Source organism: Liquorilactobacillus capillatus DSM 19910, from assembly GCF_001434915.1.
Taxonomy (GTDB): domain Bacteria; phylum Bacillota; class Bacilli; order Lactobacillales; family Lactobacillaceae; genus Liquorilactobacillus; species Liquorilactobacillus capillatus.
Genome location: NZ_AZEF01000032.1, coordinates 88,701 through 146,371 on the forward strand (window position 1 = coordinate 88,701; position 57,671 = coordinate 146,371).

Annotated in this window: 48 protein-coding genes, 1 riboswitch and 1 other annotated feature (1 of these 50 only partly in view); of the genes, 27 read left to right on the top strand and 21 right to left on the bottom strand. The window is 39.1% G+C overall.

Annotated features, from left to right (window positions below):
• Positions 1-108: 108 nt before the first annotated feature.
• Positions 109-531, bottom strand: a complete 423-nt coding sequence (locus FC81_RS07975) for a hypothetical protein (protein WP_235804659.1) — start codon at positions 529-531, stop codon at positions 109-111.
• Between the two features lie 535 nt (positions 532-1,066).
• Between FC81_RS07975 and FC81_RS07980 the strand changes: the two genes are divergently transcribed.
• Together FC81_RS07980 and FC81_RS07985 are read left to right on the top strand one after the other, a co-directional pair.
• Positions 1,067-2,023 (top strand): Dyp-type peroxidase, encoded by a 957-nt coding sequence (locus tag FC81_RS07980; protein ID WP_057745405.1) that lies wholly within the window; start codon positions 1,067-1,069, stop codon positions 2,021-2,023.
• Between the two features lie 344 nt (positions 2,024-2,367).
• A complete protein-coding gene (locus tag FC81_RS07985; RefSeq protein ID WP_420806350.1) occupies positions 2,368-2,682 on the top strand; it encodes a bacteriocin immunity family protein in 315 nt (104 codons plus the stop codon).
• Between the two features lie 138 nt (positions 2,683-2,820).
• Here FC81_RS07985 and FC81_RS11270 read toward each other — a convergent pair whose 3' ends face one another.
• Both FC81_RS11270 and FC81_RS11275 read right to left on the bottom strand, forming a co-directional pair.
• Positions 2,821-3,024 (bottom strand): transposase, encoded by a 204-nt coding sequence (locus tag FC81_RS11270; protein ID WP_420806351.1) that lies wholly within the window; start codon positions 3,022-3,024, stop codon positions 2,821-2,823.
• 139 nt (positions 3,025-3,163) lie between these two features.
• Positions 3,164-3,406 carry a transposase gene (locus FC81_RS11275; RefSeq protein WP_083478794.1) on the bottom strand — a complete coding sequence of 81 codons (243 nt, stop codon included), beginning with the start codon at positions 3,404-3,406 and terminating at the stop codon, positions 3,164-3,166.
• A gap of 150 nt (positions 3,407-3,556) precedes the next feature.
• Between FC81_RS11275 and FC81_RS11280 the strand changes: the two genes are divergently transcribed.
• Positions 3,557-3,652 carry a type I toxin-antitoxin system Fst family toxin gene (locus tag FC81_RS11280; protein WP_157054750.1) on the top strand — a complete coding sequence of 32 codons (96 nt, stop codon included), beginning with the start codon at positions 3,557-3,559 and terminating at the stop codon, positions 3,650-3,652.
• A gap of 681 nt (positions 3,653-4,333) precedes the next feature.
• Here FC81_RS11280 and FC81_RS07990 read toward each other — a convergent pair.
• Both FC81_RS07990 and FC81_RS11180 read right to left on the bottom strand, forming a co-directional pair.
• Positions 4,334-5,185, bottom strand: a complete 852-nt coding sequence (locus FC81_RS07990) for a PhzF family phenazine biosynthesis protein (RefSeq protein ID WP_057745408.1) — start codon at positions 5,183-5,185, stop codon at positions 4,334-4,336.
• Positions 5,186-5,333: 148 nt separating this feature from the next.
• A complete protein-coding gene (locus FC81_RS11180; protein WP_235804660.1) occupies positions 5,334-5,582 on the bottom strand; it encodes a transposase in 249 nt (82 codons plus the stop codon).
• Between FC81_RS11180 and FC81_RS11230 the strand changes: the two genes are divergently transcribed.
• Positions 5,547-5,669 (top strand): hypothetical protein, encoded by a 123-nt coding sequence (locus FC81_RS11230; RefSeq protein ID WP_268871912.1) that lies wholly within the window; start codon positions 5,547-5,549, stop codon positions 5,667-5,669. The genes FC81_RS11180 and FC81_RS11230 overlap by 36 nt on opposite strands.
• A gap of 844 nt (positions 5,670-6,513) precedes the next feature.
• Positions 6,514-7,071, top strand: coding sequence for a TetR/AcrR family transcriptional regulator (locus tag FC81_RS07995; protein ID WP_057745411.1), 558 nt, complete (start codon positions 6,514-6,516; stop codon positions 7,069-7,071).
• A gap of 2 nt (positions 7,072-7,073) precedes the next feature.
• On the opposite strand, the gene FC81_RS08000 is transcribed toward FC81_RS07995, so the two are convergent.
• A complete protein-coding gene (locus FC81_RS08000; protein ID WP_057745414.1) occupies positions 7,074-8,204 on the bottom strand; it encodes an alpha/beta fold hydrolase in 1,131 nt (376 codons plus the stop codon).
• A 672-nt stretch (positions 8,205-8,876) separates the two neighbouring features.
• On the opposite strand from FC81_RS08000, the gene FC81_RS08005 reads away from it, so the two are divergent.
• The 6 genes from FC81_RS08005 to FC81_RS08030 all read left to right on the top strand — a co-directional run bounded on the left by FC81_RS08005 (position 8,877) and on the right by FC81_RS08030 (position 18,200).
• On the top strand, positions 8,877-13,040 hold the full coding sequence (locus tag FC81_RS08005) for a glycosyl hydrolase 53 family protein (RefSeq protein WP_057745417.1): 4,164 nt from the start codon (positions 8,877-8,879) through the stop codon (positions 13,038-13,040).
• A 283-nt stretch (positions 13,041-13,323) separates the two neighbouring features.
• Positions 13,324-14,052, top strand: a complete 729-nt coding sequence (locus FC81_RS08010; protein ID WP_057745420.1) for a demethylmenaquinone methyltransferase — start codon at positions 13,324-13,326, stop codon at positions 14,050-14,052.
• A 90-nt stretch (positions 14,053-14,142) separates the two neighbouring features.
• Positions 14,143-15,732, top strand: coding sequence for an APC family permease (locus tag FC81_RS08015; protein ID WP_057745423.1), 1,590 nt, complete (start codon positions 14,143-14,145; stop codon positions 15,730-15,732).
• Between the two features lie 37 nt (positions 15,733-15,769).
• Positions 15,770-16,576 carry a hypothetical protein gene (locus FC81_RS08020; RefSeq protein WP_057745426.1) on the top strand — a complete coding sequence of 269 codons (807 nt, stop codon included), beginning with the start codon at positions 15,770-15,772 and terminating at the stop codon, positions 16,574-16,576.
• Between the two features lie 124 nt (positions 16,577-16,700).
• Positions 16,701-17,564 (top strand): bifunctional hydroxymethylpyrimidine kinase/phosphomethylpyrimidine kinase, encoded by an 864-nt coding sequence (locus tag FC81_RS08025; RefSeq protein WP_057745428.1) that lies wholly within the window; start codon positions 16,701-16,703, stop codon positions 17,562-17,564.
• A gap of 123 nt (positions 17,565-17,687) precedes the next feature.
• Positions 17,688-18,200 (top strand): ECF transporter S component, encoded by a 513-nt coding sequence (locus FC81_RS08030; protein WP_057745430.1) that lies wholly within the window; start codon positions 17,688-17,690, stop codon positions 18,198-18,200.
• Positions 18,201-18,477: 277 nt separating this feature from the next.
• On the opposite strand, the gene FC81_RS08035 is transcribed toward FC81_RS08030, so the two are convergent.
• The 7 genes from FC81_RS08035 to budA all read right to left on the bottom strand — a co-directional run bounded on the left by FC81_RS08035 (position 18,478) and on the right by budA (position 25,149).
• Positions 18,478-18,762, bottom strand: coding sequence for a hypothetical protein (locus tag FC81_RS08035; protein ID WP_057745433.1), 285 nt, complete (start codon positions 18,760-18,762; stop codon positions 18,478-18,480).
• Between the two features lie 75 nt (positions 18,763-18,837).
• Entirely contained in the window at positions 18,838-19,860 is a 1,023-nt protein-coding gene (gene argF, locus FC81_RS08040) for an ornithine carbamoyltransferase (protein ID WP_057745436.1), read from the bottom strand.
• A 31-nt stretch (positions 19,861-19,891) separates the two neighbouring features.
• Positions 19,892-21,043, bottom strand: a complete 1,152-nt coding sequence (locus FC81_RS08045) for an acetylornithine transaminase (protein WP_057745439.1) — start codon at positions 21,041-21,043, stop codon at positions 19,892-19,894.
• A 2-nt stretch (positions 21,044-21,045) separates the two neighbouring features.
• A complete protein-coding gene (argB, locus tag FC81_RS08050; RefSeq protein WP_057745441.1) occupies positions 21,046-21,792 on the bottom strand; it encodes an acetylglutamate kinase in 747 nt (248 codons plus the stop codon).
• Positions 21,793-21,853: 61 nt separating this feature from the next.
• Positions 21,854-23,056 carry a bifunctional glutamate N-acetyltransferase/amino-acid acetyltransferase ArgJ gene (gene argJ / locus FC81_RS08055; RefSeq protein WP_057745444.1) on the bottom strand — a complete coding sequence of 401 codons (1,203 nt, stop codon included), beginning with the start codon at positions 23,054-23,056 and terminating at the stop codon, positions 21,854-21,856.
• A gap of 18 nt (positions 23,057-23,074) precedes the next feature.
• On the bottom strand, positions 23,075-24,106 hold the full coding sequence (argC, locus tag FC81_RS08060; RefSeq protein WP_057745446.1) for an N-acetyl-gamma-glutamyl-phosphate reductase: 1,032 nt from the start codon (positions 24,104-24,106) through the stop codon (positions 23,075-23,077).
• 332 nt (positions 24,107-24,438) lie between these two features.
• Positions 24,439-25,149, bottom strand: a complete 711-nt coding sequence (gene budA, locus FC81_RS08065) for an acetolactate decarboxylase (protein WP_420806352.1) — start codon at positions 25,147-25,149, stop codon at positions 24,439-24,441.
• 352 nt (positions 25,150-25,501) lie between these two features.
• Between budA and croR the strand changes: the two genes are divergently transcribed.
• From croR to FC81_RS08085, 4 genes are all read left to right on the top strand, one after another.
• The gene (croR, locus tag FC81_RS08070) at positions 25,502-26,191 is read left to right on the top strand and encodes a response regulator transcription factor CroR (protein ID WP_057745450.1); all 690 of its coding nucleotides are present in this window, start codon (positions 25,502-25,504) and stop codon (positions 26,189-26,191) included.
• Between the two features lie 24 nt (positions 26,192-26,215).
• Positions 26,216-27,382 carry a sensor histidine kinase gene (locus FC81_RS08075; RefSeq protein WP_057745453.1) on the top strand — a complete coding sequence of 389 codons (1,167 nt, stop codon included), beginning with the start codon at positions 26,216-26,218 and terminating at the stop codon, positions 27,380-27,382.
• 73 nt (positions 27,383-27,455) lie between these two features.
• A complete protein-coding gene (locus tag FC81_RS08080; protein WP_057745456.1) occupies positions 27,456-28,802 on the top strand; it encodes a serine hydrolase in 1,347 nt (448 codons plus the stop codon).
• A 312-nt stretch (positions 28,803-29,114) separates the two neighbouring features.
• Positions 29,115-32,372, top strand: coding sequence for a YhgE/Pip domain-containing protein (locus FC81_RS08085; protein ID WP_057745628.1), 3,258 nt, complete (start codon positions 29,115-29,117; stop codon positions 32,370-32,372).
• A gap of 193 nt (positions 32,373-32,565) precedes the next feature.
• On the opposite strand, the gene FC81_RS08090 is transcribed toward FC81_RS08085, so the two are convergent.
• The 3 genes from FC81_RS08090 to FC81_RS08100 are packed head-to-tail and all read right to left on the bottom strand — an operon-like array spanning position 32,566 to position 35,217.
• The gene (locus FC81_RS08090) at positions 32,566-33,249 is read right to left on the bottom strand and encodes an energy-coupling factor transporter transmembrane component T family protein (RefSeq protein WP_057745469.1); all 684 of its coding nucleotides are present in this window, start codon (positions 33,247-33,249) and stop codon (positions 32,566-32,568) included.
• Positions 33,249-34,652: an ABC transporter ATP-binding protein gene (locus FC81_RS08095; protein ID WP_057745472.1), complete on the bottom strand. Its 1,404-nt coding sequence runs from the start codon at positions 34,650-34,652 to the stop codon at positions 33,249-33,251. Before FC81_RS08095 ends, FC81_RS08090 begins: the two co-directional genes overlap by 1 nt.
• Position 34,653: 1 nt before the next feature.
• Entirely contained in the window at positions 34,654-35,217 is a 564-nt protein-coding gene (locus tag FC81_RS08100) for an ECF transporter S component (RefSeq protein WP_057745475.1), read from the bottom strand.
• Positions 35,218-35,329: 112 nt separating this feature from the next.
• Positions 35,330-35,418, bottom strand: a riboswitch (TPP riboswitch).
• Positions 35,419-35,647: 229 nt separating this feature from the next.
• Here FC81_RS08100 and FC81_RS08105 point away from each other — a divergent pair.
• The 5 genes from FC81_RS08105 to FC81_RS08125 all read left to right on the top strand — a co-directional run bounded on the left by FC81_RS08105 (position 35,648) and on the right by FC81_RS08125 (position 40,276).
• Positions 35,648-35,899: a hypothetical protein gene (locus FC81_RS08105; RefSeq protein WP_057745477.1), complete on the top strand. Its 252-nt coding sequence runs from the start codon at positions 35,648-35,650 to the stop codon at positions 35,897-35,899.
• A gap of 40 nt (positions 35,900-35,939) precedes the next feature.
• Positions 35,940-37,322 (top strand): TrkH family potassium uptake protein, encoded by a 1,383-nt coding sequence (locus FC81_RS08110; protein WP_057745479.1) that lies wholly within the window; start codon positions 35,940-35,942, stop codon positions 37,320-37,322.
• 115 nt (positions 37,323-37,437) lie between these two features.
• Positions 37,438-38,208 carry an AzlC family ABC transporter permease gene (locus FC81_RS08115; protein ID WP_057745482.1) on the top strand — a complete coding sequence of 257 codons (771 nt, stop codon included), beginning with the start codon at positions 37,438-37,440 and terminating at the stop codon, positions 38,206-38,208.
• 2 nt (positions 38,209-38,210) lie between these two features.
• Complete coding sequence (locus FC81_RS08120; RefSeq protein WP_083478801.1) at positions 38,211-38,555, top strand: AzlD domain-containing protein; 345 nt, start codon at positions 38,211-38,213, stop codon at positions 38,553-38,555.
• 533 nt (positions 38,556-39,088) lie between these two features.
• Complete coding sequence (locus FC81_RS08125; protein WP_057745487.1) at positions 39,089-40,276, top strand: SAM-dependent methyltransferase; 1,188 nt, start codon at positions 39,089-39,091, stop codon at positions 40,274-40,276.
• A gap of 94 nt (positions 40,277-40,370) precedes the next feature.
• On the opposite strand, the gene FC81_RS08130 is transcribed toward FC81_RS08125, so the two are convergent.
• Complete coding sequence (locus FC81_RS08130) at positions 40,371-41,369, bottom strand: LacI family DNA-binding transcriptional regulator (RefSeq protein WP_057745490.1); 999 nt, start codon at positions 41,367-41,369, stop codon at positions 40,371-40,373.
• Positions 41,370-41,614: 245 nt separating this feature from the next.
• Between FC81_RS08130 and FC81_RS08135 the strand changes: the two genes are divergently transcribed.
• The gene (locus FC81_RS08135) at positions 41,615-43,003 is read left to right on the top strand and encodes an SLC45 family MFS transporter (RefSeq protein WP_235804667.1); all 1,389 of its coding nucleotides are present in this window, start codon (positions 41,615-41,617) and stop codon (positions 43,001-43,003) included.
• Between the two features lie 35 nt (positions 43,004-43,038).
• Positions 43,039-44,709, top strand: coding sequence for a glycoside hydrolase family 13 protein (locus FC81_RS08140; RefSeq protein ID WP_057745632.1), 1,671 nt, complete (start codon positions 43,039-43,041; stop codon positions 44,707-44,709).
• Between the two features lie 137 nt (positions 44,710-44,846).
• Here FC81_RS08140 and FC81_RS08145 read toward each other — a convergent pair whose 3' ends face one another.
• Positions 44,847-45,464, bottom strand: a complete 618-nt coding sequence (locus FC81_RS08145) for a DedA family protein (protein ID WP_057745494.1) — start codon at positions 45,462-45,464, stop codon at positions 44,847-44,849.
• A 151-nt stretch (positions 45,465-45,615) separates the two neighbouring features.
• On the opposite strand from FC81_RS08145, the gene FC81_RS08150 reads away from it, so the two are divergent.
• Positions 45,616-46,449 (top strand): hypothetical protein, encoded by an 834-nt coding sequence (locus FC81_RS08150; RefSeq protein ID WP_057745498.1) that lies wholly within the window; start codon positions 45,616-45,618, stop codon positions 46,447-46,449.
• Between the two features lie 85 nt (positions 46,450-46,534).
• On the opposite strand, the gene FC81_RS08155 is transcribed toward FC81_RS08150, so the two are convergent.
• Positions 46,535-47,131: a histidine phosphatase family protein gene (locus FC81_RS08155; protein WP_057745501.1), complete on the bottom strand. Its 597-nt coding sequence runs from the start codon at positions 47,129-47,131 to the stop codon at positions 46,535-46,537.
• Positions 47,132-47,298: 167 nt separating this feature from the next.
• On the opposite strand from FC81_RS08155, the gene FC81_RS08160 reads away from it, so the two are divergent.
• Positions 47,299-49,065, top strand: a complete 1,767-nt coding sequence (locus FC81_RS08160; protein ID WP_057745504.1) for an ABC1 kinase family protein — start codon at positions 47,299-47,301, stop codon at positions 49,063-49,065.
• Between the two features lie 75 nt (positions 49,066-49,140).
• Here FC81_RS08160 and FC81_RS08165 read toward each other — a convergent pair whose 3' ends face one another.
• Together FC81_RS08165 and FC81_RS08170 are read right to left on the bottom strand one after the other, a co-directional pair.
• A complete protein-coding gene (locus FC81_RS08165) occupies positions 49,141-50,511 on the bottom strand; it encodes an amino acid permease (RefSeq protein WP_057745507.1) in 1,371 nt (456 codons plus the stop codon).
• A 112-nt stretch (positions 50,512-50,623) separates the two neighbouring features.
• Positions 50,624-50,843 (bottom strand) — a binding site (T-box leader).
• Positions 50,844-50,988: 145 nt separating this feature from the next.
• A complete protein-coding gene (locus tag FC81_RS08170; protein ID WP_057745509.1) occupies positions 50,989-53,361 on the bottom strand; it encodes a phosphoketolase family protein in 2,373 nt (790 codons plus the stop codon).
• A gap of 586 nt (positions 53,362-53,947) precedes the next feature.
• Between FC81_RS08170 and tkt the strand changes: the two genes are divergently transcribed.
• The 3 genes in view from tkt to aroF are tightly spaced (at most 22 nt apart) and all read left to right on the top strand, a layout consistent with a single transcriptional unit that may run on beyond the window.
• Complete coding sequence (tkt, locus tag FC81_RS08175) at positions 53,948-55,975, top strand: transketolase (protein WP_057745514.1); 2,028 nt, start codon at positions 53,948-53,950, stop codon at positions 55,973-55,975.
• A 22-nt stretch (positions 55,976-55,997) separates the two neighbouring features.
• Positions 55,998-56,855: a shikimate dehydrogenase gene (locus FC81_RS08180; RefSeq protein WP_057745517.1), complete on the top strand. Its 858-nt coding sequence runs from the start codon at positions 55,998-56,000 to the stop codon at positions 56,853-56,855.
• 18 nt (positions 56,856-56,873) lie between these two features.
• Positions 56,874-57,671, top strand: the 5' portion of a protein-coding gene (gene aroF, locus FC81_RS08185; protein ID WP_057745520.1) for a 3-deoxy-7-phosphoheptulonate synthase. Its footprint extends 192 nt past the window's final position; only the first 798 of its 990 coding nucleotides appear in the window; its start codon is at positions 56,874-56,876; its stop codon lies off the right edge, out of view.

Consider the following 57,671-nt stretch of genomic DNA (forward strand, 5'->3'; position numbering starts at 1 on the left):
AAAAAGTTGGACGTGTTTATTTTAATTGTTAGCTAAATACTGTTTACGATATTCGGCTGGAGTTAAGCCATGTCGTTACTTCTGATCCTCCTAAATGCTAGTAGATAATCAATGATGTAGCTCCTTTTGTTGAGCCATTATGGCAGGCAGTGCCACTTCATCGATCATTTGATTAACCCAAGCATCAGTAACTTCAGCTTGGTCGATCATTACTTGATAGAGCAGTAGGTTAAAGGGTAAAAGTTTAACATAATCCGTAACCGTATGTTTGATTTCACCATTTAGTTGAGCCTGGCTTAGTAAACGTTCCATAATGAATAGATTCTCTTTTTTTAACTTTTTTTCTAACTTTTGAGCAGAAGGGGTCTCATTACCAAGTTCAACCATGTAGGCATGCATAAAGCGTGGGGATGAATGAAAATGACTTATAGTTCTAATTAAATTATCACGCATTGTGGCACCTGAAAAGTCAAGCTCAGCAAGTGATTTAATATCATCTGAAAAATATTGTTCTGCTTCATATAAAAGCATAAAAGGATTTTCCCAACGTTGATACAGAACGGGACGAGTAGTACCAGCGAGTTTAGCGCTATTGGCAAAAGTTACTTTGGTATACCCATCAGTGTTTAGAATTTAAATAGTTGCTTTAAATATTGTTACTCGTAATTGTTCATTCTTCTAATTCGCTTTTCTGGGCAACTGTTTCAACAGCAGTATCCATTCTTCCCGGTTTACTGCTTACTAATAAGTTAAAGTAAAACTACTGGTTTTTTATAGATATCTTAGCAAGGACAGTTATGATATCGGTATTCAAGTGAAGCCCTAGCTTAAAGCACTGTAATAAGAGTTGCATGGAGAATTTGAAAATGATGTATAGATTCGCGAGGGTAGAAATACACTTGAGGAAACCCTAAGGATAAATCAATGCAATAATAGATTGTACAAAATATAAATAAATGATATTATTGCTATGTGATATTTAGTTTAGATTAATTACCAATAAAGAAATAGTTTAATTTAGCTAAAGAGGAATATTAATAATAATTAATTTTGGAGGTATTTTTATATGTCAGTTAATGCCAAGTGTGCGCAAGATGTCTGGAAAGATGTGGGGGAGCATGTTCAATTTACGGTCTTAAAATTTAATCATCAAGATCCAGAACAAGAACGGGCTGCTTTTCAAGAATTTGCTGACCGCTCGCAGGCGATTATCCGTTCATTGCGTATTCGAGATGCTGAACCTGCAGTAGGCTCACAGTTGAAGGTGGCGATTGGAATCAGTAATGCAGCTTGGGACTATTTATTTCCTAATGCACCTAAACCGAAAGAGCTTGAGACTTATACAACTTTAAAAGGTCCGAAATATGAGATGCCAGCGTCAGATGGAGATCTATTTTTTCATATCCGTGCCAGTAATGAAGCTGTTGTTTATGAATGTCAAACACAGTTTCAACGAGTCCTTGCTCCTTTTACAAGTGTGATCGATGAAACAAAGGGTTTTCGTTACTTTGAAGGACGGGCTATTATCGGGTTTATTGATGGTACTGAAGCCCCGCAGGCGGAAGATGCTGCAGCATATGCCCTAGTTGGTGATGAAGACCCATTATTTGAGAATGGCGCCTATGCTTTCGCCCAAAAATGGAAACATGATATGCCGGTCTGGGAACATATGTCGACTGAACATCAAGAAAAAGCTATTGGACGAGAAAAATTTAGTGATTTTGAACTAGATGACGAGAAAAAGTTTAAAAATGCACATAATGTAGCTTCTAAACTTGAGGTTGATGGGGTGGAACAAAAGATTATTCGAATGAATGTACCATTTTCTGATCCCGCTATAGGTAACACAGGAACATATTTCATCGGTTATGCTCGTCATTGGAATGTTATTAGAGGAATGTTGGAGAATATGCTGACAAAAAGTGATTTTCTCTTGACCTTTTCAACACTTTTATCTGGGCAGGTCTTCTTTATCCCTTCCCGTGATTTACTAGCTAAAATAGCAGAAGATGAATTAAAGTAGTTTATTGTGGTAGTTACAGGAATGATAAGTGAATAGCTTTATTCCGGAAGTGATAGCTGTTGCTTGATACTACATAGGTAAAGCTTAAAATTATTGTGATAGAAATTAAATTGAATTTGATAACGAAAAGGACTGTAGTGTGAGCTTTACCCTGCAGCCTTTTTTGTGTTAATCTTTTTAAGGTAAGGTGTTTATCCAACTAGGATTTAAAATAGAGATTCCTCTTTTTCAATAATAGGCACAAGTTGAAGCTCAGCAGTTTAACTGTGCTGACCGAACTATATTCAAAAAATAACGCTTAGAATAATTGGAAAGTTAGACAGTAATATTAAAAGTCAGAAGTGATCATAGTGTTTAAAAAAAGTAAAATAGAGAACCAAGAAATATTGAGTAAAATGTATGATTTTGTCTTAAACCCTGATATTTCAGAACGTGAAAGAAAAATTGGACTTATGGCAAAGAAAGATCTGGAAAAAAATAGGTATACAGTAGCAGTCGTTAATAAGGTAATGGTTAGTTTGCAGCGTGAAGCAATGACAAAGAGATTGACCCCAGCTGCAGCGGCTTTTTACCATGAGTTGGAGCCTATTTTGAATAAAATAGCGCCAATTGGAACAAATCGAGGATGGATAATGTTTCATAATAGCTATTTAGACTAAAACTGTTTTGCCCATAGTTTCAGAGCTTGATTGAACATATAATTGCATCATAATTCAAAGCATATTAAGATAACTTCAGCGGACTTTTGGGCTCTTTGTTAACGGGTGTTGATGAGAAAATTTTATGGGAAAATCAATTCATTTTCGAATTGGTTTTCTTTTTTTTATTCGAATCATAAATTCAATTCTAATCCGGGTATAAAAATGTGACCAGTTTCTGCAGCCGTATGCCATGCGTTTAATTTGTTTGATTTTGCGATTAACCCCTTCTAGTGGACCATTCGAATAGCTGCTTGCCATCATGTTCTTAATTAGTGGTAAGTGTTTACGATAGGTTTTTATTGTTGTTTCAAGCTATGGGCTGATGCTGTCAGCTTGATTCAATGTTTGAGTAATTGTGATTTCTTAAGATATCAACTAGAAAATGCACAACGAGGTAAGTGCGTTGATTTAAATCAGAATAAGTCTTTAAAAATAAACGCTAATGATGTTTGAGGATACGATATTCTCGTGAATTTTGAGCGAAGTGATGCATTAATTGGACGCGTGTCTGATTCAACGCTTGGAGTCCCATTTGAACTAGATGAAAGTTATCGGCAATCATTTTTGCTTCTGGAAAGATTCTGCAAATTGCGGATTGGTACTGTGTATGGAAATCAATGACTACGTGTTTAACTTTCTGGCGTTCAGCTAAGGAATAGTTACTTTCAAAGGGTTTTTTGATATTGCGATTAAGACGGAAGAAGTAGAAAAGGTTAGGAACGAGCCTAAAACGCCAGAAACGTTAAAGATATCAAAAAAACGATACTGGTGGCAAGGACGATAAATAAGGTATAATGAAAAAGTTGCCTACCCAAACTGCAACAGTTGGGAGGTGCACAAATTGTTTACTAATTTCTTTGCTCCCCTTGTGGTTGGCTTAATAGTCGCTTGGTTTACTGATTGGCTAAATCGGAAACACCGCAAGTAAAACTAAATAGGCAACATTTAGCCCACTAAAAAGCCCCTAACAGTTATGACCTGTTAGGGGCTTTGGTGCACATATTGCTACTAATTTTCTTTGCGAATTCATTATAACATGAAATAAAAAAAGAGTGCAAAGAAGAAAGATAGTTGTTACCTTAGATTAGAGTAAACGAGAAGAAGGAGAAGAGATTATGTGGGGCGACTTAATAAGTTTTATTATTGATATGTTACAATTTTATTTATGGTCTGATAATTCTAAAGACAAGAAAAGAAAGAGACAAAAAAAGAGAAAGAAGCAGTAAGTGGTATAGATTGTGTAATTCTAAAAAATGCGCGTATGTGAAAGGAAGTTAAAGGGTTACGGCAAGTTTGTGATTAGGGGTCAATGCACAAGGGCACGTGAAGGACTGGTATAGTTGTTAGTGTTGATAAGATAGGTTATGTAAACTAGAAGTGGTAAGAGCAAATATTAACCTGAAAACCACATGTTTAATATTTTAGTAAACTACCTATTTTGTTATTACAAGCAGTTCCCTTGATCAGCAAGTCTAAATCACGATAAGCAAAAGTTAATTCAATTAATTTTGAAACCAAATCTTGCACCCTAGATGCTAATTCTTTAAAAAAAGCACATCGCATAAGTCTACGGCTGTGCTTTTTGTTTCGATTGCTCTTAATTAATAATTTAAACCGATACTGATTTATTTTCTACTAAATAACCATATCCACCCACAAATACTCCATCAATAACATTATCATGAGTTGTTAAATTAACGACAATTCTTGATGGGCTATTAAGATTGTACCCCTGCTCAAAAGTATATTGTGACTTCTTTTCCACATATTTAAATAGATAGCAGGCCAAAGCACAGTTAGATGTACCTGTTGCCGACTCTTCATCAATATCATAAAGAGGTGCAAAATTTCTACAAATTGCAGTAATTTTGCTCTCGCTCTCTTCAAGTGAAAATGCATGAACACCAACTACATTTTGCTCTTTACTTAAGGCAGCCATAGCTTTAAAATTCGGCTTTAATTTTTGAAGTGCTTTACTTGACCTTACTGGTAAAAGAATATCGCGCAATCCTGTTGATATAATCTGAATTGGTATTTTTGAGTCAATTGAATTTGTATCTAAACATGCATTAAATGAATCTGATGTAAGTATATTAGAATAAGTAGGAACATTTTGTTCCATAAATACCATGCCGTCTGTGCCGACTTTCATGGACAAAATACCCGACTTTGTTTCTATCGTATAGTCACTTTTAGATAATTTATTTGTCAAGTTCAGAAAGGTGAATGTTGCAATGGTAGCATGTCCACAAAGTGGAACTTCTTCCGTAGGTGTGAAATACTCTAAACGAAAGTCCGCTAATTTTGATTCGGTTATAAAAGCCGTTTCAGCATATCCTAATTCTTTGGCAATTGCCATTTTTTGAACAGAAGTCAAATCGGGTCTATCAAAAACAAGACCAGCTTTATTACCGCCAGTATTATTTTTACTAAAAGCACTTACAACATATACGTCAACCATTATTATTTGTCTCCATTCAACATTACTTCGATTATCACTTTGTTCTGATTAGTATACAGATTTATTGAAAAACTTACAATCACTATTGTTTAAGCTGTCAAAGTCTTTTGCTAACTAATTGCCTTTTTTACAAAAAAATGGCTCTTCGTCAACTGTTGTTGGTGAATCCACTTATAAAAGTTCTAATTACTTTGTGATTAGAACTTTTTTTGTATGGATTCGAAAAATATAGTACCCTGGTTCTAAAGCTGAAGAAGCTACGATAACCAAAACTCGCTCGTTTGATCGCTTTGATTTTATTATCAGGTCCCTCTAGAGGTCCGTTTGAATACTGAGTAATAAAGGTATTGTGGATTTTTTCATGATGGGTTTGAAGCATCTTAATTGTGCTGCTCATTTCTTCAGAACAACCTTCAATATTCCAGAAAGCGGCGGCGTAGTTACTCCAGTTTTTGTGCTGAATCGCGGTTCATACATGGTTTAAGATGTTATAAGTTTGTTTGGGCTAAGAAAGTGGTCTGACACTCTTTACATTGAAAATTTCTCCACTTTAATTGCAGGATAACGTTATTTCCAAGTACTTTCGCGAAACGAACGTTTGTCATGCGCCAACCATCATTGATGATACCACAATGAGGACAAGACTTTGAACGGTAATCTAAAGTGCCATTTAGCCAAATAACGCCATCATTTTTTTGGTACCATCCTCAGTTTTGATATGATTATCTTATATACTTATATACTTATATACCTAATAACAACTTTGGAGTATCATTACACATAAGGACATTTCCTTCTTTCTGAAAAATCTTCGTGGTTGTTGGTTTTTATGAACGGATAGAAATGTCCGCTTTTTTGTCTTCAATAATAATATACAAAAAATCTGTCATTAGTAATAGAGAAATCTATTATTAACAACAGATATTATAGAGCCCATGAAAATTGGGTGTTGATGTAGAGATCCATCACGTCCAATATTGTAGAGCCTAAATAAAATACATGGAAATTGAAAAACATTAAAATAAGTGGTGTGTCAATAACAGTAAGCTATTACTTCGAAATAGTTTGACCAAGGAATTAGTCAATAAACTTAGGTTCAGTTGTAGGAATTTGCTAAAATATCCCTGCGTGATCCTTAGCTAAAGGATAATTTTTGAGACAATGTTATCAGAAAAATGTTTTTATTTGTAGCGTTTGCCGGTAGAACTAAGTAGTTTATAGTATATAATCAGTTATGTTAAAGGCTCCTCCTAAATTGGTATTTCCGTCAATTTAAGAGGAGCCTGTATGCTAAAAATATGTTTAATTAATCGTGGGGGAACTTAATCATGAAGCATGATTTACGTTTTATTAAAACTGAACAATGTATTACGAACAGTTTCTTTCATCTCTTGAAAGAACAGGGGTTTCGGAAATTATCAGTCATTCAACTTGTCAAACAGGCACAAATTGGCAGACCAACCTTTTACCAGCATTACGAGGATAAATATACTCTAGCAGCTAGCCTAATGACACGTTATCGAGATGATTTTCAAACTCTAATTGCAAAAAGAATGTCAGTTAATCAAATTAACTTGGTATTGGAAAGCCTTGCGCAATACTTAATTAATAATCGTAATCAAATCAATTTGCTTTGTACTATTCAACTTGATAACGGTGATACGTTGATGACTGAATATGAGCAAGTTCTAAAAAATGAATTTACACGTGCTTATCAGAATAATATGTCTATAGATCGAACTGAAATACCTTTAGATTATGCTACTGATTTATATGCTGCAATCTCCATGGTGTTTATTAAACATACTTTAACCACTGGTACCGTTAATTCGAAAATTGTGGCTGGACTTAACGATCTGGCGAGAAACTTGAATTTGTCAATTTAATTTTAAAAAGTTTCGTTCAAAAAACTGATGATTGCTTTAGCAGCTAATGGTTTAGCTCCAACCTGGCAGTGGCGTTCTCCCCCGCTTTGTTCAGTAAATACCTTCGTGGTAATTGATCGGGCATGAACAAGTTGAGCAGCTTCCTTAGCAGTTGTTTCGGCTGGAACGTACAGATCTTTGGTACAACCAAGTAAGAGAACATCTTGCTGAATCTGATCTAACTTTCCAGCCATAGTATACTTGCGCAGCTTTAGGACGAAATCAACAGGTCGTTTAGTAAGGGTAATATCCATTCCTTTACCCATCGTGAATGCAAAGTCCACACTTTTTTTCATTAGATAGACTAATTTAGTATTTAATCCTTCTTGTACGGCAGGATCATCTAATTGATTAAGAATCTTTTCAACTCCTGGCATTCGCATCAGCATTGCGTCAGCCATGTCGTACATAACATCAAAACAAATAACTTTTTTTATGCGTGGTTCGTAAGCAGCTGCACGCGCCGCTAAGTACCCGCCTAATGACATTCCTATCAAGTCAACTGATTGTAAATGATAAAAATCAATGATTGCGGCGACTGGTTTCTCCCATTTATGAGTTAATGGAATGCCAGAACGCAGTGCCTCACCTTGTCCTGGACCTTCAAACAGAATGAAATTATACTCTGTTAACTGGGAATACAGATTTTGTTGAAATGTTAAACGAATCAATTCTTCCAAATATGAGTCGAATCCTCCCTGAAAAATTAATGTTTTCGTGGCATTTGGACGTTTGATATATGCTATCGGCATTGCACCGACACCATAAGGTACTTTATCAAATTTGATCATCGAGGTGTCAATACTTTTATAATAGTTTTGCTTAAAGTTATTATATGTGGGTAATTTACGCGGGTCGTGTTCGCTAAGAAAGAAGTCCGCCATTTGATAATAAGCCGAAGCTAAATCATAGCGATCTTTAGTTTCGGCATTCTGCGCAGCCTTATTCCAAGTTGCAAACCAAGATTCCTGATCAGTGATTTTCTTGACACCTGTTGCAATTTCTTCTTGTACTGTAATGTTTGTTTGATAAGGTTCCATAAAGCGATTAATTTGAAAGTTGAACTGTTCGTTTTTTATATATTTTTTATACATAGTGAGACCTCCATGTCTTTGTCTTATCAATGTTTATAGAATAAAGCAGAAATGTTTATTTGACGACATGCAGTTTAACGGTGTCTGTTCAATAAGAAACAAATTGGCCTAAACTGTCTCTTAGAAAACACAGATAAAGTAGAATAACTGTCATTACATTGCTTTTTCCCAGTAAAGAAAAGCTTCATGAAGAAAAGGATCATAGCTATAGGGCTAAGAAAAAATTTAACATTGGTTTTAAAAGGATACTTGGGGTACGCTATGATTTTGGCGGTAATCGAACCAGAAGACAAATATAGAATTTCAAAGTGAACTATTTGTGATTTAAATAAATTGAAACTGTACCAACGAAATTTAGCTACTGGAACGTTACAAGCTAAAATGGTTAGAATAGGCAAGAAACCTGATGTTGCTTATCTTCAATCGAGGATCGTTACTTGCACAATATTATTGTACATAAACTTAGTGACAGAATGATAACAGATTTAGTTATAGATACACTTAAGTAGATGAACGGGCAAAAAACATTGGAAGATTAGAGCTGGTATGGTTGAAGAGGATGTTACTATAAAAATATCACTTTTTTTCGGAAAAAAAGTAAGATTAAACTATTAAAAGGATGAAATCTAGTATATTATAAATGGGAGAATATATGTTTTAAAGGAGAAAATAATGATTGAACGTAAACTGCATTACAAAATGTATAAAGCCGGTAAAAACTGGATTTATGCTGCATTAGCCACAGCAGCTTTAGCTGTTGGAGTATCCGCTGGTTCAAGTACTGTCCACGCCGATACCGTCAATGGAACGGATGCAAAGACAGCAGAAACAACGGTAACAGAAACAAGTGTTTCACAACAAAAATCTGCGGCTGTTACTACGAGTTCACAGATCCAAAATACGCAAAGTAATTCACAAACTACAACTCAAACACAGACAGATTCTTCACAGAAAACACCGGCTACAGCTGCCGTAACGGTTAAAGCTGATAGTGCTGCTCAGTCGTCAAATAAAGAAAGTGTAACAGAAAAGACGACAGTACAAGCTTCAAGCAAACAAGCTACTTCTACATCAGAAAATGAAAAGGCTTCATCAGTTGCTACAACTACGGCTTCTAGTCAGACGGCTGTTCAATCTCAAAAGATTGAGACAACAACTACTGCTTCTAATGAACAAAAGAAGGATGAACAAACAGCCACAGCTAAAAGTGTCAAACCTGCGACGGTGACACGATCAGCTGACGTTCAAGCAAAACAACAGGCAGCAGCTGTACAACCGGTTAAGAAACTGACACAAAAACAGCAAAATGGCAAGTGGTATCTGTATGATGAAAATGGCAAGTATCAAGTCGGTTTTCAACAGATAGCAGACCAAAATAAGACGGTTTATTATAATACGCTTGGTCAGATGCAATATGGGCAACAACGAGTCCAAAATAACTGGTATCTTTTTGACAAGAATACGGGTGCAATGCAGACTGGGTTCCAAAAAATTCCAGAACAAAAGAAAACAGTGTATTACAATAAGCAAGGCCAAATGCAACACGGTCAGCAGCAGATTCAAAATAACTGGTATCTTTTTGATAAGAACACGGGTGCGATGCAAACGGGATTCCAGGATATTCCAGACCAAAGAAAGAAAGTCTATTATAACGATCGCGGTCAGATGCAATACGGTCAACAACGAATCCAAAATAACTGGTATCTTTTTGATAAGAATACGGGTGCAATGCAGACTGGTTTCCAGAATATCCCTGAACAAAATAAAACCGTTTATTATAATAACCGGGGTCAAATGCAGCATGGTCAGCAACAGATTCGGAATAACTGGTATCTCTTTGATCTAAATACGGGTGCGATGACGAAAGGTTTCTATTATATTGTTGCTCAGAATAAGATGGTTTACTACAATAAGCAAGGTCAAATGCTTCATGGAACACAGAAAGTGAATGGTCGTGCATATCAGTTTAATGGGACTACTGGGGCGTTAAATATTAAGGTAGGACAGCAGTTAATTGACGGACATTGGTACCTTTTTAATAATAAAAAGGTAATGCAGACCGGGTTCCAGAATATTGCAAACCAAGGGAAAACTGTTTATTACAATAATCAGGGTCAGATGCAATACGGTCAGCAACAGATCCAAAATAGTTGGTATCTCTTTGACAAAAATACGGGTGCAATGCAGACTGGTTTCCAAAAAATTCCAGATCAAAACAAGACGGTTTACTACAATAACCAAGGCCGGATGCAATACGGGCAGCAGCACATTCAAAATAATTGGTACCTCTTGGATAAGAATACCGGTGCAATGCAGACTGGCTTCCAAAAAATTCTAGATCAAAACAAGACGGTTTACTACAATAACCAAGGTCAGATGCAATATGGACAGCAGCACATTCAAAATAACTGGTATCTCTTTGATAAGAACACCGGCGCAATGCAGACCGGGTTCCAAAAAATTTCAGATCAAAACAAAACTGTTTATTATAATAATCAAGGTCAGATGCAATATGCATGGCAGACGATAAATAAAGCTAGTTATTATTTCGATAAGAATACGGGTGCGATGACTGAGGGGACCGTCAGAATAGATGGCGAAAAATATGATTTTGGTCAAGACGGAATTTTACGCGACCAAAACAAATATGATATTCAAGCCTATCGTGACCTGACAACAACTGCTATTAATGTGGCACTGACTAAAAGCGGTAAGCAAGAATTAAATACGAATCTAAAAAACAGTCAAGATAATTACGCGGCGTATGCATTGCATGATCAAGCACAGCTGATCGCACAAGGGGATCTTTCAGATGATACAGTAATCGTTGAGGACTATCTGCGCAAAAACGCTAACATGAACGGGACAGTCCTTGTGTATCGAGCTAATGTGAAGGCTACAACAGCAACTGAAGCAGCTCAAAAAACAGCACAAGCATTTGGAGACTGGTATAATTCATTGAACGATAAAACTTGGTCTTCATTAGGTGTTGGGGGTATCCAGGATCTCGAAAATACGAATGGCTGGACGGGCGCATTGGTGCTCTACAAAGCAGTTCCTGACACAGCCAACACGGTGACAACAGCAACCTCTAAGATAGTGTATAAAGTGGATAATGTTTACAAGAATCCTAGTCCAGCACAGGGACAAGAACAGCTTCAAAAAGATGCGCAGTTTTCTGATTCAGAAGTAGATAATACTGTAAATGCAACACAGCTGACTAATCTTTTGAGAGGACGTGCGGGCCAGGAGATCCAGGATACTAATTTAGGCGCAATTGCTAATTCAGTTGGTGGAATGACAACAGCACTTGTTGGAACAAAAGAATATACTGACAGTTATGGAGCTAAATATCATTATGAATTTTGGCTAGAAGGCCAGAATGCAGATGATAAAGAGGCTGGTTTTGTTAAGTATAACAAAGGTGCGGTCTATGGTGGAAACTTAATCGTGACCGTTTCAGCAGAAGCTGTCTATGATGTAGTAAAGCCAACAGAAAATACTGCAACGCCTACTTCTAAGATGACAAATGATCAGATTACAGCGGCCTACAAAAACGGTACTGAAACAGGATTGAAATATGAACAAGTTACCATCAAACCGATCGCTGGGATGACAAAAGATATGGCTCGTGGAGTTGATATCTCTAGTTACATCGCTTTAAAGAATGCGGGTGTTAAGTTCTATGATTTTGATGGCAAGGAAGCTAGTTTAATTAAAGTCCTACATGATGCTGGAGTTAATTATCTGCGCTTGCGGATTTGGAATGACCCATATGACCGTGAAAATAATACTTACGGTGGTGGCGCTTCAGATGAAGCAAGTATGCTTGAAATAGCTCGAGAGGCTTCACAGTATGGGATGAAACTGGCACTTGACCTACAATATTCTGATTTTTGGACAGACCCAGGAAAACAGGTCGTACCTAAGGCATGGAAAAATTTAACAAATGCAGGACTTGAACAAGCTGTTTATCTTTATACTAAAAAGATAATGGCTGATTTCAATAATACCGGGGCTACAGTTGGGATGGTTCAGGTTGGAAATGAGATCACCAATGGCCTATTAGGTATTATCGCGAGTCGTGATAAAGGGGAATCTTATTCAAATATTTGGAATAATTCAGAAAGTGCTGGTAAAATAAGCGATTACCTTGCTGCTGGAGCACACGCGATAAGAGAAACTACACCAGATGCAAAAGTCGTCATTCATATCGAAACGCCAAATATTGATAAATATAGTGCAATTATGGACTCATTGAAGAAGAATGCGGTCGACTATGATGTTCTGGGTTCATCTTATTATCCATTCTGGTCAACTGGTAATGACAACGGGCATGGTTTGAAAAAGGGTGCAAATACACCGGAGAACCTTATCGCTGTCGAGAAAATGGTAAAAGAAAAATATAATAAACAATTTGTTGTTCTTGAGACTGGTTGGGTAAACTCATTGATGGATGCAGATGGAACAGGTAATTCGATCAGTTCTGGCACAAGTGCTTATTCAGTTGGACCGCAAGGACAAGTTGATGCCTTAAGCGATATGTATAAAGCGTTAGTCCACGAAGGCGGATTAGGTGCATTCTACTGGGAACCAGCTTGGATTCCAGTAAGAGCTGGTTGGGATAACTGGAAGTATAATAAAGAGATGGCTGATATTTATGGAACAGGTTGGGCTGCGAAAAATGCAGTCGGATATGCTCCTGACAATGTGATGTATTACAACGGTCAACCTGCTTGGGGTGGAACGACATGGGATAATGTAACTCTTTTTGATGCTCAAGGTTATCCACTTCAGTCGCTGAAAGCTTACAAAGAATTTATTAGCAAGAGCTAATTCTTAAGATGATTAAGGTTAGTCACCAACCTTTAATTGCTAAGCTAAAAATCAACTACTAAGAGATGGCGAGAGAGAACTAGATCAGAAATTACTTTTGATCTAGTTCTTTTTTTAGATATTTTATTAAAGTCAGTCTGACTTCACTAATTAGTACTTATTCTTAGCCAAAAGGCAGAGAGAAATCCTGTTTTAGTTAATATTGAGTTAATGCTTGTGGTAACATTACGATGAGGTACTAGAATAAGGATAGCTTTTAGAACTTTAAAGGAGGAGATTCTTGATGGTACAAACAAACAATATACCGCCTCAAAAAGTACATTCGTTATTTGATCGAATTGCACCTAAATATGATCAAATGAATAATTTAATAACCTTAGGCTTGCATAAACATTGGCGTACAGAAACAATTAAGATGTTAAATATCCAACCTGGTGATTTTGTCTTAGATCTGTGTTGTGGAACAGGAGATCTAACCATTGATCTAGCCGAAAAGGTCGGTCCTAGCGGCCATGTTGTCGCCTTAGACTTGAGCGAAGAAATGTTGAAGTTGGCTAAGAAAAAAATCGAGGCAGCTCATTTGGCTGGACGGGTGACGCTTGTCACAGGAGACTCGATGCAGTTGCCATTTGAAGATAGTTACTTCGATATCGTCACGATTGGTTTTGGATTACGTAATGTTCCTGATGCTGATCAGGTCTTACGCGAAATGACCAGAGTTTTAAGGAATGATGGTCAGGTTGCTTGCCTTGAAACATCACAACCGCAGCAGCCATTGATTCGATTAGGCTGGAAGAGTTACTTCCATGTTGTGCCTGTAATGGCTAAATTGACAGGCAGTCGTTACCAAGATTATGATTATTTGCAAAAAACAACTAAGGCATTCGTTTCAGTTCAAAAGTTAGCTGCGATGTTTAGCGCTGCAGGACTCAAAAATGTACATTACAAACTTTTTGCTTTTGGGGCTGGGGCTGTGCATTTAGGTAACAAAAGACATGATAGAACCAAATAATAACAATCAAATTCATAGGGAGACTGCGGCCTGGCTTTCTTTACTGTGGTATAATTAAGCATTGGATTTTGAAGTGAAGGAGAGAAAAAAATGCCGCGTAAGATGAGTTTGTTTTCGATTGTGATGCTAACCTTAAGTGCGATTATTGGATCAGGGTGGTTGTTTGGGTCAGGGTTAGCAGCACATATTGCCGGACCAGCGGCAATTTTCTCGTGGATAATGGGCGGCATAATAATCGGGATCATCGCATTAAACTATATCGAGTTGGGCACGATGTTTCCAACTAGTGGCGGTATGAGTCAGTATGCATCATTTTCGCACGGTTCACTGCTGGGCTTTGTTGCTGGTTGGGCGAATTGGATTTCATTATTAACGATTATACCGATCGAAGCTGTTGCGGCGGTACAATATATGAGCTCATGGCCTTGGAGCTGGGCGAATTGGACCCGAGTCTTTATTGAAAAAGGTGATATTACTAACCTAGGTTTAGTTATTGTCTTTCTTTTTATCTTGGCATTTACTTTACTGAATTTCTGGTCAATTCGATTATTGACCAGTTTTACGAGCCTGATCTCGGTCTTTAAAATCTTTATCCCGCTACTGACGATCACTATTCTTTTTATAACGGGTTTCCATTCTGCTAGTTTTCACGCAGCTGCTGGATTTATGCCATATGGTAGTTCAGCAATTTTTACAGCAACAACTTCTGCCGGCATTATTTTTTCATACAATGCTTTTCAGACAACGATTAATATGGGAAATGAAATAGAGAACCCCGAAAAAAATATTTTCTGGGGCATAGTGATTGCTTTTGGAATTAGTATGGTGATATATACGCTTCTTCAAGTGGCCTTTATTGGGGCAGTACCGGTCGGAAAGCTAGAGATTGCTGGTTGGCATGGTGTTAATTTCCAATCGCCTTTTGCCGATATTGCGATCTTACTTAATTTGACCTGGTTAGCAAATCTGTTGTATATGGATGCTTTTGTCTCACCTTTTGGAACTGGCGTTTCATTTGTTGCAACAACTTCGCGTGCACTGGCTGCGATGACACAAACTCGTCATTTACCAACACGGCTTGGACAGCTGAATCAGAAATATCAAACACCGCGCAGAGCGATGATCGTTAACTTGGTTTTAGGAGTTGTTATGGTTGCCGCTTTTCGGAACTGGGGAACGTTGTCGAATGTTATCTCTACTTCGACATTGATTGCTTATTTAACGGGTCCGGTTACGTTAATGTCATTTAGACGGCATGGGGCTCATTTAAAAAGACCATTCCGACTGCGTGGAGCAGTCTTTCTAGCACCAACAGCTTATATTCTTGCTAGTTTGGCAATTTATTGGGCAAAATGGCCGACAACAATTGAAGTTTTTGGCGTTATTTTTATTGGCCTTATTTTTTATACTTTTTATGAATTTCGACAAGCAGCTGGTAAAAAGAAATTACTTGCAACTCTCCGAGGAACCCGCTGGCTTTTTTTAGAGATGTTGTGGTTAACGCTGATGTCATTGATTGGCAGTCATCAGTTTGGCGGACACGGTTGGCTGGATTATCCGCTTGATTTTGTTTTTGTTGCACTAGGTAGTTTAGCTTGTTACTTCTTGGGGCTGCATGATAGTTATACCAGTCGAGAAACCATGGCCGCATATGAACTGAATCAGCAAGTGAGAGACTAAAGTGTAGTAAGGCAGAATGGCATCTAGAGGAGGATTCATGAGAAAAAGATTTTTAGTGGAATTACTATCAGTGGTTGTGCTTTGTCTTTTATGCAGTTACGCAACTGTGGCAGCTAAAACGACTGTGTACCATGCAGATTATACGATTAGAGAACCGATCAAGAATAACAAATCAGCAGTTGACGGTTATTTTAATAAGCCGGCTGTCGTTCGGTTAGAGGATGGCCATTATAAAGTTATTATTAATATTATTACGAATCATGATCTTGGTTCATTTCCATTCCAAGTGATAAGGATCAATGGACTAGAGCCTGAAGTTGAGAAAAAGACACTGGGACAGCAAGATTATTATACATTTTCATTTATAACACAAGACGTTCATCAAAAGATATATGGTTTACTTAAAGTGGACATCGTAAGCAGCAATTATCATTACCAAGGTGGTTTTAACATTGACTTAGATGCAAAGAAGATTCCTTTACTAACAGAACAGACTACTAAAAGTGTAGTAGCGACTGGACAAACAGAGACAGCTACGTCGAAAAAAGTATCTGAAAGGAAGACCGCAGCGAGTACTTCTGTTACTCAGAAAGCAGCTCTTGGTCAAGAGACCGCTGGTAAACAAACAGATACTGAAATGAAGCAGTCTCGATCTACTAGTACTAAAAAGACAATTGATGCAGCGAATAACGCTAATAGTAATTTGAAAGATACAAACAAAGCAACGGCAGCGGCTAAGAAAAAAACAGCTTCTTTTGATACTGGAAAAATATTACTGGTATTAGGTATCGTACTTGCACTTGGTGTTGGCGGCTGGGGCTTAGTTTCAAATTACCGCGGCTAAGAAAAATAGTTGGAACTGGTATAAATAAATATAAAAGTTTAAGAATTGAGTGTGACTAATACTTAATTCTTCTTTTTTTAGCTTAACTACAAGTATTTATTAAAACTGGAGGGGAAGAGACACTATGGAAGAGGTGAAAAGACAGGGCCATTTGCTAGTGGCTGAAGATATATCAGCGCTGGGCAGTCTATCGCTAACAGCTGCATTGCCATTGTTAGCCCAATTAGGAATTCCAACAGCACTATTGCCGACAAGTATCTTATCAACTCAAAGCGAAGGTTTTGACCAGCCGGTGAGCTTAAGTACTGCTAAATGGCTACCGCGGGTTTGGAAACATTGGCAAGAGCAACAAGTCGTTCTAGATAGTGTTCTGATCGGTTATATCGGCGAGCTTGCAGTTGGAACTGAATTAAACAGTCTACTAGCAAAAATTGAGCCAACACATGTAGTTATCGATCCGGTCTTTGCTGATAATGGACAGCTGTATCCAACTTTTATAGAGCAGCATTTACAGCAATTATATCAGTTACTTAAGTGGGCTAATATCATTACACCTAACTATACGGAAGCGTGTTTTCTTGCTGCAGGACAAGTTGGTTCCCCCTTAAAGCAGCAATTTGTATTTACAGAAGCAGAGTTGCTACAAAAACTAGGGAAAATAATACTTCCTGGAGGTAAGGTAGTGATTACTGGAGTAGTAGAACAAGCGACTAACCAGATAGGCTGTATCTGGTTGGACGAAAGTGGTCAAGTTATACGAAAAATGTTTCCGCGGTTGGCAGGACATTTTTATGGCAGTGGGGACGTTTTCGCCGCTTTGCTAGCTGGTTTTACGTGGCAGGGACTGGCTTTCTCAGCAGCTATTAATGAGGCTGCCGAACTGACATATCTCGCCCTAAGGGAAACAGCGGAGACTAATAGTGAACGGAGACTAGGCATTAGACTTAGTAGAGTGATGGCCAAGTTAGCGCAGAAAATGAATAAATAGCCTAGTATCTTCATGGATAAGTGGTATAATATTGATTAATAATTAATGAGAAAACAATTAGTTGCCATATTTTGTTTTCTCATTTTTGTATAAGTAGAGTCATGATTAAGGAGATGTTTTGAGATGAAGACAAATTATAATAAGCAGTTTTCATTAAAGCGGTTGGCACTAGTGGCGATGTTGATTGCTGTAAATGTTGTTGTGGCAAGGATCTTTTTGATTCCAATTCCAATGACACATGGTTATATTAATTTATGTGATGCAGGAATTTTTATTGCTGCGTTATTGTTAGGTAAACGTGCAGGGCTGGTTGTTGGTGGTTTGAGCGGTTTCTTGCTTGATTTAATTGCTGGGTACCCACAATATATGCTTTTCTCATTACTTATTCATGGCTTGGAAGGCTATGCAGCTGGGCAGCTCAGTGCTCGTAAGGGAAAAGCTGGAATTACGAGTGCTATTTTAGTCGGAGTTATTATTATGGTGGGAGGGTATTTTATCGCTGACTCTCTTCTTTACACGTTCCAAGCTGGATTAGCGGGTGTTCCAACTAACTTATTCCAAGGAATCGTGGGTGCAATGGCCGCACTCCCTGTTTACTATCGTCTGAATAGTGGTGTTATCAGTAGTAATAAATAACAATTATGTCAGTGTTAAAGCAAGTTCTGTTGAGGGGTTAGAAGATGAATAAGTATTTTTTGAAGTAAGATAGAATTGGGTTCTGGCGTGATGTATTATTTAATTTTGTTAGCTGTTTATTCGACCTATAGATCGACGGAATAAGAGTAAGTTGTTTGATGATTAACTGTGAGAATTCTAAACACGTAGGGCTGAATAGTAAGTACAAAAAATTCCCTCTAAGATCTTTAGAGGGAAGCAAGATAAGCTCTGTGTTGGATTAAGAAGCTTAAAAAGCTTACCATGTGCTGGTAACATAGAAACCGATGAGAGTGAGCAAGACTTGCCAAAGAGCTAAGGCTGCTTTGATTTTTGCATAACGGGAAGAACTGGAAGAAGCATAGAAGAAATGAAAGATCAAAGTCTCATTAAAGAGTGCTGTTCCAAAACTCCATAGGACAAAAACTAGCCTTGCACTCAAGGGCTCTCTGCTCAAAAAGAGGTTGATAAGGGCAATAATTGTGAAAAAGACAGTAACTGAGTAACGATTTAACAACACTAGAAACTTAGGTGGTGTCGGCATAATATTCAGATCCCTTTTTTATCTTATAAACTAGGGTCATAGTAACATATATCAAATTTCAAAAGCAATTTTTTGCTATTCAGTAAAGATACTTTCAGGAATGAATAGATTCCCCAGTGTCACAGCCATAATTGATTTAATAGCATGCATACGGTTTGCGGCCTCTTGGAAAACAAGGGCCTGTTTGCTTTGGAAGACATCATCTGTTATTTCAAGTGCATCCAGTTGGTACTTGTGCAGTAATTGGGCCCCGATTGTAGTGTGTGTATCATGGAAAGCTGGAAGACAGTGAAGGATAATGGTGCTCTTTTTTCCAGTTTGAGCTAGCAGCTTGGGATTGATCTGATAAGGAAGTAATAACTTGATACGTTCAGCATAATCGACTTCTTCACCCATTGAGACCCAGACATCGGTGTAGAGAGCATCAGCTCCTTTAGCAGCAGCTGCCGGATCAGTAGTAATCAATAGTTTGGCGCCGCTTCTAGCCGCCGCCTTCTGGGCAACCGCGAGGACTGCAGCTGCAGGTTGTAATTCCGTAGGAGCTCCGATATGAATGTTAACACCAAGGATAGCTCCCGTGACTAAAAGACTATTAGCAACATTGTTGTGTCCATCACCGACGTAAGTTAACGTTAATCCAGTTAAACTACCGAAATGCTCTTTAAGAGTCATAAAGTCAGCAATCATTTGTGTTGGATGCCAATCATCAGTTAGACCGTTCCAAACAGGGACACCGCTATCCGCAGCTAGGGCTGCAACTACCTTTTGCTTAAAGCCGCGAAATTCGATCCCATCAAACATACTGCCAAGAACTTTAGCTGTATCGGCAACGGATTCCTTATTACCAAACTGGATGTCATTTTTACCGAGGAACTCAGGGTAGGCACCTAGATCGTTAGCCGCAACTGTGAAAGCAGACCGTGTTCGGGTTGAAGATTTTTCAAATAATAATGCAATATTTTTTCCAGCTAGATATTGATGTGGGATATGTTGCTCTTTTAGACTTTTGAGGTGGATAGCGAAATCAATTAAATAATTGATTTCAGCCGCAGAAAAGTCAATTTCTTTAAGAAAAGATTTGCCATAAAAATGATTCATCAGAAGACCCCCATAGTGTAGTACGGTTTTGTTATTGACTAATAATTGCATTCGCTAAGGTGCTTTTAATAATCTGAACTGCGTGTAGCAGCTCAGAGCCCGTTATAATGAGCGGTGGTAGCAAGCGTAAGGTGTTATCCCGTGATGAGAGGGTCAAAATACCTTGTTTTTGTAAACTAGTAATAATTTTCTCGACTTTAATATCTTCTTTAAGGTGGATACCAACCATCAGTCCTTTACCAGAAACTTCACGCACTAATTCTAGTGGCTGAATCTCTTTTAGGAGATAATGCCATAGGAAAAGTGACTTTTGCTGGACAGACTCAAGAAATTCATGGTCTAAGATTTTTAATACAGCGGCAGCAGAGGCCATTGCTAACGGGTTACCACCAAAAGTTGTTCCGTGGCTTCCAGGTCCAAAAGCAGGAGCTAATTCAGCTTTACCGATCATTGCACCAACTGGAAGGCCGTTGGCTAGACCCTTGGCTAGGGTGACGATATCTGGATCAAGATTATAGTGCTGGTAAGCAAATAATGTTCCTGTCCGGCCAATACCGGTTTGAACTTCATCAATAATCAGAAGAACCTTTTCCTCTTTACATTTAGCTGCAACAGCTTTAAGCCATGCCGGATCACCGGTAACAACACCGCCTTCGCCCTGAATGATTTCTAAAATAACAGCGGCAAGATCAGAGGTAATCTCAGTTAGTGCTTGCGGATCGTTGTAAATAGCAAATTTAACGTTAGGAACTAGTGGACCGAATCCTTCTTTGATTTTTGCATTACCAGTAAGTGAAAGTGAACCATAACTCCGTCCGTGGAATGAGTGGTCAAAGGCTAAAACTTTATTTTTACCACTTGCTTTACGTGCTAATTTGAGAGCTGCTTCATTAGCTTCCGTCCCTGAATTACAGAAATAAACATCTTTAGCTTCGTTTTTTACTAACAACGCAGCAACCTTTTCTTGCAGTGAACTTTCATATAAGTTGGATGTGTGCCAAATCTTATCTAATTGGTCTTTAACGGCTGCTTTGATTGGAGCAGTATTATAGCCAAGATTGCAGACACCGATCCCAGCGGTTAAGTCAAGGTATTGTTTACCGTTATTGTCAGTTAAAGTAACCCCGTTACCTTTTACTAGTTCAAATGGAAAACGTTTGTATGTTGGAAAAAGATGCTTCATTTTTAATCCTCCCCTTCCTGAGTAATGAGTGTCCCAGTAGTTGTTAATTTATTTGTGATCGCAACATGCTTTACGCCTGTTTGGAAAGCTTGGAATGCAGCGGTTATTTTGGGTTGCATCCCATTTAAAATAATTTTTTGCTTCTGCAAGTGGTGTGCAGTCGTGAGTGAGAGCTTAGGTACTAGTTGACCCTTGTTCAAAACGCCAGGAACATCAGTCATGAGATAAAGTGCAGTCGCATTCAATAGACTTGCGATGGCAGCAGCTGCTGTATCTGCATTGACATTAAGCCACTGATGTTCAGTTGTCAACGCAAGTGGTGCGATGACACCGACATGAGTTGACAGCAACTGCTCTAACAACTTTTTATTAACATTCTTAATCTTACCAACGTAACCATAGCGCTCTTTATCTAAGAAATCTCCTTGCAAAAGATGGTCATCAGCTGCATTCAAGCCGAGCGCGGGAATTGCATTGGCAGTTAGTTCTTGTAATAGAAGTGGCTGTGTTTTGCCCAATAAGACCATCCGTGTAAGGTTGAGTGTCTGTTCATCAGAAACGCGCAATCCGTTGAGCTTGCGGACTGGTAATTTTAGTTGTAAAGATAGTTTAGAGACAGTCGAACCACCGCCATGGACAAGGATAATTTTCTTTCCCGCGGCCATCCAGGTTTTTAATTGGCAGTAGAATTCTGTAGTTAGCTGGTTAATTGTATTTCCACCGATTTTGATAACAATAAAATCTTTCATACGGTTGTCCTTTCTCACTTATGTTAAAACAGAAACTGGCGTTAGAGTTAGCTTAACGACGTTAACTCCGGTAAGAAGCGTTGATTTTGACGTAATTATACGTTAGATCACAACCCCAAGCTTGTCCTTGAGCACTACCGCTGTGTAAGTCAACTGTAATGACCACTTTAGAAGCAGCCATTGTCGTGCTAGCTTGCTTTTCATCGAAGGCAACGGCTAGGCTATGATCAACGACTAGAATGTCATTTAGCTTGATAGTTATATTTTGCGGGTCAAAGACAGCATCAACAGTGCCGATCGTACTCATGATCCGCCCCCAGTTAGGGTCATTTCCAAAGAGTGCGGCTTTTACCAGGTTAGAGCCGACAATAGCTTTAGCGACTTTCTGTCCATCTGGCAAACTTGTTGCTCCATTAACATTAACTTCGACTAATTTAGTCGCGCCTTCACCATCAGCAGCAATTTTTTGCGCTAAGAAAGCAAGAACATGGTGAAGTGTAGCTTTAAAAACGGCGAGATCCGTGCCAGCAGTTGTCAGCTGCTTGTTTTGAGCTAAGCCATTTGCAAGAACAACCACCATATCATTCGTGGATGTATCGCCGTCAACTGTAATTTGGTTGAAGGTCTTATCCGTTAGCTCACTGGTGAGTTTTTGAAGAATAGTTAGGTCGATCGCTGCATCGGTCGTGATAAAAGCGAGCATGGTAGCCATGTTGGGGTGAATCATTCCTGAGCCCTTAGCAAAGCCTGTCATAGTGCAGGTTTTACCAGCTAGTTTGAAAGCAACACTGATTTTTTTAGCGTGAGTATCAGTTGTCATAACTGCCTGAGTAACAGCATCACTAGTCGTTTCTTTTAATTGGGCAATTCCGGCAGTTATTTTGTCCATTGGAAGAAAGGAACCAATCAGACCGGTTGAAGCAACTCCAACTAATGAAGGCTTAATTTGTAATTTTTGCGCTACAAGTTCTTGCTCCAATAGGGCATCTTTCATGCCTTGGGAGCCGGTACATGAATTGGCAAAAACACTATTCATAATGAGAGCCTGTAATTCTTGATTAGTTGTAATTAGTTTTTTGGTCAAAGTAGTGGGGGCTGCGCAGACTTTGTTAGTGGTGTAGACGCCGGCAGCCGCCGCTGGAACTTCTGAATAGAGCCAACCGAGATCAGGGCGTTTATGCCGCATTCCTGCGTTGAGCCCATCACTGTAAAAGCCTTTGGGCCATGTAAAATTTATTTCATGATACTTTATAGTTGTTGTCATTGTGAAAAACTCCTTTGTTTACGGGAAAAGCGGCAAGAGCGGTAGGCCAGCCTCTTCTGGAAAGTTAAATAGCTGATTAAAGTTTTGCAGTGCTTGACCAGCAGCACCTTTCATTAAATTATCAATTACTGAAACAATAACGATGGTATTGGTAACTTCATTATAGCTAAGACCGATATTGCAGTAGTTTGAACCAGTAACTTCTTTAATACTAGGGGTCTCCTCTGGCAGTAGGCGAATGAACTTATCATGCTGATAATACTTATTAAAAGCCTGTTTAATTTTTGTTAAAGTAATGTTGGGTGCAGCTTTGACATAGATCGTTGCCATAATACCGCGAGTGATGGGGATGAGTGTCGTGGTAAACTCGATCGCGGAAATATTTTTATTCCAAGCTTGGAGCTGTTGAACGATCTCAGGAATATGCTGGTGCTGGTTCATCTTGTATAACCATGCATTCTCATTTATAAAGGAGTAATTATTGCTGGTATTTGGCTTTTTACCAGCTCCTGAAACCCCTGATTTAGCATCAATAATGATGGTATCTGGAATAATCATTTTCTCAATTACCAACGGTGCAAGTCCTAGTAAAGACGCCGTGGCATAGCAGCCAGGATTAGCAATATAATGTGTTGTAGGAGTTTGAAAGTCGGTTAAACCATAACACGCTTTTTGCAATTGCTCAGCTGGCGCGGCAGGTTTGTGATACCATTTTGAATAAACAGCCGGGTCCTTAAAACGAAAGTCGCCAGAAAGATCAATAACAGGAAAATTTTCTTCAATGAAAGGTCGGGCTATTTTGCTGGTAACCCCTGCTGGCGTAGCGCAAAATAAAACATCATTACTATTCATAATTGCGACCGGATCAAACTCCTGTAACTCTAAATGCTCGTTTAGGTATGCCGGAATAGCTGTTTCAAGAAAAACTTTTTTTGACGTACCTGTGTTATGACCATAAAGGTTAAGGTGGGTGACATTTGGATGCTGTTTTAATAAGGAATACAGCACTGCACCGCTATAGCCTGTTGCCCCTAATAACCCAACTTTCATTATTTCTCCTTCTTTCATTCATATAAACTGAATAACAATTCATTTTGTTGGTTATAACTATATAATACTATATCACTTATTGCAACTATTTTTTATAAAATATCATAATAGCGTCTATTTATGCATATTATAATGCATATACCTATTTATATCCATAATTATGAATATTAAATTGACGCATAATAAATAGACATGAGTCGTTATACAATAACGAATAATGGATAAACAAAAAAAGACTAATTTATATAATCACTAGTTGATAGCAATTTGGCTTATTGCCAAAAGAATAGTTAGTGATAACATTAGTCTTCTTTGATCTAAAGATAATTTAATTATTCAGCTTTTGAAATAACGTCCGCGATATTGTCTTTCGCAAAATTATGGTCCATGAATTCCTTGTTGGTGATAGGCAGATGCTGTTCCAGTGTATCGAATAGCTGACGAGATAGCTTACCAGAAGCAATTTTAAAGTCAAGCACGTGACCGCCGATCGAATGGTCTGCGGCTAGAAAGTGATTATGGAAGCCAGCAACAGCTGCACCATGAAATAGTGATGGAGAGTAATAGCTGATTAGTGTTCCTTCAATATTATGTGCTTCAAAGATACTCTGCTTTTGAGCAGTTGCTTCCAGTGTATCGAATGGTGGAAATGATTTCACAACGGCACGGGTCTTCACATAAGAGAAGATGCCCTTTACCTGCACTGCAAAAAAAGTATTTGCATTTTCTTTTTCTTGCAGGGCTACTGTAGCAAATTTAGCTGGAGTAGCATCCTTGAGTGTAGTTAAAAATTTAAAATCAGCAAAGTTAGCATTTGCAAAAGGCATTATAAAATCATCTTTGACAACTTTGACATTACCGAGGCTATCTGCCTGGTAAGGAATACCGTCAAGAATTATTAGTTCACCATCTAATCCTTCACCAGTGCCAATTCCTGTATCACCATGTTGTAAAAGTTCCTTCATTGTGATCGTCCCAGTTAATAGTCCAGGAACGAGTAAAGCTAATGTTCCATGTTGATAAAGAATATTTGTTTTCATTATTCTTTTTCCTTCCATCCATATATAATATAAATTAAATAAATTTAGTAGTTTATTTATATTGTCCCCAACATTATTAAATAATAACACATAATGAAGGTTAACTGATATTGGAGAACTTGGGCGGCTAAAAGAGCAAGTATATAATTTGAGATATAAAGAGTGTTTAAAGGCAAACGTAGTGGAAGTGGTTACTTAGCTTGATTTTAACCAATTCTTTAGATACGATGAAACTGTATTTTGTTACAATTAAAAGTATAAATTAGTGTATAAAAAGATGTGTCATTGTATTTAATGGGAAATTCAATATATAGAAGAAATTAAGATTAATTATAAAATAAAGGAGTTAGTAAAGATGAAAATTTTAGTTGTTGATGACGATAAAGATATTGTGGAATTGCTGAGTATTTATATTAAGAATGAAGGGTATGAAGTTGAAAAGGCTTATGATGGAAGAGAAGCTTTAACTAAGTTGAATACCAACCCAGACATAGCGCTGATGATTCTTGATATAATGATGCCGCACATGGATGGGATCGAGGTTATCAAGGAAATCAGAAAGGATTCTCAGATTCCAGTTTTGATGCTGTCAGCTAAGACAGGTGACCTTGACAAGATTCAAGGCCTGATTCAGGGAGCAGATGATTATGTTACTAAGCCGTTTAATCCGCTTGAAGTAATGGCACGCGTAAAGTCATTGTTGCGACGTTCACAACACGCAGTGACTAACGATATCCCAGATGTACTCGAAGTGGGACCACTGATCATCAAAAAAGATTCACATGAGGTTGAAACGGTTGATGGCAAGTCAATTCAGCTAACAGCGTTGGAATTCGGTATCTTATATCTACTTGCAAGTCATCCTAACCGGGTTTTTTCAGCAGATGATATTTTTGAACGGGTTTGGCAGCAAGAGTCCGTTGTATCAGCTAAAACAGTGATGGTTCATGTCAGCCATTTGCGTGATAAAATTGAAGAAGCAACTAATGGTGAGAAAGTTATCCAAACCGTTTGGGGTGTTGGGTACAAGATTGAAACACATTAGACTAGAAATGGAGATGATTTCTAAGTGAGACTCACCGCGCGTGAAAAAAGCGAATTATTCGGTGAAGGGATTGTAACAGTTATCTTATTGCTGCTGTTGAATTTATCAATTTATGTTTTACTTGATCAGATGATTAAATCTAATCCAGCTTTAGCAGATGGTATATTTCAAATAAAAATGTCTCTTTCTTTTGGACCAGGTCCATACCATGTTCGTTTCTGGAGTTGGGGTGGATTATTTGTAACCATCATGCTGGTTGCGGATGTTTTTATCGTCTATTGGCGTCTCATTCGGCGTTACCGCCAGATGCAATTACATCACATTATCTCTGAGCTGCATTACATTGCAGAAGGACATTTTGATCACCGAATTTCTTTTCAATTACAAGGTGATATGCAGCGTATTGCCCAAAGCATTAATGCTCTAGTTGACAGTACGATTAAGTCAATGGAGGAAGAAAGACAGATCGAGCGCTCAAAAGATGAGCTTATTACTAACGTCAGTCATGATATTCGAACACCGTTGACATCGATTATTGGCTATCTGGGCCTGATTGAAGATAAACAGTATCATTCAAAAGAAGATATTTTTAAGTACACCCATACGGCTTACCTTAAGGCAAAGGAAATGAAGGCTTTGGTGGAAGATTTATTTGAATATACTAAAGTCCGACAGACAGACACACCGTTAAATATGACGCAGATCGACTTAGGCCAAATGATTGAACAAATTGCTGCTAGCTTTGAGTTAGAAGCTAGTAAGAAAGAAATGAAAATTACCACTGAATTAGAAACCAAACATATCATGATGGAAGCTGATGCCGAAAAGTTAGCACGAGTCTTCAATAATCTGTTATCAAATGCATTGAAGTACGGTAATGGCGGTCGACATATCTTCTTGAAAGTTTCGTATGCTGGAGCGCATGAAATTATTGTTGAAGTGGCTAATGATGGGCCGATGATTCCTGCTAAGGCACTTGAACAATTATTTGACCGTTTCTACCGGGTTGAAAGTTCCCGTTCAAAGGAGACTGGCGGTAGCGGCTTAGGTTTAGCGATCGCACAGAGTATTATAGATTTGCATAATGGCTATATTTATGCTTTATCTGACCAAAAGCTGACAAGTTTTATTATCCATTTACCGGTAAAACAGATTTATAAAATTGAAAAAAACAAAGAGCTTAAAAATTGAGATTAGTCGTTGTCAGACTAGTCTTTTTTAGTTATTCTAGAGTAGACTTAATAAATTGAAGGGATAGACAAACATGTTAATTTTTAAGGAAACAAAGAAACTGCTGTTGGGGCTAGTTATTGCAGTAACAACTTTTACTTCAGCGGCAGCTGGAATGATGGTAAATGGGGAAGTTAAAGCAGATAATGTTCCGGCAGAAACGGATAAGGCACTCCAGTTAGATGTGAAGGCGGCTATTGCAGTCGATGCCAAGACAGGGCAGATTATCTATAGTAAAAACAGTACGCAGCCTTTACCGGTTGCATCAGTTACCAAGCTAATCTCGATCTACCTCGTAATGCAAGCCATTAAAGAGGGAAAGTTATCATGGGACCAAAAGGTTCCTGTTGATAATGCTTCCTATCAAGTTAGTCAGGATACCAAATTATCTAATGTTCCTTTAAAAAAGGATAATAAGTATACAGTTCGTCAATTATACCAGGCAAGTTTGATTTATTCAGCCAACGGAGCTGTAATGACGTTGGCTAATGCGGTCGCTGGATCGCAGTCAGCCTTTGTGGATAAAATGCAGCAATTATTGAAAAGCTGGAATATTAATGACGCTGAACTATACACTGTTTCAGGATTGGGAAATGATGAGATTGGGTCAGGTAAGTACCCTGATGCACCTGCTAAAGCTGAAAACAAGCTATCAGCAAAGGATATGGCTCTTGTTTCACAAAAATTATTACAAGATTACCCTGAAGTTCTAAAGACAACAAGTATTACACGGATGAAATTTAATAATGGAACAAGTGAAACTGAGATGGAAAATTGGAACTGGATGTTGAAAGGTCTAGCCAAGGCATATTCGGACTTGCCTGTAGATGGTTTGAAAACGGGAACTTCAGATAGTGCAGGAGCTAATTTTGTAGGAACTGTCAATAAAGATGGCAAACGAATCATTACCGTCGTTCTGGGTGCTAAACACGCCGGTGATGGCGATACATCACGTTTTGAACAGACACAAAAATTAATGTCGTATGTCTATAACAACTTTACCTATACAACGGTGAAGGCACAGAGCAGCTTTAAGGGTGCAGCAAGCCTGCCTGTTTATCACGGTAAAAAGTTAGCAACCCCAGTTGTCACTAAAGAAGCTACAGACATTTGGTTGAAAAAGGGAATGGCAGCTAGTGATCTTACCGCTTCATTGAGCGGCAATAAGAAGTTATACAAGAAGGGCGGTCTTGAAGCACCGTTGGCTCAAAATAAAACAGTTGGGAAACTAACATTAACGGCTAAGGGACAGCAGTTGGCTTACTTAAATGGAGCCAGCAAACTTGAAGTTCCCGCAGTTAATACACAAAAGGTTGAAAAAGCTAACATCTTCGTTATTATGGGACGAGCAATCAAGAATTTCTTTACCAATCTTTTTTAAGTAGTTAGCTAAAACAAAATAGTTAATTTAACGGTTATTTTTAGGATAACTTTGATAGAAGGTCACGGAAGCGGCAATTAACTTTGCGCTTTCGTGCCTTTTTGCTTGCAGATAGACATATTCAGTAAACTCTTAGACATCCCTTCTACTAAGTAGGAGAGATATTTTATATAATGGGCACTTCAATATTGTTAACCTACGGCTTAAAAAATCGACCTTGTGTTTCATAGATGTTCAGAGTATATTATAGATTGTTAAAGTAGATAATGAATCTGAGAAATAAGCTTAGAGGCAGAGGTGAGAGCAGTGGGAATGATAAAAGAAGAGTTCAAAAATATAGGGAGACATAAGTTGCTGATAGCAACAATTTCAGCAATTATGTTTATCCCTTTTTTATATGCCGTGTTCTTTTTAAAATCGGTATGGGATCCATACGGTAATGCGGGTAAATTACCTGTTGCAATTGTTAATGAAGATCGTGCGGTTGATTATCGTGGTAAGACGATGACGGTTGGCGATGATCTTGTTAAAAAACTACGGAAAAATGACAGCCTACAATGGCACTTTGTTTCAGCTGCCAAAGCACAAGAAGGTTTAAAGGATAAAAAGTACTATACAATTATCACGATTCCAAAGGACTTTTCTGAGAATGCGACAACTGTTCTTAACAAAAATCCTAAGAAAATGCATTTGATTTATAAAACAAATGATTCATTGAACTATATCGGAAAAGTTATTAGTGAGGAAGGCGCCAAGCAGTTAAATACTAAAGTTCGGTCTTCTGTCACAGATGTATATGCCAAAACAATGTTTGCAACGATAAAAACAGTAGGTAAAGGCTTTACAACTGCCGCTAAGGGTGCAAATAAATTAAGTAATGGCTCAGCAACTTTATCAGATGGATTCAATACGTATACAGCTGGAGTGGAGAAAGTTAATAATGGTGTTATGACACTTCAGACTGGTGTAGTACCACTGGGACGAGGAGTGCTCAAACTAACAACAGGAGCAACGGTACTTGAAGACGGGATCAACCAGTATACTGCCGGAGTTGCTAAAGTAAATGCAGGAACACAGAAATTGAATGGGAGTACTGGACAGTTAGCATCAGGTGTTACGAAGTTAGCATCCGGCTCTAACTCATTAGCAGCTGGTGTTAATACCTACACTGCTGGTGTTAATAAAGTTAATAACGGTGTTCAGACACTGAATGGTAGCACCGGCCAATTAGCCGTTGGAGTCGGTCAACTGGCAAAGGGTTCTACTAATTTAAATAGCGGTGTGGGACAGTATACTACAGGAGTTGCTAAAGTTAATCGCGGGCTAGGTGAATTAAACAACCAGACAGGTACGCTAGCCACTGGTGTTGATCAGCTCTCTGCAGGTTCGGCTAAACTAACGTCTGGTATCCAAACTTATACGACAGGTGTAACAAGTTTGAATAGCGGGTTAGGGCAGCTTGCAAGCAAGTCTGAACAACTAAATAGTGGCGCAGCAGGACTAAAACAATTACCTCAAGCTGCAGCAGCACTATACGTGACAAACTCAGTTATTGCCAGGAGTTTGCAAGAAATCAAAGCTGGTTTGCAGAATACTGACGAACTAACGGGAGCGTTGGGGATGTTGCAGAACCTAGCGACTTTCTATAATCAATATGGCAGTACATTGACTAATATGACAACGTTAACTACTAGTTTACAAACTGTGAATACATCATTGCAAAAGATTGCGCAAAATAGCCAGACGATTGAACAAAATGCACAGACTTTGCAAGCATCTAAGAATCTAGATGAGAATGATAAGCAAAAGTTACAAGCTATTTTGAGTGCCAACGAAACTAATCTTAATCAGTTACAAGAACTACAAAAAGCAGGGATCTCGTCCACTCAAATTACGGCTATTAATAATGCTTTGAACAGCTTCCAAGGAATTATGAAGAATGCTAGTTTAACACAGGATAAACTTAGCCAGTTGAATAGTGCATCAACTAACTTAAAAAAGCTTTCAACAAGTATCGACGAATTGAACACAATGGCGACCAAAACGCAGGGGATAGCCGCAACGCTTAATCAAAACCTTGGTAATACAAATAATGTCGATGTTGATGGTATTATTAACGCTGGAACAGGAGCACAGACTCAGGTTGCAGGTGCAGTTGTAAGTAATACAAATACAAGTAAAATTGATCAACTAATTGCGGGTATCAATGAATATACGGCGGGAGTCGATCAAGCAGCTGCTGGTTCAGCTGAACTAGCTCAAAATTCAACGACACTGACTCAAGGCTCAACAAGTTTGAGCAGTAATTTGTCTGGCTTGAATGATAAAGTTCCCGCATTAACTAGTGGTGTAGCACAATTATTTGATGGTTCAAATAAGTTAACTGCTAATTCAGCTGCTCTTGTCAACGGGACCGCTCAGCTTGCAGGTGGCTTAGGGACATTAAATAGCAAAGTTCCCGTGCTAACAAGTGGAGTAGCTCAATTGGCAGGTGGGACAAGCCAGTTAGCGGCTAATAGCGGCACGTTAAATAACGGCGTGACTCAGCTTGCAGGTGGTTTAGGTGTATTGAATGGCAAGGTTCCTGCCTTAACAAACGGTGTAGCACAGTTAGCAAACGGAACTCAACAATTAGACAATAATGGTTCTAAGCTGAGTAACGGTGCTGCTCAATTAGCAGATGGAACCCAACAACTGAATGCTAAGGTTCCGACTCTGACGTCTGGTGTTGATCAACTAGCTGGAGGAACCCAGCAGTTAGCCGCAAATTCAGGTAAGTTAACAGCAGGTGTTAAGAAACTTCATCAAGGTAACCAACAACTAGCAGGTGGGCTCTCTGACGGTGCGGCTAAGATCGCTGCCGGTAAGACTTCTGCTAAGACTGCTGACATGTTTGCTGCACCTTCAAACTTGAAACATGAGAATTATAGCAAGGTCCCTAACTATGGCTATGCTTTAGCACCATATATGCTTTCAGTAGCATTATATGTCGGTGCGTTGGTCTTCAACTTAGTTTACCCGATTCGCCGACTATCAACGCCTGATGGTTCAGGTACAGACTGGTTTTTGAGCAAAGTGGCAGTAGGAACGTTAGTAGCGGTAGGAACAGCGCTCGTGGAAACTATATTGATGATGTCCCTAGGGCTTGTTCCGGACCATCCACTACAGTTGATTTTAAATGCGATCTTCTTCTCAATGACAGCGATGTATCTTATTATGTTGATGTCAGTGGCAGGTGGAAATCCGGGGCGTTTCGCGGCAATGATTTTGCTGGTTATCCAACTAGGTGGTTCGGGTGGTTCCTTCCCAATTGAAATTACAAATGGGATGAATGGTTTCTTCCAAGCAGTTAATCCATTCCTGCCGATGACTTATTCAATTCTGGGATTCCGTGAGGCACTAACTTCTGGTTTAGGGATAAGTCAATTCATAACTTCATTGGCAGTAATGCTGCTCTTTATTATCGTCTCACTTGGACTTCTCTGGTTAACGATGGTTCATCTTAGACGGAGTGGAGCTATTACTTATGTTGAGACCGTTGAGGGTAAGGACGCTGCAAAACAAGCTTAAAACATTTAAAAGAGCTATATCGCTAATTTAATTTTAAATTAAAAGACTAAGCCAGAATGAAAGAACGTATCTGGCCTAGTCTTTTTTTGAGCACTTATTGCTAAATCATTGAAGAACTAAATTTGGGCACCTTGCTTAAAGTCTCCTTAATATTTATTGTCTACCAGTGGTTATCACTCTACTCTGCGTTACTTTACCAAGGATGAATGAAAAAGGCTGCCCAAAAGTAGAGGATGATGATACCTAAGGCGAGCCCCCATTGCCAGTGCGGTAATGGGTCTTCAAAAGTCCTCGTTCGGGGATATCCTTCTGAAAAGCCTTGGGACGACATTGCTTCAGCTAAATCTTCTGACCAGTGCAACGCGACGATAATAATACGCAGGTATAAAGCAGGCTGCCAAGGACGGTAGTTTTTACCGCGCATCTGTGCGGAATACTGAATAAGCTTAAATTGTTGGCGAATACGCTGTAGCAGATTGAAAGATGCTAATAATCCATAAACGAAAGTCTCAGAAAGCTTCGCGTGTAGTGAGAGGCTTATTAAAATTTCTTTGACTTGGACTGTTAATGTAAGGATAGCTCCAAGTAACAGATAAGCATAAACACGCGAACCATAGATCCAAGCGCTATGCCAGCGGTCACCTACACCAAACATAATAAAAGACCACCAACTCCCTACCGCCAAGGGAAGAGCAATCAGCAGCATGATAATTAATTTTTGGGGTGCAACACGGCAGTATAGTAAGTAAGCTAGACAGATCAACATGACGATAATATTTAAAGTAACACTTCGAGAGAAAGCGATCTGGAGACCAACACCAAGCATAATAACTGTTAAAATAGTTGCATTCAGTCCCTTGCGTGCCGTTTTTCTCATTACTTTGCCTCCTCAAGTGTTAATGTCTGATTGGCAAGTAGCAGTTCATAATCAACCAATTCGGTCACTCCTGCACGCTGATGGGAAATTAACAAACTACTAATTTCCAAATCAGTAACGGTCTTTTTAATCAATTGCATTACGTTTTTTAGTGAAATAGCATCTAGACCGGCTAAAGGTTCATCAAAAAGTAAAATAGGCTGAGCCATAATCAGCATGCTTAAAACCTGCAGTTTTTTTTGCTGACCACCGGAAAGTTGATAATTAACATGGTCTAAAATATTTGTGAGTTGCAATTGTTTAATAGCAGCAGTGATCCTTGCGTCGGTCCAATACAGCGGGTGCAAGCTATTTTGCCGCGAAAGATTGATTTCAGCGCGCGCCTCAAGTTTGATAAATTGGTCGGTGCTGTTTTGAAAAACGACCCCGACTATTTGCGCCCAACGTTTGAGCCGTATTCTTTCTGATGCTTTACTTTTATAATAAACAGCACCTTGGTATTTTAGTTGATGCGAGAGCGCCGCAAAAAGAGTCGACTTTCCAGAACCATTAGCACCAGATAGAAGACCCACCTGACTTTTGGGAAGTTGAAATGAATGAGGTTTAAGCAATACACGTGAGCTGCTTTTAAAACTAAGCTTTTGCCAGTTGAAAATTGATATTTTATCCAACCGATTCTGAACAGGAAGTTCTTTCTTCACGGTAGTCAGCCGTTGCAGCGATATTTCAGGAACCTTTTTGTGTGCCGCATCGACTTCATAAAGGTGGTCTACCAACTGTTGATAACCAGTCAAATCATGGTCACAAATAAAAATAGTTTTACCATATTTAACCTGTAATTCTTTTAAGATGGTTAAAAGCTTTTGACGGCCAGCTTGGTCAACGTTAGCAAATGGCTCATCCAACAAAATAATGTCACTACCCATTGCAATGGTAGTAGCAAGGGCGATCCGCTGCTGCTCACCACCGGATAAGGCTAGAAGCTGTTGCTGACGAAACGACTCTAGGTTGAAGCGGCGAAGTGTAGCTGTAACAACTTCGGGAATGGACTGTGGTGCTAATTGAAGGTTCTCCAACGCAAAAGTCAACTGTTCTTCAACAGTGCGCATTGCAAACTGTCGGCTGGGATTTTGGAAGAGCAAGGCAATATGACGTGCACGTTCGTAAGGAACAAGCGTACTGACCTCTTGGTTATTTAGTTGAATAGTTCCAGTCGTAATAATACCGCCATATTCGGGATACAACCCGGCCAACAGCTTAAAGAGGGTGGATTTTCCACTACCAGAAGGACCAATTAACAGGTTAAAAGAACCTTGTACAAGATCGAAATTGAGTCGGTCGAAGATAGGAGAACGACTAGCTCCATAAGAAAAAGTCAAGTTGGAAACAGCTAACCTAACCATCTTACTTGTTTAAACCTGTCTTTAAGACAAGTTTCTTAATCCAGTAAACGAGAACGCCTGCGAAGAAGCCAATTGAAATGAAGCGAATAATTAATAAGGTCAGTAAAAGCCCAATATGGTATTCGCTATAGCCGCTTTGGAACCAATCCCAGATAAAAGTAATAATTGTGGCACCGATAGTCGAAAGGAACAGGCCTAGTTTTGACCAGTTTCTGTATCCAGTACAGGCAAAGCCGATTTCATTTCCTAAACCTTGAATAAACCCCGAAATTAGGTTAGCAGCTCCCCAACTTGAAAAGAGCAGCATTTCGACCGCAGCAGCAAGTAGTTCACCGATAAGAGTAGCACCTGCTTTTTGTAGTAACACACCGGCAAGTGGACCAGCCATGATCCAAACACCGAGGGTCAAGTCGTTGGCATAAGGCTTTAAAGGTGTGGCGGCAATCACATAGTAGGCGTAGCTCCAGACTTGATAAATAACACCGAAGAAAATGCCGATAATTGCAAGGAAAATAACGTCGCGTAATGACCAACCGCGTTTTTGCTTCTGATTCATAGTTTGCATAAAAAAACACTCCTTTTGGGAAAAAATTGTTATAAGAGAGGTTATTTTGGATAAAAAAATAACCGCCACACTTAAAAAGTATGCCGGTAGCCGCTTTCATTCACCAAATAAAAAACAATGGATTTAAGCTCCCTACGCTGGCATTATCCAGATCAGGTCTCATGGGTATTTCTCAGCCAAAAGGCACCCCAGCTCATATAATTACAGTGTAAGTCTAGCAGAAAAAAAACAAAAAGTAAATCTTGTAAGACTTAGCTTGCAAGAAGACTGCTTTCAAGAGCAAGTAAAGACCTAAGTTAGCTTTCAATAAGTATTAGCGGTATAATGAAAGAGTATAATGAAAAGACTAACAGTTGGTTTTCGTGATAATGAGTAAAAGGTTATTTTACTTAAGGTAGTTCGTTGGAGTTATTGTCAAGGAGGAAGAAAAATGAGTGAAAAACGGAGAACTAAGAACAATAGAGATGAACAGGTAATAGAAGTGAGTAAGCTTGGGACACCGTTTGTAAAGGATAAACATGTTGCCTTTGTCTTCCATCGACACCATTTTGAGGGGAAAGTCGCGAAACAACTGCGTAATTCGGCAATTATTGATTTTGATAATGATTATAAAGAATCGTCAACTGCACTTGAATTGAAGCAGAAAGTCGTTATTAGTTACTCTAAAATGAAGCTGGTTTAAGATACTTGTTATTTGTAGTTAGAAAGGCAGGGTTATCTCATTGAGCAAGATTAATTACTTATTAATTAAGGTTCGCGAAAATACGACCCCGATTCAGTTGATAGTTATTTCTTACTTTTTGATGATACTCTTGGCCTTTTTTTTATTATGTTTACCTTTTTTTCGAAAAGCGGGGGTAACAGTTTCACTACTAGACACTTTTTTCATGGCAGTTTCGACTGTTAGTGTAACCGGCTTGACGACCTTTCCCCTACATGAGGTCTACAATAATTATGGCATCATCTTGTTAGAAGCGCTTTTTCAAATAGGCGGTTTAGGAATTACCATGTTGGCAACGGTGGGGATGGTTTTGGCTCGAAAGAGGATTACATTGCATCAGCGACAGTTGATCCAAATCGACATGAACCAACCACGCTTGAGCGGAACAGTGAGGTTAGCATATTCTGTTTTTGGTTTAATGATGATGTTGCAGTTTGTCTTCGGAATTCTTTTTTCGTTGTATCTGTACTTTGAACGCGGCTATGCCCATATCAGTAAAGCTTTTTTTGAGGGGTTCTATATCGCTATTTCGGCAGTTACTAACGCTGGGTTTGATGTGACAGGAACTTCAATCATGCCCTTTAAACATGATTATTTTTTCTTAACGACTGTTATTTTCCTAATAGGTGTTGGCGGAATTGGTTTCCCGGTGCTAACGGAGCTGCGTGAGTGGGCTGGAACTAGGTTAAAACAAAAAAGTGGACAGAAATTCAGGTTTTCCTTGTTTGTTAAACTCGCTGTTTTTTTCGCTTTGTTATTTTTTATATTAGGAACGCTTTTGATATTATTTTCTGAAACACGAGGAGCTTTTGCTCATCGTAGTTTGACCGACAAACTGATGACAGCGATGTTTTACAGTGCGTCAACACGGAATGCTGGTTTGCAGTTAGACTCACTAAGTACCTTTAATACAACGACTATGCTGATTTTTTCGCTACTTATGTTTATCGGGGCAAGCCCTAGCTCTGTTGGTGGTGGTGTCCGAACAACAACAATTGGAATCCTAATTCTTTACATGTATTCTTTCATTCGCGGTCGGCGCAATGTTAATATTTTTGGACGGCAGATCGGACAAGAGGATATCCAAAAGGCAGTTGTTGTCGTGAATTTATCTGTTTTATTATGTGGGACTGCTATTTTGATCTTGTCAGCAACGGAAAAGCAAACATTAACAGCTTTGATCCTGGAAGTAACATCTGCTTTTGGGACGACAGGGCTTTCTTTAGGGATAACCGGCTCATTAAGCATTGTTGGTAAATGGGTGATCATTATTTTAATGTTTATCGGTCGCGTGGGTATGCTGTACATGTTGATGTTGTTTGTTTCTAAGCGTAAAAAGGACCTTAGTTATAGTTTTCCTACAGAAAGAGTAATTATTGGGTAACTTATTGGTGTTAGATACTTAAAATATTCTCATTGACTTTAAATTTATACACGAACGTTAGGAATCATATGTTATAATCGAAATTGCGAGGACTTTTATTTTTGGAGGCTTATTCGTGAAAAATGAGGAATCACGTTGGTTAGAGGTATTGAAAATCGCTCTGCCATTATGTTTAAGTTACATTCCGATCGGTCTTGCTTGCGGTATCTTGTTGAATGTAGCGGGATTCAACGTGATTTTGACAGGTTTGGTTTCGATCTTGGTGTTCTCAGGTGGTGCACAGTTTCTGTTAGCTTCAATGCTGACAGCCAATGCGCCGGTGCACACAATCTTGATTATGCTTTTTTTCCTAGAACTACGTTATGCGCTGCTGGGATCTAGCATATCACAGTACTTACGAAATACGAGTAAGAAGTTTTTATATATCTTTGCTGTTTCATTGAATGATGAAAACTATGCCGTTAATTATTTGAAATTTGCAACAGATAAAAATTGGACACCTAAAGATGCACTGATGGTTGAACATTATTCGCTTCTTTTCTGGGCGTGTGCGAATATTATTGGCAGTCTGATCGGGAATCTCTTATCAGTTGATCTTGCAATTGTTGATTATGCATTAACGGCTTTATTCCTATATATGATCGTAATGCAAGTTGTAAATAAGCTGACTATCGTAGTTAGCTTTGTAGCAGCTATTTTTGCGATTATTTCGATGGTGCTTCTTAAGAGTACTATGGGATTAGTTATTTCGACCTTGCTGGCATCGTTTGTTGGTTTTGCGCTGGAAGATTACTTAGTTAAGCGCGATAAGAAGAGAGGCTTCTTATTGAAAAAGATCAAGCCTAAGGCAAGTCGGCGGGTCGTTAGTAAGTCGGGGGATAATTGATGATGACAGCAAAAACTATGGAACATTTAATTTTAGTGATCCTTTCAATGCTTGTCGCTTTTGGGCCGCGTTTTATCCCTTTACGTATTTTCTCAACGCGTGATATCCCTAAATGGTTTAATGAATGGATGAAGTATGTACCCGTTTCATTATTTACGGCATTGGTTGTCAAAGATGTTTTCATTAATACTGGCGAAGGCTATGTCTTTACGGGTATACATAATATGGCAAAAATTATTGCTTCGTTAATAGTAATAGCAGTGGCATATCGATCACGCTCAATGGGGCTTTCAGTTATCCTAGGGTTAGTGGCTGTTACTATCTTAGCAATGTTCTTACCGGTTTAATAATAAATAAAAGTATAAACTAATAATTAGTCTAAATGAGCTAAGTTAAAAAGATAATTTTTGACTTAGGTCTTTTTTTGTAGTAAGAATTCACTTAAGTAATTACAGACTACCTTCATAATTTGTCCTTAATGCTCGAAGCCTAGGCGACTGTTGTCACACTTCTTTAACGTGTTCCAACAGTCAGACTTTTATGCTTAAGTCTCAATTACTCGTAGTCAAAGGCAGACTACCTTCGTAATTTGTCCTTAATGCTCGAAGTCTAGGCGACCGTTGTCACACTTCTTTAACGTGTTCCAACAGTCAGACTTTTATGCTTAAGTCCCAATTACTCGTAGTCAAAGGCAGACTACCTTCGTAATTTGTCCTTAATGCTCGAAGTCTAGGCGACCGTTGTCACACTTCTTTATTTGTGTCATAAAAGCGCTCTTTTCCAAACAACTTTTTTCAAGATTATGAAAAAGTGTGTGAAAAGTGATAGAATACTATTGTTTAGTTACGAATTGAGTAAAAAGCGGAGGTTAGAGACAGTTATGATCGACAAAATATTCTACAAAAAAATGTTGAGCAAATCTTTCAGCATCCCAGTTCGAGTAAATTATTGGGATGGTGACAGCGAGCAATATGGCGAAGGAACACCTGAGGTAACAATTACCTTTAAGGAAGCTGTTCCAATTAAAGAATTAATGCGCAATGCCTCCATTGCTTTAGGCGAGGCGTACATGGATGGCCGTATCCAGATCGATGGTTCGATTCAAGCTTTAGTTAGATCCGCTTATGAATCAGCAGGAAGTTTCTTTTACAATAGCAAATTGAAACGTTTTCTGCCCAAACAATCACATTCGGAAAAAAGTAGTAAAACGGATATCCAGAGTCATTATGACCTGGGAAATGATTTTTATCGTTTATGGCTTGATCCTTCAATGACATATTCTTGTGCCTACTTTGAAAATGACAAGGATACACTTGAACAGGCACAATTAAATAAAGTACATCATATTATTCAGAAACTAGATCCACAACCTGGTAAAAAGCTACTTGATATCGGATGTGGCTGGGGGACTTTAATGCTGACGGCTGCCAAAGAGTATGGGTTAGATGCCTCAGGGATTACCTTGAGCGAAGAACAATATACTTTTGTACAGAAAAGAATCAAGGAAGAAGGTCTTGAAGGGAAGGCTCACGTTTATCTGGAAGATTATCGTGAACTCCAAGAAGGACCGTTTGACTACATTACAAGTGTCGGCATGTTCGAACATGTTGGTAAAGAGAATCTGGGGACTTACTTCCAAACAGTTGCTGATTATTTGAGTGATAATGGAGTGGCATTGATTCACGGAATAACACGCCAGCAAGGTGGAGCCTTTAATGGCTGGATCAACCAGTATATTTTCCCTGGCGGCTATATTCCTGGAATGACTGAGAACTTACAGCATATCATTGATGCTGGAATGCAGGTTTTTGATATGGAAACGTTGCGCCGCCATTACCAACGGACATTGGAAATCTGGGATAAAAACTTCCAGCAGAACCTCGATGTTATTTCACAAAAGGCGGATGAAAAGTTTGTTCGTATGTGGGATCTATATCTACAAGCCTGCGCAGCTTCTTTTGAATCCGGCAATATTGATTGTATTCAATATTTGATCTCTAAGGGGCCAAGTGGTAGAACGTTACCTAAAACCCGTGATTATATTTATAATAATCCTATTATTAAATAAAATTCTGATAGTGATAAAATGAAAAAGATAGCTAACCTGTATTGGAGGAAAGCTATCTTTTTTGAGTTATGTATAGCTATTTAGGTGAGTTGATCTAAAGTGATCGTTTCTTAACACTTTGACGCTCAGTGATCTCAATATCTGTAAAGGCATTTTGATACTGACCATTTATTAAGTAGGCGGCACCAAGGTAGCCCATTTGATAGAAGTCCTGGGTAACGCTTGTCAATTGTGGTTGGACTATTTTACAGAGGTAAGTGCCATCAATCGCGATGATCGACAAATCATTTGGGACATTCAAATTTAGTTTAGCGGCTTGATTCAATAAACCAACGCCGACAAGGTCGCTACCAGTGATAATAGCAGTTACCTTTTTTTGCTGATGATAGTTGAGCATTGCCTGTTCACCAGCTGTATAACTATAATTACCTGGTTGAATCCAACTTTTTTGCGGGATAATACCATTTTCAAGTAGAGCACGTTGATAACCGGCTAAACGCTGCTTACCTGTGTGGGCACCAGATTCAAGATCAATACCAGCTAATCCAATACAGCGGTGTCCCATTTCAATCAGGTATTTGGTAGCTTCATAACCAATCTGATAGTCATCAGAAGCAACATAATTAAGGGTGGGGTCTTTAAATGAAATTGAAATGAAGCGAAAGGGAACGCGAGCTGATTTTAAGAGTTTAAGGTTCTCCGCGAATAGATCGACGGAGAGAAGTAGAATTCCCATAATAGGACGTTCAAGAGCCGTTGTAAGAGCTCGTTGTTGCGATTGTGCATGATGGTCACCTGCGTACAAAATGATAACTCTTTTATTAGCTTCCGTAGCTTTTTTCTGAATACCATCAATAATCGCTTCAGAAAAATTAGTTTTAGTTGAATTTACGATGATGGCAATAACATTACTTTTTTGTGTGACTAGTTCTGTCGCAGCCATATTTTTTTTATAGCCTAATTTAGCTGCAGCTGCATTGATAATCGTAGCTGTTTTTTGGCTGAAGAAGCCCTCTTTATTTGAAAGAACCCGTGAAACGGTAGCAACTGAAAAACCAGTTTCACGCGCAATATCTTTAATCGTTATCCCCATATACTCTTCCCCTTAAATTATAGATATATTTCAATTCTACCGCGTGCAGCTCTAAATTAAAACATTAAAATCCTTTTGGGACGATCTTTTTCCGTAAACGTTTACTAAATTTCAAAAAAACTATTGTAAACGTTTACTGTAAGTGCTATAGTTCTTAGTGAAAGCAGTTACGTTAAACTTATGAAGAGGAGTGGATGGATATGGATAGCAAGGCAGGATCAGCAGTGACCGTAAAGAAAAAAGGTATGCCGGTCAAGAAAACAGCAACAACTAAGAAGGCCCAAATATCAAACTCATTACCGTCACTATCATTAAAGACTATTTTTGCAATGACTTTTGGCTTTTTTGGGGTTAATATGGCGTTCTCATTGCAGTCATCACAGATGGGGAGAATATTTCAAACGATCGGAGCAGATCCAACTAAGTTAGGCTTCTTCTTTATTTTACCGCCATTAGCTGGAATGGTAGTTCAACCGTTAGTCGGAAAATATTCAGATCTGACGTGGTCGAATAAATTTGGACGTAGAATGCCGTACTTGATATTAGGTGCACCAATTGCAGCTCTTGTAATGGTGTTACTACCTAATGCCGGTTCATTTGGTTTTGGTTATGCATCGATCGCAGCGTTGACTTTTGGAGCAATTGCTATTTTATTTATGGATTTATCAAGCAACGTTTGTATGCAGCCGTTCAAGATGATCGTCGGCGACATGGTGAATGAGAATCAAAAAGATTTAGCTTGGTCATGGCAGCAATCATTTAGTAACCTTGGCGGTGTTATCGCAACTATTTTTCCTTTTTTACTGACAGCATTGGGTGTTGCTAATGTTGCTAAACAAGGTGAGGTTCCGCTTTCCGTTAGATTATCCTTTTATATTGGTGCTGCGATCTTATTAGCAACTTCTATTTATACAATCGTAAGCGTTAAGGAATATGATCCTCTTTCTTATGCCAAGTACCATCATATTGATACCAAAGCTCCGCAAGAAAAACCTTCTTTATGGGCATTAGTTAAGAGAGCTCCGCGGTCTTTCTGGGAAGTGTCATTCGTTCAGCTATTTGATTGGTTTGCTTTTCAATATTTATGGACATACGCTACAGGTGCAATTGCCAAAAATGTTTGGAACACAGCGGATACGGCTTCAGCAGGTTATCAAGCTGCCGGTAACTGGTATGGAATCTTAACCTGTGTTCAATCTGTCGCTGCTGTTATCTGGGGCTTCGTGGTTCTTTCAAGAACGAGCCCATATAAGAGAAAGTTCTGGTTTAGAGTTGGTTTGTTTAGTGGTGCTTTAGGCTTTATCGGTGTTTTCTTTACGCATAATCAATATTTATTGTTACTACCATTTTGTTTGATTGGTATTTCTTATTTAACGATGCAGACAGAAGCCTTTTCAATCTTTACTTCATCACTTGATGGTAAAAATGAGGGCGCTTATATGGGGCTCTTCAACTGTGGGATCTGTTTACCGCAGATTATTGCTTCACTGCTTAGTTTTATCATTTTCCCATTGATCAATAAATCAATGCCAGGAATGATCTTAGTTGCGGGTCTTGTAATGTTATTGGGTGTTTTCGCAGTCGGTATAATCAAAGAAGACACACCACAAACTGGACTTACAGGTAAAAAATAAAGTTTAAGAGAGTATTTTAAGGGAGAGAATTGATGATGAAGAAAAAATGGTGGCAAAAAGCAGTTGTTTATCAGGTTTATCCACGTAGTTTCCAAGATAGTAATGGTGATGGAATCGGTGATTTAGCGGGTGTACTGCAACGATTACCGTATATCAAAAAGTTGGGAGTAGATGTTATCTGGCTCAATCCAGTTTATAAGTCACCAGATAAAGATAACGGTTATGATATAAGTGATTACCGCGATATTCAACCTAAGTTTGGTAATATGGAGATCTTTGATAAACTCTTGCATGAAGCGCATCGATTGGGCTTGAAAATTGTAATGGATCTGGTTGTTAACCATACTAGTGATCAACATAAATGGTTTCAAGAAAGCCGCAAGTCTGTTACTAATCCCTACCGTGATTTTTATATCTGGCGTGATGGACGCAATGGAAAGGCACCAAATAATTGGGGCTCTTACTTCGGCGGATCAACATGGGATTACGATGAAGCGACTAAGCAGTATTACTTGCATCTATTTGCGAAAGGCCAGCCGGATTTAAACTGGGAAAACCCTACAGTACGTGAAGAAATATGGAAACTGATGCGCTTTTGGTTAGATAAAGGGATTGATGGGTTCCGCATGGATGTGATCAACTTTATCTCTAAACCAGCAGGACTACCTGATGCGCCTAATCCCAAAAATGCAGAATATGCTGATGTTGAGCCGATGGTTGCTGATGGGGCTAAGGTAAACGATTATCTGCGAGAAATGAATGAACAGGTCCTATCTAAGTATGATGTGATGAGTGTCGGAGAGATGCCCAGTTCTAAGCCAGAGGATGCGGTTCAATATAGTGGCTTAGAGGCCGGTGAGTTAAATATGGTCTTTCAATTTGATCATGTGACGCTGGCACTGAATGATGATCCTCGTCTAGGAAAGTGGGATGATAAGCCGATTCAGTTAGTTGATCTAAAAAGGGCTTTATCTCGCTGGCAGCAAGCTTTAGACGGTAAAGGTTGGAATAGTCTTTATTGGAATAATCATGACCGTGCACGTGCAGTATCGCGTTTTGGTAATGACAGTCCTGAGTTCAGGGAAAGATCAGCTAAGATGCTGGCGGCAACTCTGCATATGATGCAGGGTACTCCTTATATCTACCAGGGTGAAGAATTAGGGATGACGAATGCTCATTTTACTGACTTACAGCAGTATCGTGATATTGAATCGTTGGAAGCCTATCATCAGCTGGTTGAAAAAGAAAAACTGACCGACCATGATAGTATGATGCGTTATTTAGCAACAGAATCACGGGATAACGCCCGGACGCCAATGCAATGGGATGATTCACAGAACGCCGGCTTTACAGAGGGGACACCTTGGCTAGAGCTGAATAAAAATTACCATGAACTGAATGCTCAGCGAGAGTTAGAAGATAAGGATTCTGTCTTTTATTTCTACCAAGAATTGATTAACATGAGGCATAAGAGTGATTTGATCGTCTATGGTGATTATTGTGAACTTGACCCTGCAGATAATGAAGTTTTTGCCTATAAACGCCATTATGAGGGTAAAACATTGCTAGTTATCAGTAACTTTACAGCTAAAGATGTTACCCGGTCATATGATGGTGAAGTGCAAAAGAAATTACTGCTTAGCAACTATGAAGATGATTTAAAAACACGATTACGACCATATGAAGTCAAGGTATACAGTTACTAATTAGTAAGTTTAACGTACAAAACGAAGGGAGCACGAGACAAAAGTCTCAAACTCCCTTCGTTTTGCGTCCCTTGGAAGATATCGACGCGAAGTCAGTAAGGATATCGGTTTAAGGGTTGACCTGTAACTCAGATATATTAATTTGAGGTATTCTTTTTTCGACGCCAAATGAAGAAACTAACGATAGCAATAATAATCAAGAGTAAGAGTGCAACTTTGCCGTAAGTCTCAATAAGAGCGACAATATGCGGCCAAGCATGTCCTGATAGGCGACCAACAAAAATCAGGACAGTATTCCAGATCAGAGTTCCGGCAGCCGAGAGGGCGATAAAACGAAGAAAAGGATAGCCTGACATTCCCGCTGGAATTGATACTAAGCTACGAATAACCGGGATGAAGCGGCCAAAGAAAATAGCGGCACCTCCATGACGGTTAAAAAAAGCTGCGGCCTTCGTGATATCGGTCGGCTTTAAGCGTAGAATCTTCCCCCAGCGGCCAGCGAGTATTCTTTGCAGACGTTCAACGGATAAGAAACGGCCAACTGCATAAAGAACTGTGGCTCCAATAATAGCGCCGAGAGTTGCAGCAATGATACTTCCCCAGACATTCAAATTACTAGAAAGTGTGATAAAACCAGTAAAGGCAAGAATGACCTCAGATGGAATTGGTGGAAAAATATTTTCAATGGCAATCAAAAAGGCGATCCCAAAATAACCGTATTGATTAATAATGTCTATTAAAACAGATGTATTCATGCAGCTCTCCCTTAAAAGTAGATTTTAATAATTGTAACTTTTTTGAGTCGAGTTGGTCAAATATAATGAAAGACACTTACAACCTGTTAGTGTTGCGGGTAAAAAATGTTATACTGAGATAGTCAGTTATTTAAGCGAGGGGGTGCGGAAGATGAGAAGATGGATGTGGCTTATTGCAGCATTTATAATAGCTATTATTTTTATTGGTTATGGATATACTAAGCATATAGAAACAGCACAGTATTACCGGAGTTCTTTTAGACAAGGTGAAAAAGCAATCAAGTCAGCAAAATATGCAGCTGCAGAAAATCATTTTCGTAATGCTCAGAAGAAAAAGGCGAATAACGATATATCTAGCGTGTATGTTAAACAAATTCAGAAATATCGAAGTGGGTTAACAGCTGTTGAAAAAGAAAACTATGAACAAGCAAGAAAAATATTTAATGAAGTTGCCAATAGTGAAAAGGGCTCGCCAATATTAGTCCGTCGTGCTTCTGCCAAAGAAACTGAACTTGAAGAAGTAACTCGTGAGCTGGTTATTTTCCAAAAAAGCTATAAGCGGGCACGTGTTTTATCCAGTAATTACGAATATACTGCTTCAAATATGAAATTAGCCATTATCTTAGGTTATGGAAATATTAAAAAGCCATATTACCGCAGCCTTTATAAAAAAGCCTTGAAGTTGGAAGCCTATAATAATCGCGTTCTGGCCGGTTTAGGTTATCGGACGAATTCAGCTTCCAGTAGTTCTAGTTATGCTAAGCCAATTTTACCAACTGAAGGACCGCCGGTAGTTGGACAGGGGCCCGATGAACAAGATAATGCTAAACCAATTACTAAAGATCAAATCAAAAAAGCCCGACGTGATATTGCCAGTCAAGGGATCGATGCTTCAGCGTTTAAAGACCAAGACGTTAAAGAGGTTATTCAACGGGCGCGCAATAAACAGATGACAGTTAAAGAAGTTGCCCGTGAGTTTAGATAGATATCGATATTAGAATAAAGTAAAAAAAGCACAGGATGATTAGGTTAAAGGCAAACTAATCATCTGTGCTTTTTGTTGTATTGGCTTAAGAAAATTCCTGATTGAATGCCAGTAACGTCGTTGTTTCAGGTGTCAGTTCAATCTTGGTGACACCAGCGTTAGACGGTTCATTTAGGTTAACAAGATTCTGGATCCCTAAAACGGCATTGAGCATAAGTTTAATAGTGAAACCATGGCTGACGATCAGAATTTTTTCGTCACCATGCTTATTAGCTAATTCTTTGAAGAGATCTTCTAAGCGTGCGGTTACTGCCGCAAAGCTTTCCCCGTGTGAGACTTTATCTGAACCGGGTAAAAGGTTATGCTGGCTGTTAAAGAATTGCTGGTATTTTTGGTGAATATCTTTCTCGAGCTGACCGTCCCAATCGCCGTAATCGTATTCTTTTAGGCGCGAGTCAAAAGTCGTGGTAGTTTTAGCTGCGATGATTTGAGCTGTTTGCGCCGCACGCAGTAAGGGGCTGGCATAGACTTGATTAAAATTAAAATGTACTAAATTTTGATGGACGGCCTGGGCCTGCTGTCGCCCCTTGGCTGTTAGTGGGGTATCGATCTTGCTTCCCTGCAAGATGCCAGCTTTGTTAGCCTCACTTTGGCCATGGCGTACAATATATAACGTAGTCATGATGTCCTCCTTGTAATATGAATAATGTGTTATTCAAAGCATATACATTTTTAGACTGAAATGCAAAGGAAGATTTTTTCCTTAACTTAGGAGTCCACCCAGCAGATGTTTTTTTAAGTAAAAAATGTTATTGTGAAAGGAAAGGTGGATGAAAAGCAGGTGTGGATATGGTGAAAGAGAATAATAATACTATTTCAAAAAAAGAACAGCGAACCCGCTTATTAGAAATTATTTCAGTTTTTAGAAAATATGACGTTCTACTCAACTTTGTCAGACAGCGTAATCCGCATAAAGTAAAAATAGCCTTTGAAGAATTAGGGGTAACTTTCATAAAAATCGGGCAGATGCTGTCGACCCGCTCTGATTTAGTATCACCTGAGTTTATTGAAGAGTTTAGGCAATTACAAGATAATGTAACGGAAGACCCTTTTCCTGTAGTTGAAAAAATAATAAAAAAGCAAACTGGCCGTTCTGTTTCCGAACTATTTAAACATTTTACAGAGAAACCGTTTGCGTCAGCTTCAATTGGACAAACGCACTTAGCAGAATTGAAAGATGGAACACGGGTCGCGGTTAAAGTCCAGCATAAAAATGTGAGAGAGATAGTTGAAACAGACCTCGTTTTATTTGAGCAAGCGTTAACTATTTTAAAATTTGCACCTGATTCAAGTGTGATTGATATCCGCAAGACCTTATTTGAAATAAAGCGAGCCTTGTTAGATGAGATAGATACGATGACGGAGGCTAAAAACGGTAGTGAATTTTATAAATTAAATAATGGTCAAGGTATTATTCAAGTTCCACGTTTTTATCCAGATCTATCAGTCCAAGGAATGTTAGTCTCAGAATATATGCCTGGTAAAAGCATTAGAGAAAGACTTCCAAAACCACAAGAAGAAGCTAGTGAACAGATACTACAACAACAGAAAGAAGAACGGCATTTTTTAGCCCAAGCCTTAATTCAGAACTTTATAAAACAAGTTTTCACAGACCATTTTTTTCATGCAGATCCACACCCGGGAAATATTTTGTTTACCCGTTTAAAAGATACAAAAGGGCAAGCAGCAGCTGAGCCTAAGTTTAGCCATCAATTTGGTAAAACACGAGTGGCGGTAGGTAAAATAAAAGCTTTACCGCCTTACCGGTTAACATATCTTGATTTTGGAATGATGGGACACCTGTCTGCTAGCCTTGCTGATGGTATTGCTAATGTGATTATTGCAATTAACACTAAGGATATTCGTGAAATTGGACAGGCACTGCTGATAATCTGCGATCGTGCTGGTGTAGTTGACGAGGAAGAATTTTATGCACAACTCGGTCTCTTCTTGACACCGTACTTGCAGAGTGGACTAGGCGAAATTGATTTTCCAACCCTTCTTTTCCGCATAATTCAGTTGTGTCGGGATAATAATCTACGTATTAAATCTGAGGTAACGCTACTCGTCAAAGCCTTTGGTCTAATAGAAGGACTAGTGGTACAACTTGAACCGGATATTTCAATGGTTGATGTTGCACGACCCTTTGCACGTGAGTATCTGTGGCGCAAGTTTAATGTGCAAAACGAAATTGAGAATAGTGTATTTAATTTTTGGCGTGCTTTTACAGCGACCCCGCAAATTCCTGTTAAAATAGGGAAGTTTCTAGATGTTCTAACACAAGGACGTGCGCAACTTAAATTCAGCTATAAGAACCAGGAATCCCTGTTGCAAAGAGTGGAAGGAATGATCAACAAATTGGTAACGGCAATCATATTAGCGGCAACAATTGTCGGTTCATCTTTACTAGTGCAGGCTGGCGCGGGGAATTCCTTTGTATATAACTTAGGGGTTGGAGGATATATTCTAACCGTTTCTGTTGTTATTTTAATGATCGTAAATACACTTTATAAACGTTATAAAGCTTGGCGTAAGAGAAGAAGAGAACGAAAGTAAGCAAAAAGTGTACTCCTAGTTAGAGCGCAAGAATTCAATAACTAGGAGTACACTTTTTATTGCCATAAACTAAAATTAGTTTCGGTGTCTTTGTGTCAGCATGAAGATCAGTGAGACAACAAATAAGAAAATAAAACCGATAATAACTGAAACACGTGTTTCAGGATTAACAAACATAAAGCCAAGTGTCAGTAGTAAAGCCAGAATGGCAAAGTAATTACTCAATGGGTAGAGCGGTAACTTGAAAGGATGAGCAGCCATTTTAGTAGCATTCGCTTTTCTGAATTTGATCTGACTGAAAAGAATAATAAACCACGGTACCATACCAGGGAGGACACTGGAACTGTAAACTAGCACAAAAATATTGGAACTTCCTTTGATAAAGTGTGGAAGAAGTTCATTAATGATCATCCCAAGAAAGATACCGGCAGAAATTGCTATAACAGGTAATTTCGGCACACCATGTTTAGAAAGCTTAGTAAATTTATCTGAGAGTTCTTTTTTTAGGCCTAACGTGTATAACATTCGACTTGAGCTGAAGATCCCTGAGTTACAGCCAGACATAGCAGCGGTAACAAGCACAAAGTTAATAATGCTGGCAGCAGCTGTGATACCTACACGGGAGAATGTCTCAACAAAAGGCGAGCCGACTTGGTCAAGCTGATTCCATGGGTAAATAGTGACGATTACGAAGATAGATCCGATGTAGAAGAGAAGGATACGTGCAACTATTGATTTAATAGACTTAACAACCGTAACTTGCGGATCCTTAGCTTCACCAGCTGTAATACCAATAACCTCAATTCCTTGGTAAGAAGCAATAACGATCGAGAGGGCAAAGATAAAACCTTTAAATCCACCAGTGAAGAAACCGCCATGCGACCAGAGGTTAGAGAACCCTAGCGGTTGCCAATTATTTCCCAAGCCAAGTAAAATCACCATAGCACCTAAAATCAGCATGAAAATAATGGTAATTACTTTGATTAAAGCAAACCAAAATTCGAGTTCACCATAAGCTTTTACTGAGACTAGGTTGGCAATACAGAGTGTAATGACAATTACTGAACCGGAGATCCAGCCAGGAAGACCTGGCCACCAATAATTCAAGTACTGGCCGACTGCAATGACTTCACTAATACCAACTACGAGATATTGAAAGACATTACTCCAAGCAGTTAGATAACCAGCCAGTGGATGAATATACTCAGTCCCGTATTTGGCAAAAGATCCAGTAGAAGGATCAACGTAAAGCATCTCACCTAAGGCACGCATAACAATGTATAAGACAAGACCTGCTAAAGCGTAAGCTAATAAAACAGAGGGGCCTGTCCACTTGATAGTAGCGGAGGAACCCATGAAGAGGCCGACCCCGATTGTGCCTCCGAGTGCGATCATTTGCATTTGACGAGACGAAAGATCTCTTTTTAATTGTCCCTTGTTTTCCATATTGCTCTCCTTTTTGTTACTAGATAAACAGACCGTATTTATACGAATAAGTTCTTTGTAGCGAATCAAATTAGTGCTAAATAAAAAAGCGCCCCAGAATACAATTAAGTATTCTAGGGACGCTTTTAGCGCGGTACCACCCGTTTTTAATTAATAAAATTAATTACACTTTGGTTCAGAATAACGGCCATCACCGGTAATACATTCGACTAAAAAGTTTACTCGTATCACTACTCAAGGGTAGTCTATCAAAATGCTTTTAACTGTTTACACCAACCACAGTCTCTCTGAGAAAAGCTTATTCAAATAGGTGTCCCTCTCTTTGTTTACTTGCTATTGTAATTTATTAATTTTAATAATGCAACCTAAAATGTTGTTTATTATTAAAACCAATTAAGAAAATTTAGTTTATTTTAAAGTATCAAAGTGGTTAAGCCGTGTTTATTCAGTAAAAAGTTATCTGTTACTGAGTCTGAATTATTTTAAATCTTTCCAAGTCCAATTCTCGACTTCCGGTAAATCAGTCCCTTCATCACGGATAAACTGATGATGTTTTTCAATGGTACTGTTCATCTCAGCAACGATTTGGGCGTACTTATCAGCATTTGGTAAACTCAAAAGAGCTGACTTGACTAAATCATAGCGGTCCATTTGGTTAAGGATACGCATATCAAATGGTGTAGTGATATCACCATTTTCACGGTAACCATGTGTATGGAGATTGTGATTGTGACGATCGAAGAAGAGATCTCTAATCAAACCTTCATAGCCGTGGAAAGCAAAAATAACGGGCTTTTCTTTTGTGAAATAAGCGTCGAATTCAGCGTCACTTAAACCGCGTGGGTCTAGTTTTTGGCTGCGGAGCTTTAAAAGATCGACAATATTGATAAACCGGACTTTAAGTTCAGGTGCTTTCTCATGTAAGATCGAAATAGCAGCCAGTGACTCTAAGTTAGGTTCCGTTCCAGCAGCAGCGAAGATAACGTCTGGTTCAGTATTTTGATCAGTAGAAGCCCAATCAATAATTTTAAGACCACGGTCAACTAACTCTTTAGCTTCAGCAACAGAGTAGAATTGTGGACGCGGATGCTTAGAAGAAACGATCAAGTTGATCTTCTGACGGTCATTTAAGACCTTATCAAATACGGCAAGTAGTGAATTAGCATCTGCTGGAAGATATTCACGGATAAAAGCAGGCTTTTTATCAGCTAAATGTCCTAAAATACCCGGATCCTGATGGGTATAGCCGTTATGGTCCTGTTGAAAGGCGGTTGACGTTGCCACAACGTTGAGTGATGGAATATCACTGCGCCATGATTGATCCGTTGCTTTACGCAACCACTTAAAGTGTTGTGTCAGCATTGAATCGACGACACGTAAGAAAGCTTCATAGCTAGCGAAAAAGCCGTGGCGACCAGTTAAGACATAACCTTCAAGCCAGCCCTCAGCTTGATGTTCAGATAGTTGTGAGTCGATTACGCGACCTGCTGGTGCTAGAAATTCATCATTAGGTTCTTTGATCGTTTCAAGCCATTGACGTTTAGTCGCTTCAAAAATCGGTGCAAGTCGATTAGACATTGTCTCATCAGGGCCGAAGAGGCGGAAATTATTATTTTGGGCATTCTCAATGATAACGTCACGTAAATATTTACCTAAGACAGTCATATCTTGAGCAACGACTTTACCTCGAGTAGAATTATCAACTGCATATTTTCGATAATCTGGTAGGAGCAAATCCTTGATCAGTTTCCCAGGATTAGTATGTGGGTTAGCTGCCATTCGTTTGTCGCCCTTAGGTGTCAATTCAGCTAGTTCAGCTTTTAAACTGCCATCTTCGTTGAAGAGTTCTTCAGGATGGTAGCTCTTTAACCAGCTAACTAATGCGTCAGCATGCTGCATATCGTTTTGGTCAACTGGAATTGGGATCTGATGAGCACGGAAAGAATTTTCAATGGGCTCATTATCCCATTCTTTGGGACCAGTCCAACCCTTAGGTGCACGGAAGATGATCATTGGCCAAGTTGGCAAAGTTGCATCATTATTGCTGCGTGCATGTTGCTGAATGGCCTTGATCTCTTCGACAGCTTCATCCATAGCTTTAGCCATTACAGGATGAACTGCAGTCGGATCATCGCCTTCGACAATAATGGGATGCCAGCCAAGGCCTTCAAAATATTTCTGCAATTCTTCATTACTTTGGCGCGAGAGAAGAGTTGGATTCGAAATTTTAAAACCATTTAAATCAAGGATAGGCAAAAGAGCACCATCGTTGATAGGGTTAATAAACTTATTTGATAGCCACGATGTAGCTAAGGGACCAGTCTCAGCTTCACCATCACCTACGACTGGAGCAACGATCAAGTCAGGGTTATCGAAGATTGCACCAGTGGCGTGTGAAATCGAATAGCCTAACTCTCCACCTTCGTGAATTGAGCCAGGAGTTTCAGGTGCAGCATGAGAAGCAACCCCGCCTGGAAATGAGAACTGTTTGAATAATTTCTTCATTCCGCGTTCATCCTGTGTTATTTCAGGATAAATTTCTGTGTAGCTGCCATCGAGGTAAGAGTTAGAAACCATTACTTGACCGCCATGACCAGGGCCTTCGACATAAAACATGTTCAAATCATATTTGTTGATAATACGATTTAAATGGGCATAGATGAAGTTTTGACCAGCGATCGTTCCCCAATGACCAATTGGTTTAACTTTAACGTCATCCGCTTTAAGCGGGCGTTTTAACAATGGATTGTCCTTTAGATATAATTGACCAACTGAAATATAGTTTGCAGCACGCCAATAAGCATCAAGTTTCTTTAAATACTGTGGTGATGAATAGTCTTTCGAAGTCATAAGATAAGCTCCTTTTATTAAAATCATATGGTGATAATTCAACTCATTATTCACTTTTAATAATAACGAATTCACAGCTAAAGTCAACTTTTTGAAATATTGGACCGCTCCAATTTCAATAAATACTTTTTTGCTGTATTGGCTATGAAAAAAAATATAGCTTATAGGTAATAAAAAATAAATCTTATAAAAAGGTTGACTTTTATGGAATAAGGCTTTATGATTCAAATCAATAACTTGTTTCTAATCAAATTTTTACTTTTTTAGGAGAATTTAATTATGCGAAAATTATTGGGTCAACAAACAATTGAATTTTATTATTACTGGTTTAGTTTGTAATGTCTATATCACATCTGATGTGGACATTACGTTCCGCATTGGATGTGACCAGTAATTTTTGTATACTGAATATTATTGAAAGTCACATGGATGCAATTACCAAGCACTGTGTGGCTTTTTTTTGAATCATCAATGGATACCCGCTCATTAGCGACTATCTCAAAAGTGGTTTAAAACAAAAGAAGCTCTCACGGTGCAGTCCGTGAGAGCTTCTTTTGTTGTTGCTGGAGAATAGGAGGAATGGATGATGGAAAAGAAATTGGCTAAAAACGATAAGATTGCAATCAATAATATTCGTATGCTGAGTGTCGAGATGGTTGAAAGAGCTAAGTCAGGACATCCTGGACTACCTTTAGGTGCGGCACCGATGGCATGGACACTGTGGAGCCGACATTTACGTCTTAATGCAAATGATCCTAAGTGGTTCGATCGTGATCGGTTTGTCTTATCTGCAGGGCATGGTTCAGCCTTATTGTACAGTCTGCTTCATCTCAGTGGTTTCGATATTACATTGGATGATCTTAAACATTTCCGCAAGTTTGGTAGTAAAACACCCGGGCACCCAGAATATGGAGTAGTTCCGGGGGTTGAAGCCACGACAGGTCCCTTGGGTCAAGGCTTAGGCATGGCGGTAGGGATGGCGTTAGCTGAAGCTCATCTTGCAGCTAAGTTTAACAAAAAGATCAAGGTAATCGACCATTACACCTATGTTTTAGCAGGTGATGGTGATCTAATGGAAGGCGTCTCACATGAGGCTGCTAGTTTTGCTGGTAACCAAGAACTTGCTAAGCTGATTGTTCTATATGATTCAAATGATATTTCGCTCGATGGACCAACTAGCCGCTCATTTAAAACAGATGTTAGACAGCGGTTTGAAAGTTATGGTTGGGATACCTTTGGTGTTGCAGATGGAAATGATGTTGAAGCAATCGATCAAGCTATTACAGCTGCTAAAAAAACAAATAAACCAACCTTGATCGAAGTAAAAACGACAATAGGTTTTGGATCACCTAATGCAGGAACTAACCTCGTTCACGGAAACCCTTTAGGCCAAGAGAACATGGGCAAGTTACGCAGAGCTTTAGATTGGAAGGCACCGGAGTTTACAGTACTACCTGAAGTTAAGGCATGTGTGCAGAAATTGATTGTTCAACGAGGACAGATTGCTGAAAAACAATGGAATAAAAAAATTGGGGAGCTGCAGGAGAGTGATCCTATACTGCTGAAGCAATTGAAAACAGCGATGAGTGAAGTACCAATGACTGATGTAGCAGAGGATATTGCTAGCTATGAAAATGGGGCTGAAGCTTCACGTGATACAAGTCATAAGGTTATTCAAAGCATAGCTGCACGTTTGGATGAATTTGTTGGTGGTTCGGCTGATTTGGCTTCTTCGAATAAAACGACGATTGAGAATAGTCCGTTAATGAATACGGAAAATAGGGACGGGCGTAATATTGCTTTTGGTGTGAGGGAGTTCGCTCAAGGAACTATATTAAATGGAATGGCACTTCATGGCGGAATGCGTGTTTTCGGAGGAACTTTCTTAGTCTTCTCAGATTACATGCGTGGGGCAATCAGACTTGCAGCTCTGGAAAAATTACCAGTAACCTATGTTTTTACGCATGATTCAATTGCAGTAGGGGAAGATGGACCCACCCATCAGCCAGTAGAACAATTGATGAGTTTAAGATCGATCCCTAACGTCACTGTATTACGCCCAGCTGATCCAAATGAAACAATCGCAGCTTGGAAACATGCAATTGGAGCGCTAGATCATCCGACAGCATTGATTTTGACAAGGCAGAAATTACCGGTCCTACCAGGTTCAAGTGAAACTGCCACTCTTGGGGTGGCACGTGGTGGTTATGTAATTTCAGTGCAGCGAGGACTGCATCCAGCCGGGATCTTATTAGCGACCGGCTCAGAGGTCTACTTGGCGATTAAAGTTCAGCAGGCACTGGCAAAACTTGGACAGGACGTTAGTGTCGTTTCAATGCCATCGATGGAATTATTTGAACAACAGTCGTCAAAATACCAAGAACAAGTGCTACCGTCAGATGTTCGCAGAAGAATTGCCATTGAAATGGGGACAACACTTGGATGGCAAAAGTATGTCGGCTTGGATGGTTCAGTAATCGGAATCGACCATTTTGGAGCCAGCGGAGCAGCAGATGAAGTTCTTGCAGCAAATAATTTTACTGTTGAGCGAATTGTACAGATTTACCAACAGACGCATTCAAGTAATGAAATTAGGCTATCTGCAATTGGGTAAGCCAGCGGGGGGAAGATGTTTAATGGAGATCGATGGACATACAGAGCTGTACGGGTTTATAGCATATCCAGCAAAACACAGTTATTCACCAATTATGTATAATTGCAGTTTTGATCATTATAAATTAAACGCATGCTACATTGCTTTTGAAGTTGCGCCGACCAAGTTGACTGATGCTATTCTAGGTGTTCGCAGTTTGGGAATTCAAGGATTCAACGTCTCAATGCCGTTTAAGAAAACCATTATTCCATTGCTTGATGAGATTACACCAGCAGCCCAGCGGATTCAAGCGGTAAATACAGTGAAAAACAAAAATGGTCGTTTACTTGGAGATTCAACAGATGGAGCTGGTTTCTTTGCAGATTTGCAGGCACGAGGTCGTCAGTTGAAGAAAAAAAAAATAATGATCCTTGGTGCGGGTGGAGCGGGACGAGCTATTATTGCGGCCGCAGCGGATTATGATTTAGCTGAAGTAAATATTTTTAAGCGACAAAATGGAACTTACCAAAAGGTCCAGGACTGGGTAAAAAAAGTTACTGCAGGTTCTAAAACGAGGTTTAACGTTTATCCGTATAGTGACATCCACAAAATGAAAGATATTTTAAGCCAAAGCGACATCTTAGTTAATGCGACCAATATTGGTATGACAGAGCAAAAATTGCCTTTAGCAGAAGAACTTGTAGCGAGTTTAGCATCGCGCCTACTAGTGTATGATGTTATTTACCATCCAGCTGAAACTGTCCTGTTAAGAAGGGCCAAAGAGCGAGGGTGTCAAACCTGTAACGGTCTAGGAATGCTGTTGTGGCAAGGCGCATTAGCATTTGAATCTTGGACAGGGCAGAAGATGCCAATAGAAGAAGTGAAAAAAAGACTGTATTAATACAAGGAGGAAATAATAATGATTATTATTTTAGATGAGAAGAAAGCCGAAAAAAAGATTGCTGAGTTAAAGAAGATTTTCAATGGACAAAAGCAGATCTTTGTTAATGATAACCGAGTAGCTATTCAAGGAGCAGATGTTAACGAACTACCAGCTGATATTGTAGCAACAGCAGAGATCATCACAGATGTTCCAGCTGCAGTCCAGGGCAGTCGTCTGTTCCATCCACAAGATACGGTTATTAAAACACCGCATGCTGTAATTGGGGGTGCTGAATTTATCATGATGGCGGGACCGTGTTCGGTTGAGAGTGAAGAACACGTCAAGAAAATGGCTAAGGTAGCCAAAGAAGGCGGTGCTAAGATCATCCGCGGTGGAGCATTTAAACCACGTACATCGCCGTACTCTTTCCAAGGACTAGGTGAAGAAGGTTTGAAATACCTGCGTGAAGCAGCGGATGAAAATGGAATGGATATGATCACTGAAGTTATGGATGACGAACATGTTGAGATGGTTGCAAAGTACACGGATATTTTTCAAATAGGCGCGCGTAACATGCAGAACTTTTCACTTTTAAAGACAGTTGGCAAGACCAATATCCCAGTTGCTTTAAAACGTGGGATGTCAGCTACAATTGATGATTTGTTGAATGCAGCAGAGTACATCGTTTCAGAGGGGAATAGACAGATCATGCTGCTTGAACGTGGAATCAGAACCTTTGATAATAAATACACACGTAATACTTTTGACTTAGGAGCAGTTCCTGTTTTGAAGAAGCTGACTCATTACCCTGTGATCGTTGATCCGAGCCATGCT

Coding starts and splice junctions, on each gene's coding strand:
- FC81_RS07975 (WP_235804659.1), bottom strand. CDS start 531: ATGCTTTTATATGAAGCAGAACAATATTTTTCAGATGATATTAAATCA.
- FC81_RS07980 (WP_057745405.1), top strand. CDS start 1,067: ATGTCAGTTAATGCCAAGTGTGCGCAAGATGTCTGGAAAGATGTGGGG.
- FC81_RS07990 (WP_057745408.1), bottom strand. CDS start 5,185: ATGGTTGACGTATATGTTGTAAGTGCTTTTAGTAAAAATAATACTGGC.
- FC81_RS11230 (WP_268871912.1), top strand. CDS start 5,547: ATGATGGGTTTGAAGCATCTTAATTGTGCTGCTCATTTCTTCAGAACA.
- FC81_RS11180 (WP_235804660.1), bottom strand. CDS start 5,582: ATGAGCAGCACAATTAAGATGCTTCAAACCCATCATGAAAAAATCCAC.
- FC81_RS07995 (WP_057745411.1), top strand. CDS start 6,514: ATGAAGCATGATTTACGTTTTATTAAAACTGAACAATGTATTACGAAC.
- FC81_RS08000 (WP_057745414.1), bottom strand. CDS start 8,204: ATGTATAAAAAATATATAAAAAACGAACAGTTCAACTTTCAAATTAAT.
- FC81_RS08005 (WP_057745417.1), top strand. CDS start 8,877: ATGATTGAACGTAAACTGCATTACAAAATGTATAAAGCCGGTAAAAAC.
- FC81_RS08010 (WP_057745420.1), top strand. CDS start 13,324: ATGGTACAAACAAACAATATACCGCCTCAAAAAGTACATTCGTTATTT.
- FC81_RS08015 (WP_057745423.1), top strand. CDS start 14,143: ATGCCGCGTAAGATGAGTTTGTTTTCGATTGTGATGCTAACCTTAAGT.
- FC81_RS08020 (WP_057745426.1), top strand. CDS start 15,770: ATGAGAAAAAGATTTTTAGTGGAATTACTATCAGTGGTTGTGCTTTGT.
- FC81_RS08025 (WP_057745428.1), top strand. CDS start 16,701: ATGGAAGAGGTGAAAAGACAGGGCCATTTGCTAGTGGCTGAAGATATA.
- FC81_RS08030 (WP_057745430.1), top strand. CDS start 17,688: ATGAAGACAAATTATAATAAGCAGTTTTCATTAAAGCGGTTGGCACTA.
- FC81_RS08035 (WP_057745433.1), bottom strand. CDS start 18,762: ATGCCGACACCACCTAAGTTTCTAGTGTTGTTAAATCGTTACTCAGTT.
- argF (WP_057745436.1), bottom strand. CDS start 19,860: ATGAATCATTTTTATGGCAAATCTTTTCTTAAAGAAATTGACTTTTCT.
- FC81_RS08045 (WP_057745439.1), bottom strand. CDS start 21,043: ATGAAGCATCTTTTTCCAACATACAAACGTTTTCCATTTGAACTAGTA.
- argB (WP_057745441.1), bottom strand. CDS start 21,792: ATGAAAGATTTTATTGTTATCAAAATCGGTGGAAATACAATTAACCAG.
- argJ (WP_057745444.1), bottom strand. CDS start 23,056: ATGACAACAACTATAAAGTATCATGAAATAAATTTTACATGGCCCAAA.
- argC (WP_057745446.1), bottom strand. CDS start 24,106: ATGAAAGTTGGGTTATTAGGGGCAACAGGCTATAGCGGTGCAGTGCTG.
- croR (WP_057745450.1), top strand. CDS start 25,502: ATGAAAATTTTAGTTGTTGATGACGATAAAGATATTGTGGAATTGCTG.
- FC81_RS08080 (WP_057745456.1), top strand. CDS start 27,456: ATGTTAATTTTTAAGGAAACAAAGAAACTGCTGTTGGGGCTAGTTATT.
- FC81_RS08085 (WP_057745628.1), top strand. CDS start 29,115: ATGATAAAAGAAGAGTTCAAAAATATAGGGAGACATAAGTTGCTGATA.
- FC81_RS08090 (WP_057745469.1), bottom strand. CDS start 33,249: ATGAGAAAAACGGCACGCAAGGGACTGAATGCAACTATTTTAACAGTT.
- FC81_RS08095 (WP_057745472.1), bottom strand. CDS start 34,652: ATGGTTAGGTTAGCTGTTTCCAACTTGACTTTTTCTTATGGAGCTAGT.
- FC81_RS08100 (WP_057745475.1), bottom strand. CDS start 35,217: ATGCAAACTATGAATCAGAAGCAAAAACGCGGTTGGTCATTACGCGAC.
- FC81_RS08105 (WP_057745477.1), top strand. CDS start 35,648: ATGAGTGAAAAACGGAGAACTAAGAACAATAGAGATGAACAGGTAATA.
- FC81_RS08120 (WP_083478801.1), top strand. CDS start 38,211: ATGACAGCAAAAACTATGGAACATTTAATTTTAGTGATCCTTTCAATG.
- FC81_RS08125 (WP_057745487.1), top strand. CDS start 39,089: ATGATCGACAAAATATTCTACAAAAAAATGTTGAGCAAATCTTTCAGC.
- FC81_RS08130 (WP_057745490.1), bottom strand. CDS start 41,369: ATGGGGATAACGATTAAAGATATTGCGCGTGAAACTGGTTTTTCAGTT.
- FC81_RS08135 (WP_235804667.1), top strand. CDS start 41,615: ATGCCGGTCAAGAAAACAGCAACAACTAAGAAGGCCCAAATATCAAAC.
- FC81_RS08140 (WP_057745632.1), top strand. CDS start 43,039: ATGAAGAAAAAATGGTGGCAAAAAGCAGTTGTTTATCAGGTTTATCCA.
- FC81_RS08145 (WP_057745494.1), bottom strand. CDS start 45,464: ATGAATACATCTGTTTTAATAGACATTATTAATCAATACGGTTATTTT.
- FC81_RS08150 (WP_057745498.1), top strand. CDS start 45,616: ATGAGAAGATGGATGTGGCTTATTGCAGCATTTATAATAGCTATTATT.
- FC81_RS08155 (WP_057745501.1), bottom strand. CDS start 47,131: ATGACTACGTTATATATTGTACGCCATGGCCAAAGTGAGGCTAACAAA.
- FC81_RS08160 (WP_057745504.1), top strand. CDS start 47,299: ATGGTGAAAGAGAATAATAATACTATTTCAAAAAAAGAACAGCGAACC.
- FC81_RS08165 (WP_057745507.1), bottom strand. CDS start 50,511: ATGGAAAACAAGGGACAATTAAAAAGAGATCTTTCGTCTCGTCAAATG.
- FC81_RS08170 (WP_057745509.1), bottom strand. CDS start 53,361: ATGACTTCGAAAGACTATTCATCACCACAGTATTTAAAGAAACTTGAT.
- tkt (WP_057745514.1), top strand. CDS start 53,948: ATGGAAAAGAAATTGGCTAAAAACGATAAGATTGCAATCAATAATATT.
- FC81_RS08180 (WP_057745517.1), top strand. CDS start 55,998: ATGGAGATCGATGGACATACAGAGCTGTACGGGTTTATAGCATATCCA.